Raw genomic sequence first — 57671 nt, forward strand, 5'->3', positions numbered from 1 at the left:
CGAGTACGGCGACCGCATCGCCATCGGCCTGGACGTGCGCGGCACGACGCTGGCCGCCCGGGGATGGACTCGGGACGGCGGGGACCTGTATGAGACCCTGGAGCGCCTTGAGGCGCAGGGGTGCGCCCGTTACGTCGTCACCGACGTCAACAAGGACGGCACGCTCAAGGGCCCCAACCTCGACCTGCTGCGCGACGTGTGCCGCCACACCGACAGGCCGGTGGTGGCCAGCGGCGGCGTCTCCAGCCTGGACGACCTGCGCGCGATCGCGACGCTGGTGCCCGAGGGCGTCGAAGGGGCGATCATGGGCACCGCCCTGTACGAGGGCGCCTTCACCCTGGAGGAGGCCCTGAAGGCGGTGAGCCCCCGATGACCCTGGCGGTACGGGTCATCCCGTGCCTGGACGTCGACGCCGGCCGCGTCGTCAAGGGCGTCAACTTCCAGAACCTGCGCGACGCCGGCGATCCGGTGGAACTGGCCGGGCGCTACGACGGCGCGGGCGCCGACGAACTGACCTTCCTCGACGTCACGGCCTCCAGCAGCGACCGGGAGACCACCTATGACGTGGTGCGCCGCACCGCCTCCCAGGTGTTCATTCCGCTGACCGTCGGCGGGGGCGTGCGCACCCCCGACGACGTCGACCGGTTGCTGCGCGCCGGTGCCGACAAGGTCGGTGTCAACACCGCGGCGATCGCCCGTCCGGAGCTGATCCGCGAGATCGCCCTGCGGTTCGGCAACCAGGTGCTGGTCCTCAGCGCGGACGTGCGGCGGGTCGGCCCGGAGACCTCGACCCCCAGCGGGTTCGAGGTGACCACGCACGGGGGGCGGCGCGGCACCGGCATCGACGCGGTGGAGTGGACCCGGCAGGCCGCCGAGCTGGGAGCGGGCGAGATCCTGCTCAACTCGATGGACGCCGACGGAACCCGCGAGGGCTTCGACCTGGAGCTGATCCGGGCGGTGCGCGAGGTCGTCGACATCCCGTTGATCGCCAGCGGCGGCGCCGGCAAGGTCGAGCACTTCCCGCCGGCGATCGACGCGGGGGCCGACGCGGTCCTGGCGGCCTCGGTGTTCCACTTCGGCGACTTCACGATCGGCGATGTCAAGGCAGAGCTGCGCGCCCACGGCCACCCCGTCCGCTGACCCCGGCCGCCGTTGCGCGCCGGTGCGCGGGACGGCGGTGTCGGCTCACCGGGCGCCCAGACGCTCGTACAGCTCGCGGTAGGTCCGGGCGACGCGCGGCCACGTGCGTCGCCCGGTCACCTCGGCGCGTCCCGCCGAGACCAGGCGGGCGCGTAGCCCCGGGTCCCCGCGCAGCCGCAGCAGCGCCTCGGCCAGCCCGCCCGCGTCGCCCGGGGGAACCAGCACGGCGGCCCGCCCCTCGGCCAGGACCTCCCGCAGCGCGGGAATGTCGCTGGCGACGACGGGCGTGCCCAGGGCCATCGCCTCGACCGGTTTCAACGGCGTGACCAGCCGGCAGACCCGCTGGTCCGCGCGTGGGGCGACGAACACGTCCAACGCGGCCTGGGCGCGCAGCGCCTCGTCGGGGGGGACCCGGCCGGGAAGCAGGCAGGCGCTCCCCAGCCCCAGCCGGTCGGCCTGTTCGCGCAGGCCGGCCCGGGCCTCGCCGTCGCCGACGAGCAGGACGCGCACGGCCACACCGGCGTCACGGAGCCGGGCCGCGGCCGAGATGAGCGTGTCGAAGCCCTCGTAGGCGACGAGGCTCGACACCGAGCCGACGACGAACTCCTCCTCGCCGATCCCGTGCGCCCGCCGGAAGGCCGCGCCGTCCGGCCTGGCCTCCAGCAGGGCCGGGTCCACCGCGTTGGGGGCCAAGACGACCTTGTCCGGGTCGATCCCGCGGGCCACGATCTCCTCCCGCATCGTGGCGGCCAGGGTCACGACCGCGTCCGCGGCCCGCATCACGGCGGTCTCACGTTCCACGATCAGCCGGTGCCGTTCGCTGCCCTCGGCCCGCGGTCCGGCCTTGGCCAGCCAGGTCTCCTCCAGAAAACCGCGCACCTCGTAGACCACGGGGATGCCGAGCCTGGCCCCGACGGCCAGCGCGACCGAGCCGTTGCGGTGGTCGGTGGCCGCGTGCAGCACCGATGGGCGCAGCCGGAGGGCCAGTTCGGTGGCGGCGGCCACGCCCGCCTCAACCCGGGGCCCGAGTCCTTCGGGGAGCCGCCCGCCGGGGCGGAGCCGGTGGTAGGTGATGCCGTCGACCTGCTGCTCGGATTCGCCTCCCTCGGGGGGCCAGCCCACGAAGGTCGCCACGTGGGGGTCCAGCCCGGCGGCCTGTTGCGCGCAGACGATGCGATGGGTGCGGACGGTGTATCCGGCCTGGGTGTGCGGTAGCGCGTTGGAGACCAGGTGCAGCACCCGTCCCGGTAGGGGCTCCGGCGCGTCCGGGGCGCGTTCGGGCAGGGCGGGCAGGGGGCCCAGCCCGGCGCGTTCTCCCGCGTAACGGCGGGCCAGCAGGCCGGCCACGGGATGGGTGTCGGCGTGCGGGGCGACGGTCTTGCCGGCCCCGTCGAGATCTCCCTGGTCGAACAGGACCCTGGCCCGGCGTACCGCGACGGAACCTTCGAGCTTCGCGGCGTGCCGCGGGGGCACGCGCAGGTGCTGGAGCGCGACCTCGGTCAGCCGCGGCTGTTCCAATGCGGTGATGGCCGTGACCAGGCGCCGGTTGAGCAGGCGGGCCAGAAGAGTCCGCCGATGAGCCCGCTGCGCCAGGTCGGGCAGGAGCTCCCGAGCGTCGTCGACCCTTCCGCCGCTGGCCAACAGGGCCAGGGCGGTGGTGGGCAGCAGGCGGGAGGACAAGGGAGAGCCCGCGAGGCCGGCCGCGGAGGCGCGCACGCCGGTGGGCAGCGCCCGGGAGAGCAGGACGCAGCGGCGCACCAGCGCGTCGTGGGCGGCGCCCAGCAGCGCGCGCGGACCGGTGGGGTCGGTGGGAGAGGGTCGTTCCGGCACGCTCCAGTGTGAGCGTGCCCGGCGGTGGAAGACCAGGGGGATGGGCGGATCCTTCCCGGTTGTTCCCCGAGGGGTCCCTGGACGTTCACCTGTGACGCGCGGGCGTGCGAAGCCCTCCGATTCGGTGACTCTATGTGATCATATGATCGCAAAGAGGGGAAGTCGGTGTTGAGGGGCGGGCCCGGACGGGGAGCGGAGCGCCCCGACGATATGACCGCACGGCGCTGCCTACAGGGAGAACAACAGATGACGCATTCCAGGACCACCACCGTTTTGGCCAGCGGCGCGATCGCGTTCGCGCTCGGTCTCACCGGCGCGCCCGCGGCGCTCGCCGAGGAGGCCCCCGCGCCTATGGGGAGCAGCGCCGAGCTCCGGGCGCTGCCCTGGCCGGAGTACAAGGAGGGCGACTCCGCTCCCCAGATCGCCGCGGCCTCCCACCTGCTGAGGTGGACCGGCCACTACAAGGAGAAGGCCGACGAGAAGTTCACCAAGGAGCTCACCGCGGCCGTCAAGGCCTTCCAGGCCGACCGCCACCTGCCCGAGGACGGTGTCCTCGGGCAGGAGACCTGGGGGCGGCTCAGCGGTGGCGCCTTCGGCGAGGTGAGCCTGGGGATGAGCGGCGAGCACGTCAAGGCGATCCAGTACCTGCTCGCCCACCTCCACGGCGCCGAGGTGTCGGTGACCGGCACCTACGACGAGGCGCTGCGCGACGCCGTCCGGGAGTTCCAGAAGAGCGCCGGGGTCGCCGCCGACGGCATCGTCGGCCCCATCACCTGGAGGGCGCTGGTCAGCGGCGGAGCGTGAGCCGCACCCCCGACCGGACCCTGCGGTCCCGTGGCCGGTCGCCCCTGACGGGGCGGCCGGCCACAGTGCGGAATAGGTCTTCATGGGACGGTGCTGAACAAATCGGTGTGCCATATCCGGCCGCCGGAGTAGCGTGTGATCGATGCCGCCACGTCCGAACTGGCGGCATCCGGCTTGTCCGGACCGCCGACAACGAAACTGGGGGAACGCATGTCACCGGGAGTAAACAGACAACCGCCCGCAGTGGACTCCCGGGTGTTGCGGCGGGGACTGTACGTGCTCGGGGTCTCCATCCGCACCGAACCGTGGGTGTTCGCGATCGCCGTCATCGGCAGCGCGCTGCACGCCGGGCTCAGCGTGGCCTCCGCGAGTGTCCTCGGGCACATCACCGACTCCGTCATCCTGCCGGCCTTCGAAGAGGGACGCACGACAGCGGCGGCACTGGCCGTCGCCGCCGCGCTGACCCTCGGGGTCGGGGTGGGCAAGGCGCTCGGACTGGCGGCACGGCGCCTGTACGCCGGTCTCATGCAGTTCCGCATGCAGGCCCGCTACCGGCGCTCCGTCGCGCGCAGGTACCTGGACCTTCCCCTGGCCTGGCACCACCGCCACCCCACCGGCCAACTGCTGTCCAACGCCAACGCCGACGTCGAGGCGGCCTGGCAGCCCCTCGCCCCGCTGCCGATGGTCATCGGCAGCCTGTTCATGCTCGTCATCGCCGCGGTCTCGATGCTCCTCACCGATCCGGTGATCGCCGTCGTCGGGTTCGTCGTCTTCCCCGTGCTGGCCCTGCTCAACTACCTCTTCCAGCGCCGGGTCTCCCCACTGGCCACCCGGGCGCAGGCGCTGCGCGCCCAGGTCAGCGAGGTCGCCCACGAATCCTTCGACGGCGCCCTCGTGGTCAAGACGCTCGGCCGCGAGGACACCGAGACCGAACGGTTCACCGGCGCGGCGCACCGGCTGCGCGACGCCCAGATCCAGGTCGGCCGGATGCGCGGAGCCTTCGACCCGATCATCGAGTCGCTGCCCAACATCGGGGTGCTCGCCGTCCTGCTCGTCGGTACCTGGCGGCTGTCCCAGGGCGAGATCGCGGCCGGCGACCTCGTCGAGATCTCCTACCTGTTCACCCTGCTGACCCTGCCGATCCGCTCCCTGGGCTGGCTGCTCGGCGACCTGCCGCGCAGCGTCGTCGGCTGGAACCGGGTCCAGGCCGTCCTGTCGGCCCGGGGGAGCATGGAGCACGGGACGACGCGCCTGGACGGCGAGGGCGGCTTGCGCGTCGAGGTCAACGGGGTCGGCTTCTCCTACGAGGACGGGTACGCCGAGCCCGGACGCGACCTCACCGACACCGCCTCGACGGAGGAGCACGCCCACCCCCGCACCACGGTGCTGCGCGACGTCAGCTTCGAACTCAGCCCCGGGCGCACGATCGCCCTGGTCGGCTCCACCGGTGCCGGCAAATCCACGCTGACCTCCCTGCTCATGCGCCTGGTCGACCCCGACTCCGGCACCGTCGCCTTCAACGGCGTCGACGTCCGCGACCTCGCCAGGGGAGAGATCGCCCGCGTGGCGGCGCTCGTCCCCCAGAGCACGTTCGTCTTCGAGGACAGCGTGCGCGACAACGTCACGCTCGGCGCCGACATCGACGACGAACGGGTGTGGGCCGCCCTGCGTCTGGCCCACGCCGACTCCTTCGTCGCCGCGCTGCCCGAAGCGCTCGACACCCGTCTGGGGGAGCGGGGGGCCTCCCTGTCGGGCGGACAGCGCCAGCGCCTCGCCCTGGCGCGGGCGATCGTGCGCTCCCCACGGCTGCTCATCCTCGACGACGCGACCTCCGCCGTCGACCCGCAGATCGAGGCGCGGATCCTCGCCGGCCTGCGTGACACCGACCTGGCCGCAACGGTCGTGGTCGTCGCCTATCGCAGGGCCACCATCGAACTCGCCGACGAGGTCGTCTACCTGGAGCAGGGGACGGTCCGCGACCGTGGCACCCACGCCGAACTGCTCGACCGCTCGCCTGGTTACCGGCGGCTGGTCACCGCCTACGAACGAGCCGCCGAACAGCGCGCCGCCCAGGCCGCCGGCGACGACACCGAGGAGGTCGTGCGATGAGCGCCCCGGCGCGCACCCGAGTCGAGCCCGACGACGCCCCCGAGCGTCCCGCGGTCCGGGAGGGGACGGCGATGCTGGGCCGCTCCTCCGACTCCGCGCTCGCCACCCTCCGCAGGGGCCTGCGGCTGTCGCCGGAGTTCACCCGGGGGATCGGCCTGACGTTGCTGTTCGCGGTGATCGCGACGGTGGGCAAGGTCGTCGTCCCCCTGGCGATCCAGCAGATCATCGATCGGGGACTCCAGCCCGGAGGTGACCCCGACCTCGGTTTCGTCGCCGCGGCGGTGGCCGTCTGCTCGGCGCTGATCGTGGTCACCGGCTTCTGCTCCTACCTGATGAACGTGCGGTTGTACCGGGCCACCGAGTCCGGTCTGGCGACACTGCGCCGCAAGGCGTTCCGCCACGTGCACGACCTGTCGGTGCTGACCCAAAACAGCGAGCGGCGCGGGGCGCTGGTCTCGCGGGTCACCTCCGACGTCGACCAGATCAGCACGTTCATGCAGTGGGGCGGCATCCTGCTGATCGTCAGCAGTGGTCAGCTGCTCATCGCCACCGTGCTGATGGCGGTCTACTCCTGGCAGCTGACGATCCTGGTGTGGGTGTGCTTCCTGCCGCTGCTCTTCGGCGCGCGCTGGTTGCAGGTCAAGCTCTCCAAGGCCTACCTGAAGGTGCGCGAGCGCACCGGCGACATGCTCGGCGCGATCTCCGAGACCGTCGTGGGCGCCGCCGTCATCCGCGCGCACGCGACCGAGGAGCGCACCGGCCGGCGCATCGACCAGACCGTGCTGGCCACCCGCCGGGCCCAGGTCAAGGCCCAGCGCCTGTCCATGGCGATCTCGCCGTTCGCCGAGTTCGTCGCCGCCGTCGCCAACGCCGCGGTGATCGTCGTCGGCGTGCTCCTGGGGGTGGCCGGCGACCTCACGGCGGGCGAGCTCGTGGCGTTCCTGTTCCTGGTGACGCTCTTCGTGTCGCCGATGGTCATGGCCACCGAGATCTTCAACGAGGCGCAGAACGCGATCGCCGGCTGGCGGCGGGTCCTCGGTGTGCTCGACACCGTTCCCGACGTCGCCGACCCGGGAGAGGACGGCGTCCAACTCCCGCGGGGCCCCGTGGGGGTGCGTTTCGAACGGGTCTCCTACGCCTATCCCGGCGGTCCCACCGTGCTCGACGAGGTGGACGAGGAGATCCGGCCCGGTACCCGCGTCGCCGTGGTCGGCGAGACCGGCTCCGGCAAGACGACCTTCGTCAAGCTCCTCACCCGCCTCATGGACCCCACCGAGGGGACCGTCCACCTCGACGGGGTCGACCTGCGCCGCGTCGCCTTCTCCTCGCTGCGCCGGCGTGTGGTCATGGTCCCCCAGGAGGGGTTCCTCTTCGACAGCTCGCTCGGCGACAACATCCGCTTCGCCCGGCCCGACGCCGGCGACGCCGAACTGGAGGCCGCGATCACCGACCTCGGGCTGTCCGACTGGCTCGCCGGCCTCGCCCACGGACTGGACACGCCCGTTGGCCAGCGCGGCGAGTCGCTGTCGGCGGGTGAACGCCAGCTCGTCGCCCTGGTACGGGCCTACATCGCCGACCCCGACCTGCTGGTCCTGGACGAGGCGACCTCGGCGGTGGATCCGGCGACCGAGGTGCGCATCCAACGCGCCCTGGACCGCCTCACCGCCGGTCGCACCTCCGTCACCATCGCCCACCGGCTGTCCACGGCCGAGGCGGCCGACGAGGTGTTCGTCTTCGACGCCGGACGTGTCGCGCAGCGCGGCTCCCACGCCGAATTGGTCGGACGTCCCGGTGTCTACGCCGACCTGCACGCTTCGTGGGTGCGCAGCTCGGCGTGAACCCGCCGTGGCGGGCCACCGGTCTCACACCGGTCGGCCCGCCCACCAGTGCGCCGCGAGCAGCTCGCCGACGATCGGCTCGGTCAGCAGGCGCACGTCGGGGTCGGTGTCGCCGAGATAGCGCACCTGCGCGGCGGCCCCCGTCACCTCGCCTCCCACCGCGACGAAGGTGCCGCGAAGCTGGAGAAGCTGTTCGGCCACCCGGTCGTCGTAGGCCGAACCGGTGAAGAGCAGCGCGCGGTAGTCCTCGATCGCGGCGAGGAAGCGGTCGGTGTGCGACCACTCGCCGCTCTCGCAGGCGTACGCGGCGACGACCGGCCCGTGCCGCATGGCCAGCGCCGCCTGCCAGGCCGAGGCGAGCCGGTCGGCGGGGGCGACCAGGTGCACCGGCCCCGGCCCGCCCGCCCCCGCCAGGACCGACGCCACCTCCGGCAACCAGGACCGGGCCCGTCCCAGCAGGTCGGAACTGGCGTTGGCGACCCGGCGCAAGGTCACCGAGAGGTCGTTGCCGGCCCCCAGCTGGGGTGCGCCGAGCCGGTGACCGAGCAGGAGCAGCAGGGCCAGCGCGTGCTGGTAGGCCCGACAGGCCAGGCCGCTCTTCTCCTGCCCGGCCAACAGCGGCACCAGCACGTCGGCGTAGCGCGCCACGGGGGCGTGGGGATCGTTCGCCAGCACGACGATCGGCGAGCGTTCGACGTAGCGTTCCAGGGCGCCGCACAGTTCGAGCTGTCCGCTGCCCAGCGAGACCGCGACCACCAACGTGTCGGGGCCGGCCGGAACGGACTCGGCGGCCGAGGCGTGTTCGGCGACCGCGCCCAGTCCCACCAGACGCATCCGCGCGGCGGCCGCCGCGCAGGCGTGCCGCGCGGCGCCGGTTCCCAGCAACAGGACGGTGGCCGGCTCGTCCTCCAGCAGCGACGGCAACGCGGCGTAGGGGTCGTGGCGGGCCAGACGGTCGGCCAGGCCGGTCAACGCGTCCGGTTTGCCGGCCAGGTCGGCGGCGAGTTGCTGGGCGGTCACGGGTCTCCTGTGGGTCGGGAACGGGGACGGCGACACGGTGGGGCACGGCGCCTATGGCCATTGTCACCCGTGGTCCCCGCCGGACGGACCCACGCCCCCGCGACGACCTCCCCGGACACGGTCATAGGGTGGACTCCATGAGCGCACGTCCCTCCGGGAACGGGTCCTACGAGCGGGACCTCGACCCCGCCATCGCGGCCCGGCTGAAGCGAACCCCCGACGGCCTGGTGCCCGCCGTCGTCCAGCAGCACGACACCGGAGAGGTGCTCATGCTGGCCTGGATGGACGACGAGGCGCTGGCGCGCACCCTCGCCACCCGGCGGGCCACCTACTGGTCGCGCAGCCGTGGCGAGTACTGGGTCAAGGGGGAGACCTCGGGCAACCCTCAGCACGTCGTCTCGGTGGCGCTGGACTGCGACGGCGACACGTTGCTGGTCCGCGTCGACCAGGTCGGCGTCGCCTGCCACACGGGTGACCGTACCTGCTTCGACGCCGGCGTCCTGCCGTTGGCCGACGCCGCCCGCCCGTGAACGCGGTTCCCGCGCGGCGGCGCCGCGAGTACACCCTCGTCCTCGCCCTGATCACCGTGGGCGCCGCGGGCCTGCTCGCCGCCACGGGCCGGCCCTGGGCGCGGGCCGCGGTCGAGGTGCCCGGACCACTCGCCCCCGCCCCCATTGTGGTCCAGGCCGACCTGCTCAGTCCCACCGCCGCGGCGCTGGGCTGGGCCTGCCTCGCCGCGCTCGCCGCGGTCGTGGCCACGCGCGGGGTGGCCCGCCGGCTGGTCGGCGTGCTGATCGCCCTGTTCGGCGTGGTCGCGCTGGTCGACCTGTGGCGCGGCACCCGCCCCGGCCACATCGTCGAGGTGGCGGCCGGGGTCGCGACCGCCGAAGGCGATGTCACCACCCCCGTCACCGAGCCGCTGTGGCCCTGGATCGGTGCGGTGGCGGCCCTGCTCCTGGTCGCGGTGGGCCTGCTCACCGCGGTCCGGGGTGCTGCGTGGCCCGCCATGAGCAGCAGGTACGATCGCCACAGTGCCCCGCGCGCGGCCTCCACCGGTGACCCCGCCGATCTGTGGAAGTCGTTCGACAGCGGGGCCGATCCCACCGCCGATCCCTCCCGGGACCCGGACGCCTGCCCAGACGGTGCGACGGGCGCCTCCGGGACGACGGCATCCGACGATAACGCCGACTCGAAGGAGCGTTGATGGCCGACGAACACCACGACGACCACGGCAACACCCTCTCCGCCTGGTTCCTGACCCTCTCCTGGATCGTGCTGTGGTCGGTGGCCGCCGTGTTCATCGTCCTCGGCAGCAGCCTGATCACCTGGACCGCCATCGCCCTGGTCGGCAGCATCGTGTGCGCGGTGATCGCCGGCGGCATGAAGAAGGCGGGCCTGGGCCGCAAGACCCCGCGTCCGGTTCCGATGACCCGCGAGGAGTGGGAGCGCCTGCAGACCCCGGCCGAGAAGGTCGTCGAGAAGGCCGCCGAGGCCGTCACCGGATCCGGTGAGGGCAAGGAGACCGGCAAGGACGACGCCCCGGTCGCCGCGACGAGCAAGTGACCCACGGCGCCTAGGCGGCGGGTCACGTCTCCTCTGGTGGGAGCGTACGTCGCGAGCAGAGTGAGATCATATCGACTCAAGAACCATGTCGGTTTTTCCCCTGAAGTCTGGCATGATTCGGTCTGCTCGCGACGCGTGCTGCTCCGTGTCCCCAACCTTGCCCCCTGTTGGCGGTGTTCCTCGGATACGCGGCGCATCAACTCCGAAACCGTCTCAGGAAAGAAACACCGACCATGAGCTATGGCCCCCCTTCCGGTCCGCAGAACCCCGGTGGCTACGGACCTCCGCCCTCCGGCGGCTACCCCTCCGGTGGTTACCCCGGCGGGGGATACCCGGGCGGACAGCCGGCCGGCGACCCGCCGAACAACTGGATGTGGGCGGCGATCGTCTCCCTCCTGTGCTGCACCCTCTTCGGCATCATCAGCCTGATCTTCTCCCTTCAGGTCAGCAGCCGCTGGAGGATCGGTGACTTCCAGGGGGCGCAGGAGGCCTCGGACAAGGCGAAGCTGTTCGGCATCATCGGCCTGGTCGGCTCCGCGCTGCACGTGGTCTTCTGGATCTGCTACATCCTCTTCTTCGGCGCCCTGTTCGCCGCGACGCCGACCTACTACTGATGTTCCTTCGGGCATTTGAGCGTCTTCGGCGCCGTTCGCATCCCGCGGCGGCGCCGCTGCTCGTAGGGGTGGCCGGCCTGGCCGCCGCCACCATGGTCCACTTCGTCGACCCCAACGAGCCCGGTCACTATCCGACGTGTCCCTGGCTGATGGTGACCGGGACGTTCTGTCCCGGATGCGGCACCATGCGCTGCGTGCACGCGCTGACCGAGCTCGATCTGGTCGGCGCGCTCCAGATGAACGTCCTGACCGTGGCGTTGCTCCCCTTCCTCGCGGTCGGCTACGTCCGCTGGCTGTACCGTTCCTTCCGGCCGTCGCAACGCCCCGCCCGGGTCCTGCACCCCTTCTGGCTGTGGGTCCTGCTCGTGGCGATCGTCGGCTTCTGGATCCTGCGCAACCTTCCCTTCGCGGCCTTCCTCGCCCCCGGGTGACCTGGCGCCCCCGGCCGGGATACCAGGTGACCCGTCGATGCGGGCCTTTGGCGGCCGTTTCCGGAGTCGGTGACCCACATCCCGGGCGGGCTCGATACGATCGGGACACGGGCACGGCGCGTGACGATTTCACGACGACGCCGGGTCCGTGTCCTTCGCGTATCCGCGACCGACGTCCGTGACGCCGCCCGCCGGGCCCGTCCGCGCCCGTGGATGCCGACGGTCACAGCCACAACCGACAGGCAACATGGAGGGGGCAGTCTCACGTGAGCGTGCTCGACGAGATCCTCGACGGAGTACGCGCCGATCTCGCGGATCGGCAGGCCGCCACACCTCTGGAGCGGCTCAAGGAGAAGGCAGCCTCCGTGCCGTGGCCCAAGGACGTCGTCGCCGCGCTGCGCAGCCCGGGCGTCCAGGTCATCGCCGAGGTCAAGCGCTCCAGCCCGTCCAAGGGGGCCTTGGCCGCCATCGCCGACCCCGCCGCGCTCGCCCGCGACTACGCGGCCGGGGGCGCCTGCATGATCAGCGTCCTGACCGAACAGCGGCGCTTCGGGGGGAGCCTCGACGACCTCGCGGCCGTGCGGGCCGCGGTCGAGACCCCGCTGCTGCGCAAGGACTTCGTGGTCAGCTCCTACCAGTTGTGGGAGGCGCGGGTCCACGGTGCCGACGCGGTGCTGCTGATCGTCGCGGCCCTGCCCCAGGAGGCGCTGGTCTCCCTGGTCGAGCGGGCCGAGTCGTTGGGGCTGACCCCGCTCGTCGAGGTCCACTCCGAAGAGGAGGTCGAGCGCGCCCTCGACGCCGGGGCCACCGTCATCGGCGTCAACGCGCGCGACCTCAAGTCCCTCAAGGTCGACCGCTCCACCTTCGCCCGGCTCGCGCCGCTGATCCCCGACGACCGCATCAAGATCGCCGAGTCGGGTGTCCGGGGGCCCCACGACCTGCTGGCCTACGCCAGTTCGGGCGCCGACGCGGTCCTGGTCGGCGAGAGCCTGGTGATCGGGCGCAACCCGCGCGACGCCGTCGCCGACCTCGTCACCGCCGGCGCGCACCCCGCGCTGAGGGATCGGCACTGACCGTGCCGATGTCCTCGCGCCCCGCCGCCTCCCGGCGCCACGAGCGTCGATGGCTCTAGGGAGCCCGCGGTCCGGCACCTGCCGCCGCGGGCTCCCGTCGCCGTGCCGATCCGGCCGGCACGTCCGCGCTCCGTGTCGCCCGCGTGCCGCGCCTTCCCGTCGATATCCCGCGCAGCGTCCCCGACGGACCCGCGCGGTCCTGGAGAGCCAAGATGAGCACCACCGAACCGTCCGCCGCGTTTCCCGACGCCGGCGGACACTACGGCGTCTACGGCGGCCGTTTCAGCCCCGAAGCCCTCGTGGCGGCCCTTGACGAGGTCGCCGCGGCCTGGGAGAAGGCCAAGCAGGATCCCCAGTTCCAGGCGGAACTGAAGGAACTCCTGGCGAGCTACACCGGACGGCCCAGCCCGCTGACCGAGGCCCGCAACTTCAGCCGCCACTGTGGCGGGGCCCGGATCCTGCTCAAGCGCGAGGACCTCAACCACACGGGGTCCCACAAGATCAACAACGTGCTGGGACAGGCCCTGCTGACCAAGCGGATGGGCAAGACCCGCGTCATCGCCGAGACCGGCGCCGGACAGCACGGCGTGGCCACCGCGACCGCCTGCGCCCTGCTCGGCCTGGACTGCGTGATCTACATGGGCGAGGAGGACACCCGCCGCCAGGCGCTCAACGTCGCCCGCATGCACATGCTCGGCGCCGAGGTCGTCCCGGTCACGGTCGGCAGCCGCACCCTCAAGGACGCCGTCAACGAGGCGTTCCGTGACTGGGTCGCCAACGTGGACCACACCCACTACCTCCTGGGGACGGTCGCCGGTCCGCACCCCTTCCCGGCGATGGTCCGCGACCTGCACTACGTCATCGGGGCGGAGGCCCGCGAGCAGGTCCTCGACCTGACCGGGCGGCTTCCCGACGCCGTCGCCGCGTGCGTGGGCGGAGGCTCCAACGCGATCGGCATCTTCGCCGCCTTCATCCCCGACGAGCAGGTCCGCCTCTACGGCTTCGAGGCGGGGGGCGACGGGGTGGACAGCGGTCGCCACGCCGCCTCCATCACCGGCGGTTCCCCGGGCGTCTTCCAGGGAGCCCGCACCTACGTGCTCCAGGACGAGTACGGCCAGACCGTGCCCAGCCACTCGATCTCCGCCGGCCTGGACTATCCGGCCGTCGGTCCCGAACACGCCTGGCTCGCCGACAGCGGACGGGCCACCTACGCCCCCGTCACCGACGCCGAGGCCATGGAGGCGTTCCGGCTGCTGTGCCGCACCGAGGGCATCATCCCCGCCATCGAGAGCGCGCACGCGCTGGCCGGCGCCCGCCGGATCGGCGCCGAGCTCGGACCGGAGGCGACCATCCTGGTCAACCTCTCCGGACGCGGTGACAAGGACGTCAACACCGCCGCGGCCTACTTCGGGCTCGTGGCCGACAAGGAGGAGCAGGCGTGAGCGCCACCACACTGCAGCGCAGGCTGGGCGAGGCGCGCGAGGCCGGCCGCGCCGCCCTGATCGGCTACCTGCCGGCGGGCTTCCCCGACGTCGAGTCCTCCATCAAGGTCATCGAGGCCATGGTCGAGGGAGGGTGTGACGTCATCGAGGTCGGCCTGCCCTACTCCGACCCCACCATGGACGGCCCCACCATCCAGAAGGCCGCCGATCGCGCGCTGGCCGCCGGGACCACCCCCAAGGACGTCCTGCGCGTGGTCGAGGCCACCGCCCGCACCGGCGCGGCCGCGCTCGTCATGTCCTACTGGAATCCGATCGACCGCTACGGCGTCACCCGCTTCGCCGCCGACATGGCCGCGGCGGGGGGATCGGGGGTGATCACCCCCGACCTGCTGCCCGAGGAGGCCGGCCCCTGGATCGAGGCCACCGACGCCGCCGGCCTGGACCGCGTCTTCCTGGTCGCCCCCTCCTCCACCGACGAGCGCCTGGCCCTGACCACCGACGCCTGCCGCGGCTTCGTCTACGCCGCCTCGCTCATGGGGGTCACCGGCACCCGGGCCCAGGTCGCGGGGACCGCCAAGGAGCTCGTCACCCGCACCCGGGCGGTGACCCAACGCAGCGGGCTGCCCATCTGCGTCGGCCTGGGCATCTCGAACGGGGCCCAGGCCGCAGAGGTGGCCGGTTACGCCGACGGGGTCATCGTCGGGGCGGGCTTCTGCCAACGGGTCCTGGACGCCCCCGACCTGGAGACGGCGCTCACCGCGGTGCGTTCCTTCGCCCAGGAGCTGGCCGAAGGGGTACGCGGGCGCGCCTGAGGTCCGCCGGTCGGGGCACTCCCCCTCAGGGACCCGATGACCGGAAGGAAGACGGGGTCATTAGTGTTGCAATCGGCGACCGGAGACGGCGGGAGGACCGATCCCGTCAACCCCTCGTCACCGATCCATGACGCACAGTAGGCTCTGAGGGCAGATGGCGGCGCCCTGCGCGCGGCCCACGTCGTCCACGAGTCCCCCGGGGAAGGCATGTCCACCGAGATCGAACCACATCCGCCGGCCGAGCCCGAGCCCCGTCCCCAGGACGGGGCGGGCCGGTCCCGTTGGCAGACCGTCCAACCATGGATCACCCTGGTCGCCCGTCTCGCCCTGGTGGGCGTGCTCGGCTACGCCGGCATCTCCAAGATGGGGGCCCCGGCACTGTCGGTGCAGGCGGTCGAGGCCTACGAGCTGTTCCCCGACGGGGTGAACCAGTTCATCGGCTACACCCTGCCCTTCTTCGAGGTCGCCCTGGCCCTGCTGCTCCTCGTGGGGCTGGCCAGCCGCTACACGGCCGCCGTCGCCGCCCTGCTGATGGTCGTGTTCATCGCCGGGATCATCTCGGCCTGGGCGCGCGGGCTCACCATCGACTGCGGCTGCTTCGGCACCGGAGGGCAGGTGGCCCCGGGGGAGACCCGCTACGGTGTCGACATCCTGCGCGACATCGGATTCGCCGCGCTGGCCGGTATCGTCATGCTCTGGCCGCGCTCCCCGTTCTCGCTCGACAGCGCCCTCGGCCTGTATTCGAGCGACGAGCGGTCCAAGGACTAGGCGCGCCGGTACCGCGGCCCACATCGTGGTACCGCGCCGCCCACTTTAGTTGACCCGCCCTGACCAGGGCACCGCGCGGCTAAGGCGGCCGTGCCGGAGGACGATCCTAACGAGGAATGGTGATCGGCTGATGAGCAAGGCGTCGCGACGCGAGTCCCGCGAGCGACTCAGGCAGGAGCGGCTGAAGCAGCAGCAAAGGGCCAAACGCAACAAGCTCCTGGCCATCATCGGCGCGGCGGTCGTCGTCGTCGCCCTGGTCGTGGGCGTCGGCTACCTGGTCATGTCCTCCCGTGGACAGTCCTCCGAGTGGGACGGGGCCCTCGCCCCCCGCACGCTCCAGCAGGACGGCAGCGTGGTCATGGCCACCGAGGGGGCGCAGGCCCCGGTCGTCGAGGTCTACGCCGACTACCAGTGCCCGGCCTGCCGGCAGTTCGAGGCCGTCAACGGCGACAACCTCAAGCAGCTCGCGGCCGAGGGGAAGGCCATCGTCCACTACCGGCCGGTGTCGATCTTCTCGCAGCGCCCCGATCCCATCAGCACCAATTCGCTGCGCGGCGCGGCGGCGGCCCGCGCAGCGGCCGACCACGGCGCCTTCGTCGAGTACAACGACCTGCTGTTCGAGAACCAGCCGACCGAGGGCCGCGAGGGCTTCTCCGTCGACGAGCTCAAGGAGTGGGGCGAGGAGGCCGGCATCACCGACCCGGCCTTTGCCGAGCGCATCGACAGCGAGAGCGCGATCGTCGACCAGTGGGTCAACGACTACTATCCGGCCCTGGTGGAGAAGGCCCAGGCCGAGATGTCCGACGAGGAGATCTCGGGCATGCGCCTGCACGAGCTGATGGAGTGGGGCCGTGGCAACGGGGTGGACGACTCCTTCCTCGACGGAACCTACGTCGGTGAGGTGCTCGACGCCACCGCCGCGGTCAACGACCGCTACAGCAGCGGGGAGAATGCCTTCCAGGGCACCCCGTCGGTCTACATCAACGGTCAGCTCCAAGGCAACGACATCTACACCGTCGACGGCCTGACCGATGCCGTCGAGGCGGCGTCCCCCGGTCAGGTCGACACCGAGCCGCTCGCCGATGGGGACTCACCCACCACCAACCCCAGCGATCCTCCCACCGCCAAGGAAACAACGGACGAATGACGATTCCGTCGACCATCGACGTGGGCGCGGCCGGTACCGGCCGCGCCCTCGCCGCCATTCCCAGCCCCGATGTCAGCGCCTTCCAGTTGGGGCCGCTGACGATCCACTTCTACGCGCTGTGCATTCTCGCGGGGGTCATCGCCGCCGTGTACTGGAGCGAGCGCCGCTGGCAGGCCATGGGAGGCCAGGCCGGCACGATCATGGACCTCGCGGTCCCCGCGGTCCTGCTCGGTCTCGTCGGTGGCCGGCTCTACCACGTCATCACCGATTACCAGCTTTACTTCGGTCCGGGAAAAGAACCGATCCGGGCATTGTTCATATGGGAGGGCGGCCTAGGGATCTGGGGCGCGATTCCCATGGGCGCGCTGGGCGTCTGGCTCGTGGCACGCCGCCGCGGGTTGTCGATGTCACAGTTGTCGTTCGCCATCGCGCCGACGATCCCGCTCGCCCAGGCGTTCGGGCGTTGGGGGAACTACTTCAACCAGGAGCTGTTCGGCGCGCCCACGGACCTGCCGTGGGCCCTGGAGGTCTCCCCCTACCCCAGCGGCATGCTGCGGGACGGCATGGAGGCGGGGGTGACCACCTACCACCCCACCTTCCTGTACGAGTCGCTGTGGTGCCTTGTTCTGGCCGTGTTCCTCGCCTGGGCGGGACGGCGGTTCGACATGCGTGGTGGGCGGCTCTTCGCCCTCTACGTCATGGGATATTGCGTGGGGCGGTTCTGGATCGAATATCTTCGAGTCGACCCGGCGCACGACATCCTGGGACTGAGGCTGAACAACTGGACCTCGATTCTGGTGTTCCTCGGCGCCCTGGCCTACTTCCTGTGGGCCGGACGCCGGCTTGACCGCTTCTCCACCCGGGTCGTCCCCATCGGCGTCGACGCCGATAGTGAAGTGACCGACACCACCAACCCGGCCACGGCGCGACAGCGCGACGGTGACAAGCGCGCTGAGGGAGCCGACCGGAAGGAATGACGCGACCGTCCCCGAGCGCCGCGCCGAGCGCGGCGCCGGGGGCCTCGCGGGACGGATGAGTACCCACGTGAGCAGAACCGACCACGCAGAGCAGACCGGTCCGCGCCGGGGGCGTTCCGACGGCTCCTTCGAGGCCGAGGACCGTTACGACGACCGTTACGACGACGAGGAGCTCGCGCGTACCGATCCCGAGGGCATCGACCTCGCGGGTGACGCCCCCTCCGACCGTCCGGGCCGTTCGACGCGGCGTGGCAGCCGTCGGGCGAAGACCGGTCCCATCCCCGTGTCCTCGGGGGCCCGCCGCGGCCGTCGGGCCACCACCAACAGCGGGCCGATCGAACAGGTCTCGAAGTTCTCCGCCTCGGCGTTGCGCAAGGTCACCGTGCTCGGCGACCGTCCCAGCCAGGTCGTCTACTCCCTCGCCGAGCAGAGCCGGCGCAAGCGGGGCACCTACCTGCTGGGGGGCCTGCTGGGGCTGTTCGGCGTCGCCCTGATCGCTCTTCTGGGCCTGTTGAGCTACCAGCTCTTCGTTCCGGCCGAGGGCCGGGCCGATCAGGCCACGACACGTATCGTCGAGCCGCCCGAGGGGCACTCCACCCTGCAACCCGACCTGTTCCACGCCCAAGGACAGCAGGACATCTTCGCCCCCATCGCGACGCGCACCGAGGACGCGGGGCCGCTGGAGCAGGACAGGGTGTTCGGTCCCGGCAGCGAGAAGCTCCAGCTCGACGGGTTCGAGCTCACCCTGCGCGACTCCGAGGTGACCGACACCTGCACCGCCGCGGTGTGGGGTGACGAACTCGCCCAGGCGCTCGCCGACGGTTCCTGCAACTCCGCGGCCCGCGGGGTCTACCAGGACCAGGACGACACCTACGTGGCCCAGTTCACCCTGTTCAACCTCGCCGACACCGAGTCCGCCGCCAAGGTCGCAGATGAGCTCGACCCGGCCTCGGCTCCGGGGTTCGTCCTCCCGCTCAACACCGACATGAAGGGGTTGAACGAGGGCTACAGCCAGGCCACGGCCCAGGTCATGGGCCACTACCTCGCGGTGTTCTGGGTCGCCCGCGCCGACGGCGGCGAGCCGCGCGATGACGACTCCATGGCCACCGTGAACGTCGTCGCCATGGACGCCGCGGTCTCGGTCTACGAGGAGGTCCGCGACGCCGAGAAGGGCGGCGGCGAGGGCTGACCCGTGCGCGGATGCGGCTAGGATTCCGGACCGATGGGGCATGTCCCCGATCGGACCCCAGCGCACCCGTCCTGACCCGTGTGGTCGCCCGCCCTGTTCCCCACCCTTCGAGAGGTCCCGGTGTCTTCAGTCGATTCGTCCGCGTCTGGTTCCCCCGGCCGGCGGAGGAAGCCCGCCGGTTCCGGCCGGGCCGAACCCGGTTCGGCGGCGTCGTCGCGACGCAAGAGCGGCACGCGCCGACGCCGCGACGAGGAGGCCCCCGCAGGCCGTAAGGGGCGCCGCGGGGGACGGCTCCTCCCGGTGCTGTTCGTGGCGCTGGGCGTGGCCGTCGCCGCCCTCGCCGTGGTGCTGGTGATGGAGTTCACCGGAGGGGGCGGGGCGCGTCAGGCCGTGCCCGCCGCCTACCAGGTCTACTCCTCGGGGGAATCCACCGAGATGCTGGCCTCCCGCGAGGATGACCCCCGACCCCTCGCGGAGTCGGAGGTGTTCGAGCGGGGCAACGAGAAGATCGACAGCCAGGGGCTGGAGTTCACCCTGACGGCCAAGGCGCTCGACGACACCTGCGCGAACGCGGTGTGGGGTGACGCCCTCGTCGCGGCCCTGGAAGAGGCCGACTGTACGCAGGTCGCCCGGGGCGGCTACACCTCGGCCGACCATGTCGGCGTCGCCGCGATGTTCAAGCTGCGCGACACCGAGGCCGCCCAGGCGGTCGCCGCGGCGATGGAGCTCCCCGAGGGGGAGGAGGCCGAGCCCAGCGGTTTCCTCGTCCCGCCGAGCACCGATGAGCCCTTCGACAAGCTCGGCTCCGGGTACAGCGCCGCCGAGGCCACGGTCAACGGCCACTACCTCGTCGTGACCTGGGTCCAGCCGCTCGCCTCGACCTCGCCGGAGGAGCGGGAGGACCTGACCTCGCCGCTGATCGCGCTGGGCAACTTCGACTTCCCGCTGTACCGCCGGGTGCTGGAGCGCGAGAGCGTGCTCGGCGTCGAAGGAGGCGCGGCGGAGTCCTCAGGCGCGGAGGCCGGCACGACGGGCACCGACGCGGCACCGGGGACCGAGGGCGGCACTCTCGACGGCACGGGTACGGAGGTCCCGGTCGGCTGATCTCGCCGTGACGACCTCCGCGATGGTCCTCGTGCCCTTGGCGCGAGGACCATCGCCGTCTTCGGCGACTCACCCGGGCGTGCACAGATCCGCGGTGAGCAGGTCGGTCACCTCACCGAGCCGTTCCAGCCGGTGAAGGGGGAGATCCAGCAGGGTGTGCCCGGACAGCCACGGCGCGGCGGCGGCCACGGACGTGCGCGCGGTCTTCTTGTTGATCGACCGGCCCAGGTCCGCGGCGACGCGGATCAGGCCCTCGCGCAGGGCGCTCGCGACGGAGCCGTGCGCGCGCTCCTGGCAGTGGCGCAGCAGGCGTTGCCCGGGGGTGTCGTCGGGCCTGTCGGAACGGCGGCGGGCCAGGATCACGGTGTGCCGCGGGTCGGGCACACCGCGCAGGAAACGTAGGTCGTACAGGGGGGCGACGAGGCGGCGCAGCGCCTCTTGGCCGGCCTGGTCGCGCACGTCCGCCGAGGCGGAGGGGACCACCACGTGGAGTTCGGGGGCGCGACCGGCGAGGATCGCGCGGCCGGCCAGGTGCTCCCAGCCGCCGGTGAGGTCGACCAGGGCACGGTGCGCGGAGACGGGGGAGGCGAACCAGGTGGACAGCCGTGCTCTCGGCAGGTCACGGTCCGCGCTGGGCCAGGCGCCGACCACGAGGTCGGCGTCCACACGTTCCAGCAGATCCCCGGCCGCGTCCGGGGCGAGGCCGCCACGCGCCTCCTTGGCGTTGGAGCCCTGGCTGTAGATCCGCGCGGCCTCGCGTTCGTCGGTGCCGACGGGGGTGCGCGAGGTGGCGCGCAGGACGTACAGGTCGCTGGCCGCGCCGATCCCCTCGGCCCCCAGGTAGCGGTTGAAGTCCGGCCAGATCGCCTCGGTCGCCAGGTTGAGCCTGGTCAGCCTGGCCTGGGTGCGGGCGACCAGGGCCGGTGTGGTCTCGCTGGCGCCGTAGGCGAGCAGGGTCCGGCCGTCGCCGGGGGAGGCGAGCCCCTCCAGACCGCGGCGGAGGAAGAGTTCAACACCCTCGGGGGTGTAGGGCGGGTCGGTGAAGACCAGATCGGCCCGTCCCCGCACGGCGGCGGGCAGGCCCAGTCGCAGGTCGGCGAAGTAGCAGCGTACCCGCAGGTCCAGCCGGGCCGCGGCGGAGTCGATGTAGTCGAGCATCCGTTCGTCGACGTCGACGACCACGGCCTCCAGACGGGGTTCGACCAGGGTGGCGGCCAGGGAGGTCAGGTCGTGGTCGCCCACGCACAGGAGGCGTGCTCCCGGTAGGTGGAAGCGGGTGGCCAGGAACAGGCCGCGGCGCAGCGCGGTGTCGGCGGTGGCCGCGACGTGGTCGAGGTCGATTCGCGACTCCGGGGCCTGGGCGACGAGGCGGCGCAGTTCGGCGGCGGCCCGTGGGTGCCGGCCGGCGAGGTGGGCGACGGGGTCGGCGGGCAGGGGGCGGTCGAAGACGGTGTAGCCCGCGGCGTCGCGCAACCGCACGCGCTGCCCGTCGTGTTCGAGATCCGGGCCCAGGGCGTCGAGGATCCGTTCGACGAGGCGGTGGGCGACGGCGGTGGAGCGCACGAGGTCGCGGGCGCTCCACCAGCCACCGTCGGCCAGGGCGGCGAGGACGCGGTGGCTACGGCTGGCGTCGACGCCCTGCTCCTCAAGCAGGGCGGACAGCTGCGGGGGAAGGTCGGTCATCGGTGAAATCGTAGGGCCAGGCGGGCCGGGGTCGGACCGGGGCGGGGGAGACGGGAGAACGAGGGGGCGGGGGAGCGACACGTGGCACCGGATCCACAAAGAGCTACATAACGTCCATAAAGGACAAAGAGCGAAGTTGGTGACTAAAGGGAAAGGGTGTGCTCTTCGTCACGGTGAGCCGTCACCTGTTCCCGCGTCTGCCAAGGACGCGGTCGCGACATGCCGCCGGGCGCGCGCGGCGCGGCAGGACCGGCCGGCGTGCACGTCGGATGAGGGGGAGAGGGGTCTGCGGGGGTGGGTGTCGTGGGGCGGGAGGGGCGTCTGTAAGCTGTCCCGGCCGTGGAGCTCCCCTGGGAGGTTTGCGGTGCCCGCTCGTGGGATACGAGTTGGCAAGGCCCGCGAAGATCGTGGGCCGGCGCCGTCGTATCCTGTGCGGGCCGGGGGACCCCCGTCGAGAACCGCCGCGATGTGGCGGCGGTTGGTCTAGACCTCACGATTGACATCGGAGGTGGACCCCCGGGTAACGTGAGTTACCTGCACGTGTTGCGTTGAACAGCCGATACACCATTTGGCACGAGGAAGTGACCGTGGGTTTCCCCGTCCGGGGCCCGCGGAATGGGTGGAGGCGCACGCAACGATCGCACGCTGACGCAGCAGGGCCAATGTCGTCCCGAATGCGCTTTCTCGAAAGCCCAGACGAAAGACGACAGGAGGGTAGATGCCTGCTGGCCAGGTGCAGCGTCCGTCCGTCCCAACGGACGCCAAGACCACTTCCGAGGGCCTGTACGACAGCTCCTACGAACACGACGCCTGCGGTGTCGGGTTCGTCGCCGACCTCTCCGGCCGTCGTAGCCACGACATCGTCGAAAAGGCGCTGACCGTTCTGCGCAACCTCGACCACCGCGGCGCGTCCGGCGCCGACCCCGACGACGGCGACGGCGCGGGCATCCTCACCCAGATCCCCGACGAGCTGTACCGCGCCACCTGCGGGTTCGAGCTCCCCGAGGCGGGCGCCTACGCGGTGGGGATCGGCTTCCTGCCCACCGACGCCGCCGAGCGGGCCAGCGTCACCGCCGCCGTCGAGCGCATCGTCGAGGAGGAGGGGCTGACCCTGCTCGGATGGCGTGACCTGCCCTTCGAGCCCCGCTACTGCGGACCGGCCGCCCGCGAGGTCATGCCGTTCTTCGCCCAGCTCTTCGTCGCGGGCCGGCCCGGCACCGCCACGGAGGGGATCAGCGGCATCGAGCTGGAACGCTACGCCTACTGCGTGCGCAAGCGCGCCGAGCACGAGGCCGGCGTCTACTTCCCGAGCCTGTCCCCGCGCACCATCACCTACAAGGGCATGCTCACCACGCCGCAGCTGGAGCCCTTCTTCCCCGACCTGTCCGACCACCGCTACGCCTCCGGCCTGGCGCTGGTGCACTCCCGTTTCTCCACCAACACCTTCCCGTCCTGGCCGCTGGCGCACCCCTTCCGCTACGTCGCCCACAACGGCGAGATCAACACGGTCAAGGGCAACCGCAACTGGATGCGGGCCCGTGAGGCGACGCTGGCCAGCGACCTCCTCCCCGGGGACATCTCCCGGCTCTTCCCCATCGTCGACGCCGAGGACTCCGACACCGCCTCCTTCGACGCCGCGCTGGAACTGCTCCACCTGGGCGGGCGCTCCCTGCCGCACGCGGTGCTGATGATGATCCCCGAGCCGTGGGAGAACCACGCCGAGATGGACCCGGCGGTGCGGGCCTTCTACGAGTTCCACTCCATGCTGATGGAACCCTGGGACGGCCCGGCCTCCGTCACCTTCACCGACGGCTCCCTGATCGGCGCGGTCCTGGACCGCAACGGCCTGCGCCCGGGACGCTACTGGGTGACCGACGAGGGGCTCGTCGTGCTCGCCAGCGAAGTCGGCGTCCTCGACATCGACCCCGCCCGCGTCGTCCGCAAGGGGCGCCTCCAGCCGGGACGGATCTTCGTCGTCGACACGGCCCAGGGCCGCATCATCGAGGACGAGGAGATCAAGGCCGAACTCGCCGCCGAGCACCCCTACGCCGAATGGCTGGCGCGCGGTGTGGTCCGCCTGGAGGACCTGCCGGCGGCCGAGCCGGCCCCCGTCGCCGACCTCCTGCGGGAACAGCAGGTCTTCGGCTACACCGAGGAGGAGCTGCGGCTCATCCTCACCCCCATGGCGCGCACCGGTGCCGAGCCGATCGGGTCCATGGGCACCGACACGCCCGTCGCCGCGCTGTCGGACCGTTCCCGGCAGCTCTTCGACTACTTCTCCCAGGGCTTCGCGCAGGTCACCAACCCGCCGCTGGACGCCATCCGCGAGGAGCTCGTCACCAGCCTGCGCACCACGCTGGGCGCCGAGGAGAACGTCTTGTCCCCCGACCCGGAGGACTGCCGGCGCATCGTGCTGTCCACCCCGGTGATCGACGACGCCGAACTCGCGGCGATCGTCGCCGCGGGCGGGCCCGAAGGCGACCCGGCGTTGCGCGTCCACGTCGCCAACGGCACCTACCCCGTGGCCGGAGGCGGGACGGCGCTGGCGGCCCGCCTCGACGAGATCTGCGCCGAGGTGTCGCGGGCCATCGCCGATGGCGCCCACGTCATCGTGCTCAGCGACCGCGGCGCCGACGCCGAACGCGCGCCCATCCCCTCCCTGCTCCTCACCGGGGCGGTCCACCACCACCTGGTCCGGGAGAAGACCCGGACCGAGGTGGGCCTGGTGGTCGAGGCGGGCGACGTCCGCGAATGCCACCACGTCGCGCTGCTCGTCGGCTACGGGGCCTCGGCCGTCAACCCCTACCTGGCCCTGGCCGGGGTGCGCGACCTGGTCGAGCGGGGTGTCATCGGCGGCATCGACGCCGACACCGCCGTCCGCAACACGATCAAGGCGTTCGGCAAGGGCGTCTTGAAGATCATGTCCAAGATGGGCGTTTCCACGGTCAGCTCCTACACCGGTGCGCAGATCTTCGAGGCGCTGGGGCTGGGCGCCGAGGTGATCGAGCGCTGCTTCACCGGGACCACCTCGCGCCTGGGCGGTGTCGGGTTCGACGTCCTCGCCGAAGAGGTCCGGCTGCGCCACGCGGCGGCCCACGCCGGCAACCCCGCCGGGCACCGCCGCCTCGCCGTGGGCGGCGAGTACCAGTGGCGGCGCGAGGGCGAACCGCACCTGTTCAACCCCGAGACCGTCTTCAAGCTGCAGCACTCCACCCGGACGCGCCGCTACGAGATCTTCAAGGAGTACACCTCCAAGGTCGACGAGCAGGCCGGAAAGCTCATGACGCTGCGCGGCCTGTTCAAGCTGAAGGAGGGGGTGCGCGAGCCGGTCCCGCTGGAGGAGGTCGAGCCGGTCTCGCAGATCGTCAAGCGTTTCTCCACCGGCGCCATGTCCTACGGGTCGATCTCGGCCGAGGCCCACGAGACCCTCGCCATCGCGATGAACCGCCTCGGCGGCAAGTCCAACACCGGTGAGGGAGGGGAGGACCCCGATCGGTTCACCCCCGACGCCGACGGGAACCTGCGCCGCAGCGCGATCAAGCAGGTCGCCTCCGGCCGCTTCGGCGTCACCTCGCACTACCTCACCAACGCCGACGACATCCAGATCAAGATGGCCCAGGGCGCCAAGCCGGGGGAGGGCGGCCAGCTGCCCGGCCACAAGGTCTACCCGTGGGTCGCCCAGACCCGCCACTCCACGCCCGGCGTCGGCCTCATCTCGCCGCCGCCCCACCACGACATCTACTCCATCGAGGACCTCGCCCAGCTCATCCACGACCTCAAGAACGCCAACCCCTCGGCCCGGGTCCACGTCAAGCTGGTCTCCGAGGCCGGAGTGGGGACCGTCGCCGCGGGCGTCTCCAAGGCCCACGCCGACGTGGTGCTCATCTCCGGCCACGATGGTGGCACCGGAGCGTCGCCGCTGACCTCGCTCAAGCACGCGGGCACCCCCTGGGAGCTGGGCCTGGCCGAGACCCAGCAGACCCTCCTGCGCAACGGGCTGCGCGACCGCATCGTCGTGCAGGCCGACGGGCAGCTGAAGACCGGCCGTGACGTCATCATCGCCGCGCTGCTGGGCGCCGAGGAGTTCGGTTTCGCCACCGCCCCCCTCGTCGTCTCCGGTTGCGTCATGATGCGTGTCTGCCATCTCGACACCTGCCCGGTCGGCGTGGCCACCCAAAACCCCGAACTGCGCAAGCGCTTCTCGGGCAAGCCGGAGTTCGTGGTCAACTTCTTCGAGTTCATCGCCGAGGAGGTCCGCGAGCATCTGGCCGCGCTCGGCTTCCGCAGCCTCGACGAGGCCGTGGGCGCCGTGGAACTGCTCGACGTGGCCGACGCCGTGGACCACTGGAAGGCGTCGGGCCTGGACCTCTCGCCGATCCTGCACGAGGTCCAGCCCTGGGCCAGCGACCACCGCCGGCGCGTCCGCGTCCAAGACCACGGGCTGGAAAAGGCCCTGGACAACACGTTGATCCAGCTCTCCGAGGGGGCGCTGGAGTTCGGTCGGCCGCTGCGCCTGGACCTTCCCGTGCGCAACGTCAACCGCACCGTCGGCACCATGCTCGGCCACGAGGTGACCAAGCGCTACGGGGCGGCCGGGTTGCCCGACGACACCATCGACGTGACCTTCACCGGGTCGGCCGGGCAGTCCTTCGGGGCGTTCCTGCCCAAGGGCGTCACGTTGCGCCTGGTCGGCGACGCCAACGACTACGTGGCCAAGGGCCTGTCGGGCGGACGCATCACCGTGCGGCCCCCCGAGCACGTCCAGTTCAACGCCGAGGAGCAGATCATCGCCGGCAACGTCATCGCCTACGGGGCCACCTCGGGCGAGGTCTTCCTGCGCGGTGTCGTCGGCGAGCGCTTCTGCGTGCGCAACTCCGGGGCGCTCGCCGTCGTCGAGGGCGTCGGCGACCACGGCTGCGAGTACATGACCGGTGGCCGGGCCGTCGTCCTGGGCCCCACCGGCCGTAACTTCGCCGCCGGCATGTCGGGCGGGATCGCCTACGTGCTCGACCTGGACACCGCCCGCGTCAACGGCGAGATGGTCGACATCGACCCGCTCGACGACGAGGACCGCGCGTTCCTGGAGGACGTGTTGCGCCGCCACCACGCCGAGACCGGGTCGACCGTGGCCCAGCGCCTCCTCGCCGACTTCGACGTCGAGGCCGACCGGTTCGCCAAGGTCATGCCCCGTGACTACAAGCGGGTCCTGGCCGCCCGGGCCACGGCCGAGCGCGAAGGCCGCGACATCGACGAGGCCATCATGGCCTCCGCCCAGTCCTGACAGGCCCTTTCGGAAAGGAGGGAAGAACACGATGGCCGACCCCAAGGGTTTCCTCACCATCACCGAGCGGGAGCTCCCCAAGCACCGTCCCGTCGACGTCCGGATCCAGGACTGGCGCGAGGTCTATGCGGACTTCGAGCGGGGCAAGGTCGCCAAGCAGGCGTCCCGTTGTATGGACTGCGGCATCCCGTTCTGTCACAACGGCTGCCCCCTGGGCAACCTCATCCCCGAGTGGAACGACCTCGTCCACCGTCACGACTGGGGCGAGGCGATCGAGCGCCTGCACGCCACCAACAACTTCCCGGAGTTCACCGGCCGGCTGTGCCCTGCGCCGTGTGAGTCGGCGTGCGTGCTCGGCATCAACCAGCCCGCCGTGACGATCAAGAACGTCGAGGTCTCCATCATCGACCGAGCCTGGGAGGAGGGGTGGGTCCGCCCGCAGCCGCCGCGCGTGCGCACCGGCAAGAAGGTCGCCGTGGTCGGCTCCGGCCCGGCCGGCCTGGCCGCCGCCCAGCAGCTCACCCGGGCCGGCCACGAGGTGACCGTCTACGAACGGGCCGATCGGATCGGTGGGCTGCTGCGCTACGGCATCCCCGAGTTCAAGATGGAGAAGCGGCACATCGACCGCCGGCTCGGCCAGATGCGGGCCGAGGGAACGGTGTTCCGCGCCGGCGTGAACGTCGGGGTCGACATCACGGTGGAACAGCTGCGCGCCGACCACGACGCCGTGCTGCTGGCCGGTGGCGCCACCGCCTGGCGCGACCTTCCGGTGCCCGGACGCGAGCTCGAAGGCGTCCACCAGGCGATGGAGTACCTGCCGTTGGCCAACCGGGTCCAGGAGGGCGACTACGCCGAGCCGCCCATCACCGCCAAGGGCAAGCACGTCATCGTCATCGGCGGCGGCGACACCGGTGCCGACTGTGTCGGCACCGCGCACCGGCAGGGGGCCGCCTCGGTCACCCAGCTGGAGATCATGCCCAAGCCGCCCGCCTCCCGCCCGGCCGGCCAGCCCTGGCCGACCCACCCCATGCTCTATAAGGTGACCAGCGCCCACGAGGAGGGCGGCAAGCGCCTGTACTCGGTCAACACGCTGGAGTTCCTCGGCGACGAGCAGGGGCGGGTCCGCGCGCTCCGGCTCGTCGACGTCGAGCGCACCGACGCCGGTTTCACGCCGATCGAGGGCAGTGAGCGCGAGATCCCCGCTCAGCTGGTCACCCTGGCCATGGGGTTCGTCGGTCCGCAGAAGGCCGGGCTGATCGAGGAGCTGGGGGTCGATCTGGACGGGCGCGGCAACGTGGTGCGCGACCGGGACTACGCCACCTCGGTCGAGGGCGTGTTCTGCGCCGGGGACATGGGGCGTGGCCAGTCGCTGATTGTCTGGGCGATCGCCGAGGGCCGGTCCGCGGCCGCCGGCATCGACCGTTACCTCGGCGGTGAGGGGCTTCTGCCCGAGCCGATCGAGCCGACGGCGCGGCCCCTGACCTGACCCGCGCGTCCCGGGACCCCGGCCGTGTCCGCGGCCGGGGTCCCGGGCGTGGGAGGCGCTGAGGAGGCACGCCTGTTCCAGATGTCCGAAAGGGGACGTTGAACCGGTTAAAAGGCGGTGAAATAGGTCGAATGGCCATGTTTGGGGATGTCGGCGCGGGCGCACCTTCTCCATATGACCATGATGACGACGGACACCCTGCACGCCGCGGAACACTTCATCATGCGCAACGCCCGGCTCCTCGACCGGCACCGTTTCGCCTTCCACTTCCACAGCGGCCCCGACGCCCCCGTCCGCACCGTCCTCGACGGCTACCGTAACGTCGACGGAGGCTACGGCAACGCCCTGGAACCGGACTTACGCGGCCACGGCAGCCAACCCCGCGCCGTCGAGACCGCCCTGCGTGTCCTCGACGAGCTGGGGCCGCTCCCCCGCGCCGACGTGGTCCGCGTCTGCTCCTTCCTCACCTACGCGACCGCCCGCAACGGCGGCGTTCCCCCCGTCCTGCCCTCCGTCCGCCACACCGAGACGGCCCCCCGCTGGCGCGCGCGGACCGACTTCGCCGGCGCCCTCGCCCCCACGGCCGCCATCGCCGGCCTCCTGCACCGGCACCACATCACCCACCCCTGGCGGGATCGCGCCACCGCCTTCTGCTGGAGTCGCATCGCCGCCCTGCACTGGACCGAACCCGAAGAGGCCGTCGCGGTGTGCACCTTCCTGGAACACGCCCCCGACCAGCAGCGGGCCCGGGCCGAACTCGCCCGCCTCGCCCCCATGATCCGCGCCACCATCGTCCTCGACGCCCACGCCCAAGGCGAGGTCCACACCCCACTGGACCTGGCCCCCCACCCGAACCACATCGCCCGCTCCCTCTTCGACGACGACCAGATCAACGCCCACCTCGACCGCCTGGCGGGCGCCCAGCACGCGGACGGCGGCTGGGACTTCCCGGGCGAGCACTGGTGCGCGGCCGCCACCGAAGAGGCACGCGGCGCCATCACCGTCCAGCGCCTGCTCACCCTGCGCGCCTACGGACGCCTCGGGGAACACGCGCCCGCCCCGCGCTCCGGCCGCTGAACGCCCCGGTGGGTGCCCGAGCCGAGTCCCGCCCCTCACCGCGCCTCCGGCGGCCACGCCCCACGGCCGTGACGCCACGGCGCAACGCGCCCCGCCGCTGAACCCCCACCCCTCGAACCCGTTCAGGACCCCGACAGGCCGGCATCCCTGCCCGCCGCGACCGGACACCCGCATCCGCCAACGTGAGAACCGTCATGTTCCGGCGTCACCACCCGGGGGCGTATCGACGGTCCGCGGCGGGCAGGGGAGGAGAAGGACGCGCCCGGCGCGCACCGTAGGACGCAACCGAGAGGAACACCACCATGGCCGACGAACTCACCGGTAAGACCATCGCCTTCCTCGCCGCACCCGAGGGGACCGAACAGGTCGAGCTCACCGAGCCCTGGGAGGCCGTCCGCCGGGCCGGCGGCACACCCAGGCTCATCTCCACCGACAGCGGGGAGATCCAGGGCTTCGACCACCTCGACAAGGCCGACACCTTCCCCGTCGACGCCACCGTCGCCGACGTCTCCGCCACCGACTTCGCCGGCCTCGTCCTGCCCGGCGGTGTCGCCAATCCCGACTTCCTGCGCACCGACGAGCGAGCCGTCGCCTTTGTCAAGGGGTTCTTCGACGCGGGCCTGCCCGTGGCCGCCATCTGCCACGCGCCATGGACCCTCGTGGAGGCCGACGTCCTGCGCGGCCGCGCCCTCACCTCCTGGCCCAGCCTGCGCACCGACATCGTTAACGCCGGTGGAACCTGGGAAGACAAGGAGGTTGTCGTCTGCGACGGCGGTCCCAACCGTCTCGTCACCAGCCGCAAGCCCGATGACCTGCCCGCTTTCTGCTCCGCGGCGGTTGAGGCGTTCGCCCGCTAGCCCCGCTGATGACGCCTGTTCGCAACCTGGTTTAGACCACTGCACGGCTGAGAAGCCCTAGAGTGTGTAATGTGACACGTCGAGCAAAAATCGTCGCGACCCTCGGCCCAGCCACATCGAGCCCGGAGAGCATCCGCGCGCTTGTCGAAGCCGGGCTGGACGTAGCGCGACTCAACCTCAGCCACGGTACGCACGATGACCACCGCGCGAACTACGAGAACGTACGCGCAGCAGCCGAAGCCACCGGCCGCAGCGTGGGCATCCTCGCCGACCTGCAGGGTCCCAAGATCCGGTTGGGCAGGTTCGCCGACGGACCCGTCGAACTGAAGCCAGGCGACGAGTTCACCGTCACCATCGACGACGTCCCCGGCGACAGGCACCGGGTGTCCACCACCTATAAGGGCCTGCCGGGGGACGTCCGTCCCGGCGACCGCGTCCTCGTCGACGACGGCCGCGTCGTGCTGGAATGCGTCAAGACCTCGACCACCGACGTCCACACGCGCGTCCTCATCGGCGGAACCGTCTCCAACAACAAGGGGCTCAACCTCCCCGGCGTCTCGGTCAGCGTTCCCGCGCTCACCGAGAAGGACGAGGCCGACCTGCGCTGGGCGCTGGAGCAGGGCGTGGACATGGTCGCCCTCTCCTTCGTCCGCAGCCCGGCCGACGCCGAGGACGTCCACAAGATCATGGACGAGGTGGGGCTGCGCGTCCCCCTCATCGCCAAGATCGAAAAGCCCCAGGCCGTCGAACGGCTCCAGGACATCATCGAGGTCTTCGACGGGGTCATGGTCGCCCGCGGCGACCTCGGCGTCGAACTCCCCCTCGAAAACGTCCCGATGGTCCAGAAACGCGCTGTCGAGCGCTGCCGCGACAAGGCCAAGCCGGTCATCGTCGCCACGCAGATGCTCGAGTCCATGATCAGCGCGCCCCGTCCCACCCGGGCCGAGGCCTCCGATGTCGCCAACGCCGTCCTCGACGGCGCCGACGCCGTCATGCTCTCCGGCGAGACCAGTGTCGGCCGCTACCCGATCGAGACCGTCCAGACGATGAGCCGCATCGTCGCCGCGGCCGAGCAGGAGTCGCTGCGGGCCTCGCACATCCTCAACCGGGTGCCCGAGACCACCGGCGGCGCCATCGCCCGCGCCGCCGCCGAGGTCGGGGCGACCGTGGGCGCCAAGGCGCTCATCGCCTTCACCATGAGCGGCGAGACCGCGCGCCGGCTGGCGCGTTACCGCTCGCCCATTCCGCTCATGGCCTTCACCACCGAGGCCTCCACCCGGGCCCAGCTCTCGCTGACCTGGGGCGTCGAGACCTACTGCGTGCCCTGGGTCGACCACACCGACGAGATGGTCCGCCAGGTCGAGAGCGAGCTCCTCGACATGGGCCGGTACCAAAAGGGCGACAAGGTCGTCATCGTCTCGGGGAGCCCGCCCGGCACCCCGGGGTCCACCAACTCGCTGCGAGTCCACCGCATCGGCGACGCGATCGCCCACGGCAAGTAGGCTCCCGGCCCTTGACGGCTCCCCGTACCGGCGCCTCGGCACCGGAACGGGGAGCCGTCCCCGTTGTGGCGGAGGCGCCGCGCCGGTTCACTGCGGCTGGGCGTTGGGGACGTTGTGGTCGTTGGGCACCCGCTCCAGCGGCATGTCCCAGGGCAGCATGTTCCACGGGCTCGCCGGATCGGTGGTCAACAGGCCCAGCGCCGTCCAGACCCGGTCGCAGTCAGCCTCCTCAAAACCGCCCCCCTGCCACAGCAGGTAGCCGCCGTGGAACGCCTCGGCCAGTTGCCGCCAGCTCGCGTAGCGACGCTGCAGGTCCGAGGCGACCCGACGCAGCAGGCTCTGGGTCTCGACCGGACTCAACCAGTCGAGCGTGGCACCGCCACAGGCCAGCCTGACCAGGTGGACCGACTTCCACCACTGGTAGGCGCTGATGACCACGGTCTGCGTGGAGTCGTCGGCGCCGGTGACCTCGCGCATCCGCTCCACCTGCTCGGGGGTCAGCGAGATCGTGCGCTCCGGACGCCGGCCCTCGGGGTCGCGGCTGCGCGCCGTCGCGGCGCGGAAGTCCACGATCAGGTCCGGGCTGTGCCCGGTGTGCAGCTCCTCCCACAACCGTTCCACCGCCGCCAACAGCGACTCCCGGTCGACCACGCCCCATTCCAGCTCGAAGATCTTGCGGTAGCGGCGCCGCAGCTGGGGACGGACCACGACGTCCCAGGGCTCGGCCAACGCGACCCGAAACGGTGCGGCGACCGCGGCGGCCCACCGTTCCGTGCTCAGGGGGGCGTCGGGGTCCTTGGTGCGCAGCGTGGGGGCCTCGCGCGTGCCCACCACCAGTTCGGTGAAGGTGCCCGCCCCCAGGGCCACGATCGGGAGCAGGGCCCAAACGGGGAGGTCGAAGGCGACGAGAGCGACGATGAGGAGGGCCACCGGCGCGAGATACCAGGGTTGGCGGCGTCGGGAGGCCCACGCGACCACGACCCAGGCGATGATGACCAAACCACCCAGGACGCCGGTCACCGCGGTGAACACCAGCCACTCCCTTCGAACGGGTGGGCGGCGGACGGGAAGAGTCGCGCCGCAGACCCCTTGACGACTCCCGCTTTCCAGGATCGGGGACCACGACCTCCCCTGGCGACCGAACCTGCGTGTTGTGCTCAGGTTGTAGCCGGGATGTGACCGCATCCGGCCGCGCGTCATTTACAGAACGCCACAAAAGGCGTATTAGGGCCGGAAAAGGTGGTGGCGGCTCAGTGTTTCGGCCCCACGAACTCGTCCAGGCGGGCCACCGAGGCCCGCTTGGCGACGGAGATCATGCCGACGCTCCCCTCGGTGACGGGGCGGCTCTGGCGCCAGTCGACTCCCAGGGAGTCGAGACTGCGTCCCAGGAGACCGAGGATGTCCTGGGAGGCGTTGGAGAAGAGGTAGCGAGGATATTCGTACCGTCTGACCGACCCCTGGACCCGCCTCTTCGTGGAGTTGGTCGCGCGACACCCGTCCGAGTGGAACAGGCCCCGGACGAACTGGTCCAGACGCCGGTCGACGGCCTCGCGCTGCCACGGGGCCAGCCGGATCGGGCGGCGGTGCTTGGGGCCCGGGCCGTGCTGGGGGAACAGGCAGGGCCAGTGGCTGGACGTGGACTTGACCTCGGTGCATCCGCTCCGCCGGACCCGAAAGACCGATACGGGAAGCACCGCGCCCATGGCCTCGGCGCAGAGCCCTATGAGCCCCGGCCAGTCGTCGCAACAGGTGATCGACAGGCCATAGACGCTTCGGACCGGGGTGATGTGACCGTCCCCCAGGTAGAGCCCCAGGAGATAGGGATAGGCGGAGGAAAGGGGTCTGCCGTGGCAACGTGGACAGTAGGCGTCCCCGGTCGGGTCCCTGCGGAGGGGGGCGGCCCTGCTGGTGCCACGGCGCCAGTTCCCGATGGTGCTTCTGGGGACTCCCAGGAGCGTCGAGACGACCTGATCGGAGAACCCCTGGCGGGTGAGACGGCGGGTCTCGTCGACCAGTTCACGCGGGTGCATGGGACCAGCATCGAGGGTGCAGAAGCCGGAGGAGGGGACTTTCCGCGACGGTGTGGGTACAGAAGTGAAGAAGAGCACCCTGAGGGTGCTCTTCTTGTCCCGTGATGCGTGCCGGAAGTGGGACTCGAACCCACAAGCCCTTTCAGGCAGAGGTGTTTGAGACCTCCGTGTCTGCCTATTCCACCATTCCGGCCTTTTGTGCAAGAGGACATGTATGAGTGGTATGTCCGCTTCACTTGATCGAAGTCGCCTGTCGCGCCTGGACGGGGGAGGCGATCCGACGTCCGCAAGTCTACACGTTCTCGGTAGGCTCATGCGCGTGACGCAGACGCAGAGCCGCGTGGTGATCGCGGAAGACGAGGCCCTGATCCGACTGGACCTCAAGGAGATGCTTGAGGAGGACGGCTATGCCGTCGTGGGTGAGGCGGGGGACGGGGAGACCGCCATCCGGCTGGCCACCGAGCTCAAACCCGATCTCGTCATCCTCGACATCAAGATGCCGGTGCTCGACGGGATCTCGGCGGCCGAGCGGATCGCGGCGGAGCGCATCGCGCCCGTCGTCATCCTGACGGCCTTCTCCCAGCGCGAGCTCGTCGAGCGGGCGCGCGACGCCGGGGCAATGGCCTACCTGGTCAAACCGTTCAGCAAGGCTGATCTCGTTCCGGCCATCGAGATGGCGGTCAGCCGCTACGCCGAGCTCACCGCCCTGGAGGCCGAGGTGAGCGGGCTGACCGAGCGCCTGGAGACGCGCAAGCTCGTCGAACGCGCCAAGGGGCTCCTGCAGAGCCGGCACGGGTTGAGCGAGCCGGAGGCGTTCCGCTGGATTCAGAAGAACTCCATGGACCGCCGGCTGACCATGCGCAAGGTCGCCGAGACCGTCATCGAGACGTTGGAGGGTCGGCAGGGGTAACGCCGTCACCCGTCTTCGTCAAGGGGCCCGTCGCGTGTGCGGCGGGCCCTTCGTCGTCTCTCGCCCCGACGATCACCGCGGATCTCGCTCCGGTCACGGTTGTGAACGAAGCCGTGACGTTTGGATCACGCACCTTAAGCAGTGCTGAATAAATAGGCTAAATCGGGCTAAACTCGCGCCACCCATGGCAATCGACCAGCTCCGGATATTTCGTCTCGGAGTTGTACATGACTGAAATGCGCTAAGGAGCGCGCGTGCGCAGACGCCTCGTGACTGTGCTGCTCGCCGTGATCACCGCCATCCTGGTGATCCCGGCCGGAGCGGTGGCAGACGACCAGGGCGGGGAGACGCTGAACGGTCAGATCCGCAAGCCCGAGACCGTCGAGGGAATCGACATCACGGTCTACCAGGGCTCGGAGGAGATCGGAACGGCGACGACCGGCCCCGACGGAGAGTGGGAAGTGGAGGTGCCCGGACCGGGCGCCTACCGCGTCGTCCTGGACCAAGAGTCCGTACCCGACGAGTACGTCGTCTCGGAAAGGCCGGGTCCCGAACACGATGAGGTCCAAGTCCGCGAAGGACAGCAACGGACCGTGATCTTCAACCTCGCGCGGCCGGGCGAGGAGGAGGGGGGCTCCTCCGCCTCCCCCAGCGAGCCCGCCCAGGAGGCCGCCGAGGAGGAACCGGCGCAGGGGGAGGGGACACCCGAGGGGGTCACCACCGCCCCCGGGGTGAGCTCCGCCACCCCGTTCGGGACGAAGGTCGTGCAGCTGACGGTCGCGGGCATCAGCTTCGGCCTGGTCATCGCGATCTCGGCGATCGGCCTGTCCCTGATCTTCGGCACCACCCGCATGATCAACTTCGCCCACGGTGACATGGTCACCTTCGGCGCGATGATGGCGCTGCTGTTCAGCACGGGTGCCACCTTCAACGACGTCCCCCTCGTGGTGGCGGCGCTCATCGCGGTCGTGCTGGGCGCGCTGTTGGGCATCGGCCTGGAACGGTTCCTGTGGCGTCCGCTGCGCCGGCGCAACGTGGCCCTGATCCAGATGTTCATCGTCTCGATCGGCGTCGCGCTGATCCTGCGCCACCTGCTGCTGGTCGGCTTCGGGGGCAACCGCGAACGCTATGACGAGTACCAGCTTCAGGAGATGATCCGGCTGGGTCCGGTGGGGGTCACGCCCCGCGAGCTGACGATCATCTGCCTGTCGGTCCTGGTTCTCGTGGCGGTCGCGGCGATGTTGCAGTTCACCCGTATCGGCAAGGCCATGCGGGCGGTGGCCGACAACCGGGACCTGGCGGAGTCGTCGGGGATCGACGTGGACCGGGTCACCCTCTACGTGTGGGGTCTGGGCGGCGGGCTGTCCGCGCTGGGCGGCGTCTTCTACGGCCTGAGCCAGTCGGTGTACTGGCAGATGGGTTTCCACCTGCTCCTGCTGATGTTCGCCGCGGTGATCCTGGGCGGACTGGGCACCGCCTACGGGGCCATGGTGGGTGGTCTGGTCATCGGCCTGGTCGCGCAGTTGTCGACGCTGTGGTTCCCCTCGGAACTCATGAACGCCTGGGCGCTGGCGATCATGATCGTCGTGTTGTTGGTCCGGCCGCAGGGCATCCTGGGCCGTCGCGAGCGGGTGGGCTAGGAGACGCACGTGGACTTCATGTACATCCTCTCCAGCGCATTCGAAACGGCGATCGGTCCGATCGCCGCGATCTACGCGCTCGCCGCGATCGGGCTGAACCTGCACTTCGGCTACACCGGTCTGCTCAACTTCGGTCAGGTCGGGTTCATGCTGGTCGGCGCCTACGGTGTCGCGGTCAGCGTGACGACCTTCGGGCTGCCCCTGTGGGCGGGGTTCGCCGTCAGCGTGGCCTGCGCCGTGGTGCTGGCCCTGCTGCTGGGCATCCCGACGCTGCGCCTGCGCGCCGACTACCTGTCGATCTGCACGATCGCGGTGGCCGAGGTGGCGCGGCTGCTCTACCGGGCGAGTTTCGCCCAGGAGGTCACCGGCGGTGTCTACGGCCTCCAGCGCTTCGCCGGCGACTTCTACGACGCGAACCCGTTCCCGCCGGGCGACTACGGGGTGGGCGACATCTCCTTCTCGGCCCGCGACCTTTGGCTGATGACGGTGTTGTGGGGCCTGGTCGCCCTGGCCTGCCTGGTCATGTGGCTGCTGATCCACAGTCCGTGGGGCCGGGTCATCAAGGGCATCCGCGAGGACGAGGAGGCGGTGCGCAGCCTCGGCAAGAACGTCTTCGTCTACAAGATGCAGAGCCTGGTGCTGGGCGGCGTGTTCGGGGCGTTGGCCGGCGCGATGATCGCGATCAACCAGCAGACGATCACCCCCGACCAGTTCATGCCGCAGGTGACGTTCTACCTGTGGGCGATGCTGCTGCTGGGCGGCGCGGGCCGCACGCTCGGTCCGGTTCTGGGCGCGGTCGTCATGTGGTTCCTGCTCACCGTCTTCGACGAGCTGCTGCGTTCGCTGTCCTCCACCGGGATCCTGCCGTTCCTGCAGGGCTCCGACGTCGGCGCGCTGCGCCACGCGATGGTGGGCCTGACGTTGTTGCTGCTGATCGTCTACCGGCCGCAGGGAATCATCGGTAACCGCAAGGAGATGCTGGTCAATGTCAAGTGACCCGACCCCGGTGGACCGGATGGCGGGCGTCGCCCCGGAGCCGGGGGTGACCAAGCCCGACCCCATCCTCACGGTGGACGGCGTGCGCCGTTCCTTCGGCGGGCTCACCGCGGTGGACGTGGAGCACCTGGAGGTCCAGCGCGGCACGATCACCGCGCTGATCGGCCCCAACGGTGCCGGCAAGTCGACGCTGTTCAACCTGCTGACCGGGTTCGACCGGGTGGACGCGGGGGAGTGGTCGTTCGAGGGGCGTCGCCTCAACCGGCTGGGCGGCCACCAGGTGGCCCGGACCGGGATGGTGCGCACCTTCCAGCTGACCAAGGCCCTGACCCGGTTGACGGTGATGGACAACATGCTGCTGGCGGCGCCCGGCCAGACGGGTGAGCGCATGTGGGGGGCGTTCGCGCGCGGTCTGTGGGGCCGTCAGGAACGCGCCAACGCCGAGCGCGCCGAGGCGCTGCTGGAGCGCTTCAAGCTGCTGGCCAAGAAGGACGAGATGGCGGGCAGTCTCTCGGGCGGTCAGCGCAAGCTGTTGGAGATGGCGCGTTCCCTGATGGTGAACCCGTCGATGGTGATGCTGGACGAGCCGATGGCGGGGGTCAACCCCGCGCTGGTCCAGTCGTTGCTCGGCCACATCACGGCGTTGCGCGACGAGGGCATGACGGTGCTGTTCGTCGAGCACGACATGGACGTGATCATGGGCATCAGCGACTGGATCGTGGTGCTGGCCCAGGGCAGGGTGATCGCCGAGGGCCGACCGGCCGACATCCGGGCCAACAAGGAGGTGGTGGACGCCTACCTGGGCACCCACCACGAGGAGCCGTCGGACACGGCGGTGCCCGCGGCGGCAGAGCCGGAGGAGGACCGATGAGCGGGAACCCGGAGCAGGAACGCCCCTCGGGTGTCGAGGCCGCCGTGGAGGCCCAGCACGTCCGCGAGGAGGTGCTGGAGCGGGCCGGGACGGCGCCGGCGGGGGACCCGCGCGACCACCTGGTCTTCGCCGACGAGCTGGTGGCCGGGTACGTGCCCGAGGTGAACATCCTCAACGGCTGCACCCTGACCCTGGACGAGGGCGAGGTCGTGGGGATCATCGGCCCCAACGGCGCGGGCAAGTCGACGTTGATCAAGACGATCTTCGGGCTGATCCCGGTGCGCTCGGGCGGGCTGTCGCTGAGGGGGGAGAGCATCGCCAACCTCGCGGCGCACGAACTGGTGTCGCGTGGGGTGGGCTACGTTCCGCAGACGCAGAACGTGTTCCCGACGTTGACCGTCGAGGAGAACCTCCAGATGGGGGCCTACCTGCGTCCCAAGTCGTTCGCCGCGCGTTTCGACGCGGTGGCCGAGCTGTTCCCGCTGCTGGCGCAGCGGCGGCGGCAGAAGGCGGGCGCGCTGTCGGGCGGTGAGCGCCAGATGGTGGCGATGGGACGGGCGCTGATGATGGAGCCGTCGGTGCTGCTGTTGGACGAGCCGACGGCCGGGCTGTCGCCGATCTACCAGGAGGAGGTGTTCCAGCGGGTCAAGCAGATCAACGCCACCGGTGTCTCGGTGATCATGGTCGAGCAGAACGCGCGGCGGTGCCTGCAGATCTGCGACCGCGGCTACGTGCTGGACCAGGGCCGCAACGCCTACACCGGGACGGGGCGGGAGCTGCTGGAGGACCCCAACGTGGTGGAGCTGTACCTGGGGACGTTGGCGAAGTCGGCCTGACGGAGCGGCCGTCCGGTCTCGCGGTTCGCGGGGGCGCGGGGCGGCTGTTGACGCAGGAGGGCGCCCGGCCGGGAATCCGGCCGGGCGCCCTTCGTGTCGGGACCGGTCCCGACACGAAGGGCGGCGGCGTCAGAGGGGATGCCGCCGCCCTAGGGAGGGGGCGGCGGTGGTGCCGGGCGGCGGTGCGGCCCCGCGGGCCGGGCGCGGGCGCTCGGGGAGGCGGGGGCTTCGGGGGCGGCCGGAGACGACGTGCGCCCCGGGCCGGGGCCCGGGGCGCAGGTGGGGGATGGTGCGGGGTGGGACGTTACGGCTTGGACTCGACGTATTCGAGGGCCTGGTGGGTGCCCTCTTCGTCGAAGCCGTAGATCATGAACGAGGCGACGGTGACGTCACCGTTCTCGTCGAAGTCCAGGGGGCCGCTGGCGCCCTGGTAGTCGATGCTCTGGCCCTCGGCGAGCAGGTCGCGGCACTCGGCGAAGCCCGAGCACTGCGTGTCGCCCTGCGTGACGGCGGTCATCTGCTCGACGAACACCGTCGGGTCGGTGCTCTCGGCCGCCTCGGCGGCCAGGGCGATCACGATGGCGCAGTCGTAGACCTGCGGCGCGTACTGGAACACCTCGAGCTCGGAGTCGAACTCGGTCAGGGCGGTGGTGAACTGCTCGTTGTCGACGCCGGGGGCGGTGCCCTGGAATCCGGCGATCGCCCCGGGGTCGTCGGCGTTGACCAGTTCGCCCAGGCCCTCGTTGTTGAGGCCGTCGGCGCTGTACATCTGCTCGGGGCTGAAGCCCTCTTCGATGAGGCCGGTGATGATCTGGACGCCCTCCTCGAAGGAGACCAGGACGGCCGCGTCGGCGCCGGAACCGGCGACCTGCTGCACCACCGAGGTGAAGTTGGTCGAGTTGGGGTCGTAGCCCTCGTTGAGGACGACCTCGGCGCCGTTCTCCTCCAGCGCGGTGGCGGTGGCCTCGGCGAGGCCCTGGCCGTAGTCGTCGGCGCGGTAGACGACGGCGACGCTCTGGTGGCCGTCGTCGACGACCTTCTGGCCGAGGATGGGGCCCTGGAGCAGGTCGCTGGGGGCGGTGCGGAAGTAGTAGCCGCCGTCCTCGTAGGTGCTGAGGTCGGGGGAGGTGTTGGAGCCGGAGCACTGGACGACCTCGGCGCCGGTGATCCGGTCGATGACCGCCATCGTCATGCCCGAGGCCGCCGCGCCGAGGACGGCGTCGACGTCCTGGCCGAGCAGGCGGTCCGCGGCGTCGTTGGCCTGGGCGGCGTCGTTGGCCTCGTCGCCGGTCAGGATCTCGGGGACCTCCTGACCGAGCACGCCGCCGGCCTCGTTGATCTCGTGCAGCGCGTACTTGGCGGCGCTGATCTGGGGCGGGCCGAGGTGGGAGAGGTCGCCCGTCTCGGGGAAGATGTACCCGAACTGTAGCGCGTCGGCTTCTCCGCCTTCGCCGCCGCCGCTCTCTCCGCCGCCGCCACACGCACTCAGTCCGAGGGCCAGGGCCGCGACCGCAGCCGTGAGGCCGAGGGCCTTCTTGCTTGGCATTCAGGTCTCTCCGTTTCAACCGGCGTTCCACGCGCTTGGTCAGCACGCGCTCCGGAGCGGAAGATCGGGGGTCGGTCCCGCTTAACCCGGAGCATTAGCGGAGCTTAAGCAGAGTTGTCCTACTTCGGGAAGATGCTCCGTCGGCTCGGTGCCAATTTTGATTCATGCTGTTATGTCCCCGTAGTCATTCGAGGTGCTGGAAAAGGAAATAGTGGCTTATTCGCACGTTCTGTGGTTGGGAAATCACGTGAAGTGGTGAAACGTGGGCATAACTCCACCGCCCGTCGAATCGATGTGGCGGGCGGTGATGTTAAGGCGGACTGCAGAACCGGGTGAGGGTTCCGGCGCGGCTCAGAAGGCGGCGACGACGGCGGTGAGCAGCGGCGCGACGAACAGCGCGGGCAGCATGTCGGCCACCGGCAGCGACCGGATGCGCAACAGCCGCAGCGCCACCCCGACCAGGAGCAACCCCCCGGTCGCGGTGAGCGCGCTGATGTGGGAGTCGGGCAGGAAGCCCCCGAGGAACACCCCCAACAGGGTGAACGCCCCCTGGTAGAGCAGGACCGGTCCGGCCGACGCTATGACCCCCACTCCCAGCGCGGCGGCGAAGGCGACCGCGGCGAACCCGTCCAGCGCCGCCTTCAACACGAGCTGGTCGATGCCGTTGCCCAGACCGTCGCTGATGGCTCCCAGGATCGCCAACGGTCCGATGAGGAAGACGAGGGAGGAGCTGACGAAGCCCTCGACGAAGCGGTCCTGGCCCGTGGCCGCGGGAGGGGGAGTCTCCTGCGTCGCGTCGGGACCGCCGCTGTGGCCCGCCACGGCCGCGGCGGACACGGGACGGCGGCTCAGCCGGCGGCGAAGGAATTCGCCCAGCCGTTCCAGCCGCGCCTCCAGCCGCAGCAGCGACCCCACGAACCCGCCCACGAGCAGGGAGCCCAAGACGATGAGCGTGGGGGCGGAGGAGCCCACCACGGCGACGAACTCCCCGTCCAGCACGCTCGCCGCGTTCAGCGCCGCGATGAGCAGGACCACCAGGCCCAGCGCGTCGGTGACGACGTCGCGGGTGCGCTGGGGCAGCCGGCCTCCCAGGGCCATGCCCAGCGCGGCGCCGACGACGATCGCCGCGACGTTGATGAGTGTGCCCAGGCCCGGCATCGATGGTCCCCCTCGCAGGTCGGTGGTCGGTGTGGGCGGCCGCGGGCGCGGTGGCCGCCCACGCGCGGGTCAGGCGCCCGGGGCGTCGCGCAGCATGCAGGTCAACCGCGAGGTGCACACGCGCCTGCCGTCGTCGTCGGTGATCTCGATGTCCCAGGTGGCCAGGGTGCGGCCCAGGTGGACCGGGGTGGCCACGCCGGTGATGTGCCCCTCGGTCGCGCTGCGGTGGTGGGTGGCGTTGATCTCGATTCCCACGGCGATGCGGCCCTCGCCCGCGTGGATCGCCGATCCGAGCGACCCCAGTGTCTCGGCCAGGACGCAGGAGGCGCCTCCGTGCAGCAGCCCGTAGGGCTGGGTGTTGCCCTTGACCGGCATGCGCCCGACCACGCGCTGGGCCGAGGCCTGTGAGATCTCCAGTCCCATGCGTGTTCCCAGGTCACCCCCGACCTGGCTGCTCCCCGTGAGCTCGGCCAGGCGTGCGGCGTCCAGCGTCATTGTGCACCTTCCCCTCGGGTCCTGTGTGCTCGCCGTCGCGCGGTGGGCGCGGCGCCGCCCACGCGCGGCGGTGGTGGTCGCCCGTACGGGGACGGGGCCGCGGGGTGGCGGAGTGCAGCGAAAAAGTCCGCACCGCATCCTAGGATTCCTCCTGTGGTGAAGACACAGGCGACCCCCGAGCAGTCCGGTTCCCCCTCGGCGCGGAAGGAGGGGAGCGGTGTGCCACGGTTGTTGTTGCTCGACGGCCACTCCATGGCCTTCCGCGCCTTCTTCGCGCTGCCGGTGGACAAGTTCGCCACCAGCACGGGGCAGTCCACCAACGCCGTCTACGGCTTCACCTCGATGCTGATCAAGCTGTTGCGTGACGAGCGGCCCACCCACGTCGCGGTGGCCTGGGACCGTTCCGAGCCGACCTTCCGGCACGAGGTCTACGACGCCTACAAGGCGGGCCGCGCCGAGACCCCGCCGGAGTTCCCTGGCCAGGTGGCGCTGCTCCAGGAACTGCTCGGGCTGATGGGGGTGGCCAGTCTCTCGGTCGCCGGGTTCGAGGCCGACGACCTCATCGCCACGCTGGCGGTCGAGGGGGGCGCCAAGGGGATGGAGGTCCTGATCGCCTCCGGCGACCGCGACGCCTTCCAGCTCGTCACCGACACCTGCACGGTGCTGTACCCGGGCAAGAGCCTGTCGGACCTGACCCGCATGACGCCCTCGGCGGTCGAGACCAAGTACGGCGTCTCCCCGCAGCGCTACCGCGACCTCGCGGCGCTGGTCGGTGAGAAGTCCGACAACCTGCCGGGGGTGCCCGGGGTGGGCCCCAAGACCGCGGCCAAGTGGATCGCCAAGTACGGTTCGCTCGACGACCTCATCGCCCGCGCCGACGAGATCACCGGCAAGGCCGGGCAGAGCTTCCGGGACCATCTCGACGATGTTCTGCGCAACCAGCGGCTCAACGCCCTGTCCACCGACGTCGAGATCGGCGTGCCCGTCGAGGAGCTGACGATGGGCGCCTGGGACCGTCCGGGCATCAACACGCTGTTCGACACCCTGGAGTTCGCCGGCACGCTGCGCGAACGTCTCTTCTCCGTCCTCGGCGAGGAGGACGCGGCCGGCTCCGGGGAGGGCTCCCCGGCCTCCGACGAGGGCTTCGAGGTCGAGTTGGTCTCTCCGGTCGCGGGGGAGCTGGGGGCCTGGCTGGAGCGCCACGCCGGCCCCGACGGGCGATGCGGCCTGGCCGTCACGGGGTCCTGGGGGCGCGGCACCGGCGAGATCACCGGTCTGGCCATCGCCACGCCCGCGGGGACCGCCGTCCACGTCGATCCCGCCGGCCTGGACGCGGCCGACGAGTCCGCGCTCGCCGCGTGGCTGGCCGACCCCGACCGGACCAAGGCCGTGCACGACGCCAAGGGCCCCATGTTGGCCCTGGCCGCGCACGGCTGGGACCTCGCCGGTCTCACCGCCGACACCGCCCTGGCCGCCTATCTCGCGCTGCCCGGCCAGCGCAACGTCGGCCTGGGCGACCTGTGCCTGCGCTACCTCAACCGTGAACTGTCCCCCCAGGAGGAGGGCGGGCGGCAGCTCGCGCTGGACATCGACGGCGGGGGGGACGCGGCCGAGGCCCTGCGCCGGGACCTCGCGTTGCGCGCCCGGGCCACGCTGGAGCTCGCCGACGCCCTCGACGCCGACCTGGAGCGGCGTGGCGCCACCCGTCTGCTGCGCGAGGTGGAACTGCCGTTGGTGCGCGTGCTGGCGGCCATGGAGCGCACCGGGATCGCGGCCGACCGCGCCTATCTCGACGAACTCGAGGCCGAGTTCGCTGCGGCGGTGCGCCAGGCGGTCCAGGAGGCCCACCGCGTGGTGGGCCGCGAGTTCAACCTGGGGTCGCCCAAGCAGCTCCAGCAGATCCTGTTCACCGAGCTCGACCTGCCCAAGACCAAGCGGATCAAGACCGGCTACACCACCGACGCCGACGCGCTGGCCTGGCTGGCCACCCGCACCGACAACGAGCTGCCGGTCATCCTGCTGCGCCACCGCGACCAGACCAAGCTGCGCACCACGGTCGAGGGCCTGATCAAGACGATCGCCGACGACGGGCGCATCCACACCACCTTCAACCAGATGATCGCCGCCACGGGCCGGCTCAGCTCGACCGATCCCAACCTCCAGAACATCCCGGTGCGCACCGACGCCGGGCGGCGGATCCGCCGGGCCTTCGTCGTGGGCGAGGGCTATGAGCACCTGCTCACCGCCGACTACAGCCAGATCGAGCTGCGCATCATGGCGCACCTGTCGGGCGACGAGTCGCTGATCGAGGCGTTCGAGACCGGCCACGACTTCCACAGCGAGATCGCCGCCCGGGTCTTCGGGGTCCCGGCCGGTCAGGTCGGAGGCGAGGAGCGCGCCCGGATCAAGGCCATGAACTACGGTCTGGCCTACGGGCTGAGCGCCTTCGGGCTGTCCCAGCAGCTGGGGACCACCCCCGAGGAGGCCCGCCGCCTCATGGACGACTACTTCGCCCAGTTCGGCCGGGTCCGCGACTACCTGCACGAGGTGGTGGAGCAGGCCCGCCGCGCGGGCTACACCGAGACCATGCTGGGCCGGCGCCGCTACCTGCCCGACCTCACCAGCGACAACCGCCAGCGCCGGGAGATGGCCGAGCGGATGGCGCTCAACGCCCCGATCCAGGGGTCAGCCGCCGACATCATCAAGGTCGCGATGCTCGACGTCGACGCGGCGCTGCGCGAGGGGGGGTTCTCCTCCCGGCTGCTGCTGCAGGTCCACGACGAACTCGTCCTCGAGGTGGTCGCGGACGAACTCGACGCGGTGCGTAAATTGGTGTCGGAGAACATGGCGAACGCCTATGATCTGCGGGTGCCGCTGGCGGTCTCCGTCGGTGTCGGGCCCAACTGGCACGACGCCGCGCACTGACCCGGCGGCCCGGCCGATGCGACGGGGAGGCGAGGACGATGGCGGCCCGTGTCCGCGTGGTCGTGCCCGAGGAGGAGCTGAACTGGCGTTTCTCCCGGTCCAGCGGGCCGGGAGGACAGCACGTCAACACCTCGGCCACCCGGGTCTCGCTCTCCCTGGACCTCACCTCGACGACCGCGCTCTCCCCGACCCAGCGTGAACGCGCGCTGGAGCGGTTGGCCGGCCGGCTCGTGGACGGGGTGGTGACGGTCACGGTGCAGGACTCCCGCTCACAGGCGCGCAATCGCGAGCTCGCGGTCGCGCGCCTGGCGGAGCTGTTGGGCGAGGCGGCCGCTCCGCCCGCGCGTCCGCGACGCGGCACCCGCCCCTCGCGTGCCGCCAAGGAGCGTCGGCTCGACGCCAAACGCCGTCGTTCTCAGGTGAAACGGTCCCGTTCGCGGCGATTCGACGACTGAATCGTCTGCCCTGTCCAGCTTCCTGTGATAAAGAGTGAGGCTGGGAGAACCGTAAAATGTGACGATAAAGACATAGACCTGTTTAGGGGACGCGCTTCCGATTGACCAGGGCGCTCTCGTCTCATATTCTGGCCGGAGCGTTGTGGATTCGCATGCGCTACTCGTCCCCGGGGGACGCTCCGGATGGGCTGGCTTGCTCGCCCCTCCGGTACGGCTCCCGGAAACGGTGGCGCGGCGGTCGGTCGGTGGTCGAGGCCGATGGAGATAGGGCGCCCAGGCGCCGTTGACCCGCCGTTCGGTCGTGGTGCCGAGCCGAGCCGTTGCGGATCCAGGACGTCAACGAACTTTCAATCCATGTCCGTATCCGGAGTCCACCCACACATGACGAGCAGCACCGAGGCCACCTCGACACCGAAGGTAGCGGTCAACGACATCGGGTCCGAGGAAGCCTTCCTCGCGGCGATCGACGAGACCATCAAGTACTTCAACGACGGTGACATTGTCGAAGGCACCATCGTGAAGGTCGATCGAGACGAGGTCTTGCTCGACATCGGTTACAAGACCGAGGGCGTCATCCCCTCGCGTGAGCTGTCGATCAAGCACGACGTCGACCCCAGCGAGGTCGTGGCCGTCGGCGACCACGTCGAGGCCCTGGTCCTCCAGAAGGAGGACAAGGAAGGCCGCCTGATCCTCTCCAAGAAGCGCGCCCAGTACGAGCGCGCCTGGGGCACGATCGAGAAGATCAAGGAAGAGGACGGCGTCGTCACCGGCACCGTCATCGAGGTCGTCAAGGGTGGTCTCATCCTCGACATCGGCCTGCGCGGCTTCCTGCCGGCTTCCCTGGTCGAGATGCGTCGCGTGCGTGACCTCCAGCCCTACGTGGGCCGCGAGCTCGAGGCCAAGATCATCGAGCTGGACAAGAACCGCAACAACGTGGTCCTGTCCCGTCGCGCCTGGCTGGAGCAGACCCAGTCCGAGGTCCGCCAGACCTTCCTCAACACCCTTCAGAAGGGTCAGATCCGCAAGGGCGTCGTCTCTTCGATCGTCAACTTCGGCGCGTTCGTCGACCTCGGCGGCGTCGACGGTCTGGTGCACGTCTCCGAGCTGTCCTGGAAGCACATCGACCACCCGAGCGAGGTCGTCGAGGTCGGCCAGGAGGTCACGGTCGAGGTCCTCGACGTCGACATGGAGCGCGAGCGCGTCTCCCTGTCGCTCAAGGCGACCCAGGAAGACCCGTGGCAGCAGTTCGCCCGCACCCACCAGATCGGACAGGTCGTCCCGGGTAAGGTCACCAAGCTGGTGCCGTTCGGTGCGTTCGTCCGCGTCGAGGAGGGCATCGAGGGCCTGGTCCACATCTCCGAGCTGGCCGAGCGCCACGTCGAGATCCCCGAGCAGGTCGTCCAGGTCGGCACCGAGATCTTCGTCAAGATCATCGACATCGACCTCGACCGTCGCCGGATCAGCCTGTCCCTCAAGCAGGCCAACGAGAGCGTCGCCCCGGACCAGACCGAGTTCGACCCGACGCTGTACGGCATGGCCGCCGAGTACGACGAGCAGGGGAACTACAAGTACCCCGAGGGCTTCGACCCCGAGACCGGCGACTGGATGGAGGGCTTCGAGGCCCAGCGCGACGAGTGGGAGCGCCAGTACGCCCAGGCGCAGGCCCGCTTCGAGGCGCACCGCAAGCAGGTCGAGGAGGCCCGCGCGGCCGAGGCCGAGGCCGAGGCCGGCGTCCCGTCGCAGTACGAGAGCGAGGCGGACACCTCCGGCTCCTCCACCAGCTCCTCCTCCGGTGGCGCCCTCGCCTCCGACGAGGCGCTGGCCGCGCTGCGCGAGAAGCTGGCCGGCGGCAGCGACAGCTGATCACGTTCCCGGACTCCGGGATCGCGAATCACCGAGGGCCGCTCCCCGTACGGGGAGCGGCCCTCCGCTATGGTCGGGACCGATCGGGCGGTGCGGACCGCCCGCCCCTTCGAGGAGCCGGCATGAGCCTCCCGACCGACATCGCCCCCGATATCACCATCGGCCCGGCCGAAGCCGAGGACGTGGGGGAGATCTGGACGCTCCAGCTCGCCGCCTACGTTTTCGAGGCGCAGGCGTGCGGCGATCCCTGTATCCCCCCGCTCACCGAGACCGTCCCCCAGATCCGCTCCGCCATGGACCAGGGGGCGCTGCTGCTCAAGGCGACCCGGGGCGGCCGGATCGTCGGCGCCGCGCGCGGCAGGTCCGCCGGCCGCACCTTCCTCATCGGCAGGCTCGCGGTGGCCCCCGACCAACGCCGCCGCGGGCTGGGGCGGACCCTGGCCGGCGCCATCGAGCGGTACGCGCTGGAGCGCCACCCCGGCCTGTCGGCCTTCGCCCTGACCACGACCCACACCGGTGACGCGGGGCTGCGCCTGTACCGCGGGCTGGGATACCAGGAGACGACGCGTGAGCGCATCGCCGGGCACCTGACGATGGTGCATCTCCGCAAGGAGGTCCCCGGGCGGGTTCCCATCGCCGGCACCCCGTAGGCTCGGCCCATGCTGCGCGTGGGACTCACCGGGGGAATCGGCTCGGGTAAGAGCGAGGTGGCGCGACGCCTCGCCGAGCGTGGTGCCGTCGTCATCGACGCGGACCGGATCGCCCGGGAGGTCGTCGAACCCGGTACCGACGGGCTGGCCGAGGTCGTGGCCGAGTTCGGGGAGGGGGTGCTCACCCCCGAGGGCCGCCTGGACCGGCCCCGTCTCGGCGAGATCGTCTTCGCCGACGAGGACAGGCTCGCCCGCCTCAACGCGATCGTGCACCCCAGGGTCGCCGCGCGCACCGAGGAGCTCATGGCGGCCGCTCCACGGGACGCGGTCGTCGTCTACGACGTGCCCCTCCTGGTGGAGAACGGGCTGGCCGACCTCTACGACGTGGTGGTCGTCGTGGATGCCCCGGTGGAGACCCGGATCGAGCGGGTCGTCACCAACCGCGGCATGCCCGAGGAACAGGCGCGCGCCCGGGTACGGGCCCAGGCCTCTCGCGAGCAGCGTCTGGCAGTCGCCGACCTGGTGATTGACAACTCCGGCGGCGTCGCCGAGCTGGAGGAGCGTGTCGCCCGCGTCTGGGAGGAGCTGCGGCGCCGGGCCGAGACCTGATCGGGCGCGGGGCGCCCTCGCGTAGGACCGCCGGCGCTCTCCGCCCTTCCGCGCCGACCGTCGGACAGCCCACCACGCCGTTCACGCGAACGCCGCCACCGCCCAGCGGGGACAGGAGGCGGGACAGCGGGCCGCGTGACCGTGGGCCGCCCCCAGCGGGTTCCGCGCGTGGGAGCGGGGCCGGTCGTGGTGGCGCCGGACCCGGACCACCGGGAGGAAGACGGGGACGGGCGTGGCCCTTCGTCGGGGCCGGGCGAGAGAGCCGCGGCGAACCGACGGGAGGAAATCCGACATGTCATCATGGCGGCCGTGTCCTCCTCACCCCCGTCCCCTCCGCTTCCCGATCCCTCCCCCACAACGGGGGAGGGGCGCCCCGCCCGGCCGTCGGGGTGGCGCCGGTTCGGCGTGCTCGACCTGGTCCGCCTCGGCCTGTTGGTCCTGGGGCTGCTGTTCGTGCTGACCGGCGTGCTGCCGACCGCCGTCGCCGTCGACAGCGTCGCCCGGGTCTCCCCCCTGCTGCTGTTCCTGACGGCCGTCATCGTCCTGGCGGAACTGGCGAGACGCGACGGGCTCTTCGACGTGATCGCCACCCGCGTCGCGATCCTCGGCCGGGGGAACTACGCGCTGCTGTTCGCCCTGTGCCTGGCCTTCGCGTCGCTGACCACCGCCCTGTTCAACCTGGACACCACCGCGGTGCTGCTCACCCCCGTTCTGCTGGCCCTGGCGGCCAGGGCCGGGATCGCCGCGCTGCCGTTGGCGATGACGACCGTGTGGACGGCCAACACCGCGAGCCTGCTGCTTCCGGTGTCCAATCTGACCAACCTGCTCGCCATGGACCGCGCCGGCCTGTCCACCCACGAGTTCGCGGCGCGGATGTGGGCGCCGCAACTCGCGGCGATCGCGGTGACGGCGCTGTTCCTGTGGTTCGGCTACTGGCGACGTGGCGCGCGCGGCGCGCGGCGTTACGAGGTTCCATCCCCGACCCCGGTGGGGGACCGGCCGCTGTTGTGGGCCGCGGCGACGGCCTGCCTGCTGTTCGCGGTGGGGGTGCTGGCGGGTGCCCCCGTCGAGCTCGTCGCGACGGTCGCAGCGGCGTTGCTCGTCGTGGCGCACGTCCTGCGCGACCGCGCGGCCCTGACTTCGACCCTGATCCCCTGGAGGCTCCTGGTCTTTGTGACCGGGCTCTTCCTCGTCGTCCCGGCGCTCAACGAGCTCGGGCTGGCCGCGCTCCTGGCGCCGTTCGCGGGCGAGGGGGCCGGGTCGGCCCTGCGCGTCGCCGCGGTGGGGGCCGCGCTGGGCAACCTGGTCAACAACCTGCCGGCCTACACCGCCGTGGAGGCGGTGCTTCCGGCGGGGGAGCCGGGCCTGGTGCTGGCGCTGCTGATCGGCACCAACGTCGGTGTCCTGGTGACGCCGTGGGCGTCGCTGGCGACCCTGCTGTGGCTGGAGTCGTGCCGCAGGCACGGGGTGCGGATCGCGCCGGTGAGGTTCGCGCTCCTGGGCGGGGGGCTCGCGGTGGTGGCGACGGGGGCGGCCGTGGCCGCGCTGCCGGCGGGCGGTTGATCCCGGGCGGCGGGGAATCGGTACGCGCCGGGCCGTGTTGTCACCACCCGGCTATACGGTGGGAACGAGGCCGGGAATCCGAGTCAGGGGGAGTTGAGGCGACGTGCGTCCGGTGAGCGACATCCAGCGCAAGGTGGCGCCCTTCCAGGTGGTCTCGGAGATGACCCCGGCGGGCGACCAGCCCGCGGCCATCGCCGAGCTGTCCCGCAGGGTCCAGGCCGGCGACACCGACACCGTCCTGCTGGGGGCGACCGGTACCGGTAAGACCGCGACGGTGGCCTGGCTCGTGGAACAGGTGCAGCGTCCCACCCTGGTGATGCAGCCGAACAAGACGCTGGCCGCCCAGTTCGCCAACGAGCTCCGGGAGATGCTGCCCAACAACGCGGTCGAGTACTTCGTCTCCTACTACGACTACTACCAGCCCGAGGCCTACGTCCCGCAGACCGACACCTACATCGAGAAGGACTCCTCGATCAACGAGGAGGTGGAGCGGCTGCGCCACTCGGCGACGAACTCGCTGCTGACCCGGCGCGACACGATCGTGGTGGCCTCGGTGTCGTGCATCTACGGCCTGGGCACCCCGCAGGAGTACGTCGACCGGATGACCACGCTCAAGGTCGGCATGGAGATCGACCGCGACCAGTTGCTGCGCAAGCTCGTCGAGATGCAGTACGCCCGCAACGACGTGGCCTTCACCCGCGGCACCTTCCGGGTCCGGGGCGACACCATCGAGATCATCCCGGTCTACGAGGAGCTCGCGGTGCGGATCGAGATGTTCGGCGATGAGATCGAGCGTCTCATGACGCTGCACCCGCTCACCGGTGAGGTCCTGGGCGAGGACGACGAGTACTACATCTTCCCGGCCTCGCACTATGTCGCCGGCCCCGAGCGGATGGAACGCGCCATCGCCGCGATCGAGGCCGAGCTCGCCGGACGCCTGGCCGAGCTGGAGCGGGACGGCAAGCTCCTGGAGGCGCAGCGGCTGCGCATGCGCACCACCTACGACATCGAGATGATGCGCCAGGTCGGCACCTGCTCGGGGATCGAGAACTACTCGCGGCACTTCGACGACCGCGAGCCCGGCAGCCCGCCGAACACGCTGCTGGACTACTTCCCCGAGGACTTCCTCCTCGTCGTCGACGAGTCGCACGTGACCGTCCCCCAGATCGGCGGCATGTACGAGGGCGACGCCTCCCGCAAGCGCACGCTCGTCGACCACGGTTTCCGGCTGCCCTCCGCGCTGGACAACCGGCCGCTGAAATGGGACGAGTTCGTCGAGCGCATCGGCCAGACCGTCTACCTCTCCGCCACCCCCGGCCCCTACGAGCTGGGGCGCAGCGGGGGCGACGTCGTCGAACAGGTCATCCGCCCCACCGGGTTGGTCGACCCCGAGGTCAAGGTCAAGCCCACCGAGGGGCAGATCGACGACCTGGTGCACGAGATCCGCGAGCGCGCCGAGCGCGACGAGCGGGTGCTGGTCACCACGCTGACCAAGAAGATGGCCGAGGATCTCACCGACTACCTCACCGACCTGGGGATCCGGGTGCGCTACCTGCACAGCGAGGTCGACACCCTGCGCCGGGTGGAGCTGCTGCGCGAGCTGCGCATCGGCGAGTACGACGTGCTGGTCGGCATCAACCTGTTGCGCGAGGGCCTGGACCTGCCCGAGGTGTCGCTGGTGGCGATCCTGGACGCCGACAAGGAGGGCTTCCTGCGCTCGGAGACCTCGCTGATCCAGACGATCGGCCGGGCCGCGCGCAATGTCGCCGGTCAGGTGCACATGTACGCCGACCAGGTGACCGAGTCGATGCGCAGGGCGATCGATGAGACCAACCGGCGCCGGGCCAAGCAGCTCGCCTACAACGCCGAGCACGGGATCGACCCGCAGCCGTTGCGGAAGAAGATCGCCGACATCCTCGACTCGCTGGCGCGCGAGGACGCCGACACCGCGTCGCTGATCGGGGGGCGCCAGGAGCGGGCCGGCCGCGCACCGGTGCCCGTCCTGGGCGCAGAGGGCCAGACCAGGGACGTCTCGGCGCTGCCGCGCAACGAGCTGGCCGATCTCATCGACCAGCTCAGCGCCCAGATGCACCAGGCGGCGGCCGACCTCCAGTTCGAGGTGGCGGCACGGCTGCGCGACGAGGTCAAGGAGCTCAAGCGCGAGCTGCGCGGGATGGACGCGGCCGGCGTCTCCTGAGGCGCGGCAGGGCCGCCGCGCCGCCGGGGTGTGGCGGGCGGCGCGGGGGCGTGTTCCCGCGGGGTGAGCGGGTTGTGGCCGCCCTGGGGGAACCCTTCGGGCCGCTGTCACGTCCTAGAGGGCGGAGCACCGGTGGCTGCACCGGTGGGGACGAAGGGGAGAGTGCAACATGCGGCGCCGGATCGCGACGGTGGTGGGTGCGACGGCCCTCCTGGCCCTGTTCGGGGCTGGGTGTGGGGTGTCGGTGTCGGAGGAGGGCGTCTCGGTCTCCGGGGAGAACGGCGAGGTCACGCTCCGGGAGGACGGGGTCTCGGTCTCCGGTGACGAGGGTGGCGGCGTGTCGGTGGGCGAGGAGGGTGGTCTGTCGGTGAGCGACGGCCAGACCCTGACGATCGCCTCCGACGGCCAGAACACCACCGAGGACTGCGCGGGACGCGACGTGAGCGTCGTGGCCAGTGGGGCCGTGGTCACGCTCAACGGCCAGTGCGGGTCGGTGTCGGTCACCGGCAACGAGAACGAGGTCCACGTGGGCATCGCCGACTCCGTGCGCATGACCGGGGCGGAGAACACCGTCCACTACGCCTCGGGCGAGCCCGAGGTGACGAACACGGGAATCAACAACACCGCCGCTCAGGGGGGTGACGCGACTCCCTGAGTCCGGGGGCGTCCGTTCGACCGGCGGCCCGGGGGAGCCCCTCCGGGCCGCCGGTTCGTCATGAGGCCGGAGGCCCATCCGGGTTCCCGCAGAAGAAATTGCACGGCGACAATTTCAAAACAAAGTCGGAAAGTTCGAGGTTTGTCTCTACGATCGACGGGCCGAGGCGGTAGCGTCTCCTGTCGTATCCGAGAAGCGACGGACCGTGATCGACACGGAAGTGCCGGTAGCGTAGCGCCGGCGTGTGACCGCCAGGGGCGCGTGTGCGGTCAGGGAGGGATAGATGAGTGGTTATGTCGCGCGCGTGCGACATGACGATCCGCCCGACGGCAGTGCGGAGTTCGATCTGCTGGTGGGATCGGTCGCCAAGCGCTGGTCGGCAGTCGACCCGTTGCTACCGAGGCCGTCCCTGCCACGGCTGACGACCTATCCGCTGTTGACGGTCAGCGACGAGGAAGGGCGCCCGGTCGCCACCGGGACGATGCGCTATTCGTGGTATCAGCCCGGCGAGGTGGGGCGCACCTGGGGCATGCCCGACCAGCACTGGCTGACTCCGGTCGTGGGTGGTCCCGACCCCGAGGGGGCCCTCGACTCGCTGCTGACGAGTTGGCGCGATCAGCTGGAGGAGCTTCCCAGCGGGACGGGGTCGGAGTCGGCCGCGCTCCTGTCCTGGCCGGCCCGGGACATCTGCGGGGTGCGCCCGTTGCAGCGCCACGGGCTCCAGCCGTTCACGGTGCTCGCCGTACGCCAGCGGCGCAGGGGCGTGCCGCCCTCGCTGCCGCCGCGCGACGTGACGATCCGGCTCGCGGACTTCCACGACCTGGCCGCCGTGGTCGGCCTGCTCATGGAGGAGCACCGCTACGGCGAGCACTTCGGCGGTGTCTTCATCCAGCCGGAGACCGCGGAGCAGACCCGCCGCGTGGTGGCGCGGGCGCTGAGCCGGCCGCCGTCGTGGATCTGGCTGGCCGAACGGCGGGGACGTCCGGTCGGGCTGGTGTGGGTGTCGCCGCCCGAGCGCGCTCGCTGGGTGGCGCCGTTGGTGTCGACCGGACCCGCGGCCTACGTCGGCTACGGGGTGGTGGCCGACGAGGAGCGCGGCCAGGGGATCGGCACCGCGCTGGTGGACCAGGCGCACCAGGCGTTGGACACCCACGGCGTCGGGGCCACCCTGCTCAACTACGCGGTGATGAACCCCCTGTCGGGTCCGTTCTGGAGCCGTATGGGGTACCGCCCGCTGTGGACCACCTGGGAGGTCCGTCCAGCGCTCGCGCTGCGCTGAGAGCGGGCCGGGAGCGGCCGGGCGGGGCGTCACAGCACCCAATCCGGATCTACGCCGTAAAAGTGGAGTGGATGATAACCATTCCATGAACCTCGCACAGCGGACCAGCGGCGATTCATCCTGACATCACCGCCACACCGAGGCCCCTCTGGCGGTCGACCCGACCCGCGGGTTACCGTCGGCGCGTGCTCCGCCCCGGAGCGTCGTGGCACGGGGTCAGGGTGAGACGGAGGTAACCGAGGTGAAACGCAGGACCTACCGATTGGGCGCTCTCGCGGGGGCGTTCGCGCTCGTGACCACGACCATGGCCACACCGGCGACGGCCGGTCCCCTCAGCCCTCCCGACCGTGACCCGGTCGCGGTGGGACGGGGCGGCGCCGTGGTCACCGTCGACCCCGACGCCACGAGCGCCGGCATGGAGATGCTGCGCTCGGGCGGCAACGCCGTTGACGCGGCGATCGCCGCCGCCGCCGCGCTGGGGGTCACCGAGCCCTACTCCGCCGGATTCGGGGGCGGTGGCTACTTCGTCTACTACGAGGCCGCCACCGGGCGCGTCCACACGCTGGACGGCCGTGAGACCGCTCCCGCGGCCATGGGGGAGGACGCCTTCCTTGAGGACGGCGCCCCCATCCCCTTCGCCGAGGCGGTCACCTCCGGGCTGTCCGTCGGTGTTCCGGGGACGCCGGCCACCTGGGAGCACGCCCTGGACGAGTGGGGACGCAAGAGACCGGCGACGGTGCTGCGGCCGGCCATCGAACTCGCCGAGGAGGGGTTCGTCGTCGACGAGACCTTCCGCTCCCAGACCCGCGACAACGCCGAGCGGTTCGCGGACTTCCCCGCGACGGCGGAGCTGTTCCTCCCCGGCGGCGCCCCGCCCGAGGTGGGGACCGTGCTGCGCAATCCCGACCTCGCCGACACCTACCGGGCGTTCGCCCGTGAGGGGGCCGCGGTCCTGGAGGGCGACATCGGCGCCGACATCGTCGCCACCGTCACCGACCCGCCGGTGGCGCCCGATGCCACGCGCGAGGTGCGAGCGGGACTCATGACCACCGACGACCTGGCGGCCTACGAGCTGGTCGAGCGCGCGCCGACCCACGTCGACTACCGCGGGCTCGACGTCTACGGGATGCCGCCGTCCTCCTCCGGGGGGTCCACGGTCGGCGAGGCGCTGAACATCCTCTCCACCTTCGACCCCGCGGAACTGTCGCAGGAGGAGATCCGGCACGTCACGCTGGAGGCGAGCAAGCTCGCCTACGCCGACCGCAACGTCCACATCGGCGACCCCGACCACGTCGACGTCCCCCTGGAGCGGCTGCTGTCTCCGGAGTACGCCGCGCAGCGCGCCTGCCACATCGATACCGCCTCCGTCCTGGCCGCGCCCGTCGCCCCCGGCGACCTGGACGCCGGCGCCGGATGCGCCGAGGAGGGCGCGCCCGCGGCGGAGAACCGTGAGGGACCCTCGACCACCCACCTGGTCACCGCCGACCGTTGGGGCAACGTCGTCTCCTACACCCTCACCATCGAACAGACCGGGGGCAGCGCCATCACGGTGCCCGGGCGCGGCTTCATCCTCAACAACGAGCTGACCGACTTCGACTTCCAGGTCTCGGCCAGCGGCGCGGGGGCGGCGAACCTGCCCGGTCCCGGCAAACGTCCGCGTTCCAGCATGGCGCCCACCATCGTGCTGCGAGACGGCGAACCGTGGCTGGCCCTGGGCAGCCCCGGGGGCGCCACGATCATCACCACGGTGCTACAGGTGCTCGTCGACCGGGTCGACGCGGGCCGATCGCTTCCCGAGGCGGTGGCCGCGCCCCGGCTGTCGCAGCGCAACGCCGAGCGCGTCCAGGCCGAACCCGCCTTCTTCGGCACCCCCGACGAGAAGGCGCTGAGCGAACTGGGGCATCTGTTCTCCCAGACCGCGGAGATCGGGGCCGTGGCGGCGCTGGAGTACCTGCCCGACGGGCGGATCCAGGCCGTCGCCGAACCCGAGCGGCGCGGTGGCGGGGACGCCCAGGTCCTGCGCCCCTCCTGGCGCTGACCAGGGCCGCGGCCCCCTCCGGTAGGGGAGGGGGCCGCGGCCGAGGGCGCGCCGGGGATGATGGGACCTGGTAGAGACGAACGGAGGGCGCCATGGAGACCGCACGGGTGGAGATCGTCGAGGTCGGGCCGCGAGACGGCCTCCAAAACGAGGAGGCGGTCCTGTCGGTGGCCGACAAGGTCGAGTTGATCGGCCGGGCCGTCGCCGCGGGGATCCGCCGCATCGAGGCGGTGAGCTTCGTCAACCCCCGTAGGGTTCCGCAGATGGCGGGAGCCGAGGAGGTCATGGCCTCGGTCCCCCGCGAGAACGGCGTCTCCTACATCGGCCTGGTCCTCAACCGCAAGGGGCTGGACCGCGCCCTGACGTCGGGGGTGGACGAGATCAACGTCGCGGTCCCGGCCACCGACGGATTCTGCCTGCGCAACCAGGGCTGCACGGTCGAGGAGATGCTCGCCGTCTGCGACGACATCGCCGCGGCCGCGGAAACGGCCGGCCTGCCGCTCAGCGTGACGATCTCCACGGCCTTCGGCTGTCCCTTCGACGGCGAGACCCCGCCGGAGCGGGTGGCCGAGATCGCGCGGCGGGCCGCGCGGGCCGGCGCGGTGGAGATCGCCATCGCCGACACGATCGGCGTGGGCGTTCCCCGTCAGGTCGCCGACCTGGTCGCCAGGGTGCGCGACGTGGCGGAGGGGGCCCGGTTGCGCTGCCACTTCCACAACACCCGCAACACCGGTTACGCCAACGCGCTGGCAGCCTACGAGCAGGGGGTGAGCGTTTTGGACTCCAGCGTCGGGGGGTTCGGCGGTTGCCCGTTCGCTCCGGCCGCGACCGGCAACATCGCGACCGAGGACCTGCTCTACCTGCTGCACCGCAGCGGAGTGCGGAGCGGGGTGGACGAGCGCGAGATCGCCGCGACCGGGACCTGGCTGGGGACGCTGCTGGGCAAGGAGCCCCCGGCGCTGCTGGGCAGGGCGGGCGGGTTCCCCGCCTCCTGACCGCGGGGGCGCGCCGGCGCGGAATTCCCGGGGCGGCTATGGTGTTGGCAGGGGCGAGACCGTGTGGTAGGGGCGCTCGGCCGCGCCCCTTCGGTCGGACCGTGCCCGGGGTGAGCGGCGCTCACACAGGTGGGGCGCTGTTATCCTGGTGGCCCGTGGGTCCGCGGTGGCCGCACAGGCCGAGCCTCCGCCGCCGCAGGACACCGCACGGTC

At 71.2% G+C, this 57671-nt stretch carries 46 protein-coding genes, 1 tRNA gene and 1 pseudogene (1 of these 48 only partly in view); 39 read left to right on the forward strand and 9 right to left on the reverse strand.

The annotated features are described in order from the left end of the window. Both priA and hisF read left to right on the forward strand, forming a co-directional pair. Nucleotides 1-373 carry the 3' portion of a bifunctional 1-(5-phosphoribosyl)-5-((5-phosphoribosylamino)methylideneamino)imidazole-4-carboxamide isomerase/phosphoribosylanthranilate isomerase PriA gene (gene priA / locus ACYVHU_RS03060; protein ID WP_078759908.1) on the forward strand. 359 nt of this gene lie to the left of the window's left edge, so the window shows 373 of its 732 coding nt (coding positions 360-732); the start codon falls outside the window, past its left edge; its stop codon occupies nt 371-373. Next, nucleotides 370-1140, forward strand: coding sequence for an imidazole glycerol phosphate synthase subunit HisF (hisF, locus tag ACYVHU_RS03065; RefSeq protein ID WP_078759907.1), 771 nt, complete (start codon nt 370-372; stop codon nt 1138-1140). Before priA ends, hisF begins: the two co-directional genes overlap by 4 nt. Nucleotides 1141-1185: 45 nt before the next feature. Here the strand turns inward: hisF and ACYVHU_RS03070 are convergent, their stop codons facing one another. After that, complete coding sequence (locus ACYVHU_RS03070; protein ID WP_498947428.1) at nt 1186-2970, reverse strand: glycosyltransferase family 4 protein; 1785 nt, start codon at nt 2968-2970, stop codon at nt 1186-1188. Nucleotides 2971-3216: 246 nt separating this feature from the next. Between ACYVHU_RS03070 and ACYVHU_RS03075 the strand changes: the two genes are divergently transcribed. From ACYVHU_RS03075 to ACYVHU_RS03085, 3 genes are all read left to right on the forward strand, one after another. Next, nucleotides 3217-3774, forward strand: coding sequence for a peptidoglycan-binding domain-containing protein (locus ACYVHU_RS03075; RefSeq protein WP_159457204.1), 558 nt, complete (start codon nt 3217-3219; stop codon nt 3772-3774). Between the two features lie 210 nt (nt 3775-3984). Then, nucleotides 3985-5883: an ABC transporter ATP-binding protein gene (locus ACYVHU_RS03080; protein ID WP_078759904.1), complete on the forward strand. Its 1899-nt coding sequence runs from the start codon at nt 3985-3987 to the stop codon at nt 5881-5883. Next, a complete protein-coding gene (locus ACYVHU_RS03085; RefSeq protein WP_078759903.1) occupies nt 5880-7721 on the forward strand; it encodes an ABC transporter ATP-binding protein in 1842 nt (613 codons plus the stop codon). The genes ACYVHU_RS03080 and ACYVHU_RS03085 overlap by 4 nt, the downstream gene beginning before the upstream one ends. Nucleotides 7722-7745: 24 nt before the next feature. Here the strand turns inward: ACYVHU_RS03085 and ACYVHU_RS03090 are convergent, their stop codons facing one another. Continuing rightward, a complete protein-coding gene (locus ACYVHU_RS03090; protein WP_078759902.1) occupies nt 7746-8741 on the reverse strand; it encodes an SIS domain-containing protein in 996 nt (331 codons plus the stop codon). 137 nt (nt 8742-8878) lie between these two features. Here ACYVHU_RS03090 and hisI point away from each other — a divergent pair, with 137 nt between their 5' ends. The 13 genes and pseudogenes from hisI (at nt 8879) to ACYVHU_RS03155 (ending at nt 19861) form a co-directional block, all read left to right on the forward strand. Then, nucleotides 8879-9271, forward strand: coding sequence for a phosphoribosyl-AMP cyclohydrolase (hisI, locus tag ACYVHU_RS03095; RefSeq protein WP_078759901.1), 393 nt, complete (start codon nt 8879-8881; stop codon nt 9269-9271). Beyond that, entirely contained in the window at nt 9268-9945 is a 678-nt protein-coding gene (locus tag ACYVHU_RS03100; RefSeq protein WP_078759900.1) for a Trp biosynthesis-associated membrane protein, read from the forward strand. Before hisI ends, ACYVHU_RS03100 begins: the two co-directional genes overlap by 4 nt. Then, on the forward strand, nt 9945-10304 hold the full coding sequence (locus tag ACYVHU_RS03105; RefSeq protein ID WP_432935829.1) for an HGxxPAAW family protein: 360 nt from the start codon (nt 9945-9947) through the stop codon (nt 10302-10304). Before ACYVHU_RS03100 ends, ACYVHU_RS03105 begins: the two co-directional genes overlap by 1 nt. Nucleotides 10305-10537: 233 nt before the next feature. Further along, complete coding sequence (locus ACYVHU_RS03110) at nt 10538-10918, forward strand: CD225/dispanin family protein (RefSeq protein ID WP_078759898.1); 381 nt, start codon at nt 10538-10540, stop codon at nt 10916-10918. Continuing rightward, entirely contained in the window at nt 10918-11349 is a 432-nt protein-coding gene (locus tag ACYVHU_RS03115; RefSeq protein WP_078759897.1) for a DUF2752 domain-containing protein, read from the forward strand. The genes ACYVHU_RS03110 and ACYVHU_RS03115 overlap by 1 nt, the downstream gene beginning before the upstream one ends. Nucleotides 11350-11615: 266 nt before the next feature. Next, the gene (gene trpC / locus ACYVHU_RS03120) at nt 11616-12422 is read left to right on the forward strand and encodes an indole-3-glycerol phosphate synthase TrpC (protein WP_078759896.1); all 807 of its coding nucleotides are present in this window, start codon (nt 11616-11618) and stop codon (nt 12420-12422) included. Between the two features lie 212 nt (nt 12423-12634). Further along, nucleotides 12635-13864, forward strand: a complete 1230-nt coding sequence (gene trpB, locus ACYVHU_RS03125; protein WP_078759895.1) for a tryptophan synthase subunit beta — start codon at nt 12635-12637, stop codon at nt 13862-13864. After that, complete coding sequence (gene trpA, locus ACYVHU_RS03130) at nt 13861-14676, forward strand: tryptophan synthase subunit alpha (protein WP_078759894.1); 816 nt, start codon at nt 13861-13863, stop codon at nt 14674-14676. Before trpB ends, trpA begins: the two co-directional genes overlap by 4 nt. Nucleotides 14677-14883: 207 nt before the next feature. Next, on the forward strand, nt 14884-15444 hold the full coding sequence (locus ACYVHU_RS03135; protein ID WP_078759893.1) for a MauE/DoxX family redox-associated membrane protein: 561 nt from the start codon (nt 14884-14886) through the stop codon (nt 15442-15444). 130 nt (nt 15445-15574) lie between these two features. Further along, nucleotides 15575-16591, forward strand: coding sequence for a DsbA family protein (locus tag ACYVHU_RS03140; protein ID WP_078759892.1), 1017 nt, complete (start codon nt 15575-15577; stop codon nt 16589-16591). Then, a pseudogene (gene lgt / locus ACYVHU_RS03145) lies at nt 16588-17545 on the forward strand (prolipoprotein diacylglyceryl transferase); the annotation flags it as partial. The gene ACYVHU_RS03140 and the pseudogene lgt, both read left to right, overlap by 4 nt. A 90-nt stretch (nt 17546-17635) precedes the next feature. Then, nucleotides 17636-18757, forward strand: coding sequence for a hypothetical protein (locus tag ACYVHU_RS03150; RefSeq protein ID WP_144290661.1), 1122 nt, complete (start codon nt 17636-17638; stop codon nt 18755-18757). A 300-nt stretch (nt 18758-19057) separates the two neighbouring features. Further along, nucleotides 19058-19861, forward strand: coding sequence for a hypothetical protein (locus ACYVHU_RS03155; RefSeq protein WP_144290660.1), 804 nt, complete (start codon nt 19058-19060; stop codon nt 19859-19861). 69 nt (nt 19862-19930) lie between these two features. On the opposite strand, the gene ACYVHU_RS03160 is transcribed toward ACYVHU_RS03155, so the two are convergent. After that, on the reverse strand, nt 19931-21544 hold the full coding sequence (locus ACYVHU_RS03160) for a bis-aminopropyl spermidine synthase family protein (RefSeq protein WP_498947429.1): 1614 nt from the start codon (nt 21542-21544) through the stop codon (nt 19931-19933). A 718-nt stretch (nt 21545-22262) separates the two neighbouring features. Here ACYVHU_RS03160 and gltB point away from each other — a divergent pair. The 5 genes from gltB to pyk all read left to right on the forward strand — a co-directional run bounded on the left by gltB (nt 22263) and on the right by pyk (nt 31747). Then, a complete protein-coding gene (gltB, locus tag ACYVHU_RS03165; RefSeq protein WP_078759889.1) occupies nt 22263-26825 on the forward strand; it encodes a glutamate synthase large subunit in 4563 nt (1520 codons plus the stop codon). Between the two features lie 31 nt (nt 26826-26856). After that, on the forward strand, nt 26857-28311 hold the full coding sequence (locus tag ACYVHU_RS03170; RefSeq protein ID WP_078759888.1) for a glutamate synthase subunit beta: 1455 nt from the start codon (nt 26857-26859) through the stop codon (nt 28309-28311). 174 nt (nt 28312-28485) lie between these two features. Further along, the gene (locus tag ACYVHU_RS03175) at nt 28486-29388 is read left to right on the forward strand and encodes a prenyltransferase (RefSeq protein WP_144290659.1); all 903 of its coding nucleotides are present in this window, start codon (nt 28486-28488) and stop codon (nt 29386-29388) included. A gap of 302 nt (nt 29389-29690) precedes the next feature. Continuing rightward, on the forward strand, nt 29691-30245 hold the full coding sequence (locus ACYVHU_RS03180) for a type 1 glutamine amidotransferase domain-containing protein (protein ID WP_078759887.1): 555 nt from the start codon (nt 29691-29693) through the stop codon (nt 30243-30245). Nucleotides 30246-30316: 71 nt separating this feature from the next. After that, complete coding sequence (pyk, locus tag ACYVHU_RS03185) at nt 30317-31747, forward strand: pyruvate kinase (protein WP_078759886.1); 1431 nt, start codon at nt 30317-30319, stop codon at nt 31745-31747. A gap of 87 nt (nt 31748-31834) precedes the next feature. Here the strand turns inward: pyk and ACYVHU_RS03190 are convergent, their stop codons facing one another. The 3 genes from ACYVHU_RS03190 to ACYVHU_RS03200 all read right to left on the reverse strand — a co-directional run bounded on the left by ACYVHU_RS03190 (nt 31835) and on the right by ACYVHU_RS03200 (nt 33970). After that, nucleotides 31835-32779: a DUF1266 domain-containing protein gene (locus tag ACYVHU_RS03190; protein ID WP_078759885.1), complete on the reverse strand. Its 945-nt coding sequence runs from the start codon at nt 32777-32779 to the stop codon at nt 31835-31837. Between the two features lie 218 nt (nt 32780-32997). Further along, entirely contained in the window at nt 32998-33777 is a 780-nt protein-coding gene (locus tag ACYVHU_RS03195; RefSeq protein ID WP_078759884.1) for a hypothetical protein, read from the reverse strand. Between the two features lie 109 nt (nt 33778-33886). After that, nucleotides 33887-33970, reverse strand: a tRNA-Leu gene (locus tag ACYVHU_RS03200). Between the two features lie 120 nt (nt 33971-34090). Here ACYVHU_RS03200 and ACYVHU_RS03205 point away from each other — a divergent pair. From ACYVHU_RS03205 to ACYVHU_RS03225, 5 genes are all read left to right on the forward strand, one after another. Then, entirely contained in the window at nt 34091-34687 is a 597-nt protein-coding gene (locus ACYVHU_RS03205) for an ANTAR domain-containing response regulator (RefSeq protein WP_078759883.1), read from the forward strand. 254 nt (nt 34688-34941) lie between these two features. Beyond that, on the forward strand, nt 34942-36327 hold the full coding sequence (locus ACYVHU_RS03210; protein ID WP_200813482.1) for a branched-chain amino acid ABC transporter permease: 1386 nt from the start codon (nt 34942-34944) through the stop codon (nt 36325-36327). 9 nt (nt 36328-36336) lie between these two features. After that, nucleotides 36337-37323 carry a branched-chain amino acid ABC transporter permease gene (locus tag ACYVHU_RS03215; protein WP_078759881.1) on the forward strand — a complete coding sequence of 329 codons (987 nt, stop codon included), beginning with the start codon at nt 36337-36339 and terminating at the stop codon, nt 37321-37323. Beyond that, nucleotides 37313-38194: an ABC transporter ATP-binding protein gene (locus ACYVHU_RS03220; RefSeq protein WP_394330022.1), complete on the forward strand. Its 882-nt coding sequence runs from the start codon at nt 37313-37315 to the stop codon at nt 38192-38194. The genes ACYVHU_RS03215 and ACYVHU_RS03220 overlap by 11 nt, the downstream gene beginning before the upstream one ends. Continuing rightward, the gene (locus ACYVHU_RS03225; RefSeq protein ID WP_078759880.1) at nt 38191-39030 is read left to right on the forward strand and encodes an ABC transporter ATP-binding protein; all 840 of its coding nucleotides are present in this window, start codon (nt 38191-38193) and stop codon (nt 39028-39030) included. The genes ACYVHU_RS03220 and ACYVHU_RS03225 overlap by 4 nt, the downstream gene beginning before the upstream one ends. Nucleotides 39031-39334: 304 nt before the next feature. Here the strand turns inward: ACYVHU_RS03225 and ACYVHU_RS03230 are convergent, their stop codons facing one another. The 3 genes from ACYVHU_RS03230 to ACYVHU_RS03240 all read right to left on the reverse strand — a co-directional run bounded on the left by ACYVHU_RS03230 (nt 39335) and on the right by ACYVHU_RS03240 (nt 42229). Then, nucleotides 39335-40576: an ABC transporter substrate-binding protein gene (locus ACYVHU_RS03230; protein WP_498947430.1), complete on the reverse strand. Its 1242-nt coding sequence runs from the start codon at nt 40574-40576 to the stop codon at nt 39335-39337. A gap of 351 nt (nt 40577-40927) precedes the next feature. Continuing rightward, nucleotides 40928-41734, reverse strand: coding sequence for a DUF554 domain-containing protein (locus ACYVHU_RS03235; RefSeq protein ID WP_498947431.1), 807 nt, complete (start codon nt 41732-41734; stop codon nt 40928-40930). 69 nt (nt 41735-41803) lie between these two features. Next, nucleotides 41804-42229 (reverse strand): PaaI family thioesterase, encoded by a 426-nt coding sequence (locus ACYVHU_RS03240; protein WP_078759876.1) that lies wholly within the window; start codon nt 42227-42229, stop codon nt 41804-41806. Nucleotides 42230-42382: 153 nt separating this feature from the next. On the opposite strand from ACYVHU_RS03240, the gene polA reads away from it, so the two are divergent. From polA to ACYVHU_RS03295, 11 genes are all read left to right on the forward strand, one after another. Further along, nucleotides 42383-45154, forward strand: coding sequence for a DNA polymerase I (polA, locus tag ACYVHU_RS03245; protein ID WP_078759875.1), 2772 nt, complete (start codon nt 42383-42385; stop codon nt 45152-45154). A 38-nt stretch (nt 45155-45192) separates the two neighbouring features. Further along, nucleotides 45193-45609, forward strand: coding sequence for an alternative ribosome rescue aminoacyl-tRNA hydrolase ArfB (arfB, locus tag ACYVHU_RS03250; protein ID WP_078759874.1), 417 nt, complete (start codon nt 45193-45195; stop codon nt 45607-45609). Nucleotides 45610-45990: 381 nt separating this feature from the next. Next, on the forward strand, nt 45991-47472 hold the full coding sequence (rpsA, locus tag ACYVHU_RS03255; protein ID WP_078759873.1) for a 30S ribosomal protein S1: 1482 nt from the start codon (nt 45991-45993) through the stop codon (nt 47470-47472). 122 nt (nt 47473-47594) lie between these two features. After that, complete coding sequence (locus ACYVHU_RS03260) at nt 47595-48122, forward strand: GNAT family N-acetyltransferase (RefSeq protein ID WP_078759872.1); 528 nt, start codon at nt 47595-47597, stop codon at nt 48120-48122. A 9-nt stretch (nt 48123-48131) separates the two neighbouring features. Further along, nucleotides 48132-48731 (forward strand): dephospho-CoA kinase, encoded by a 600-nt coding sequence (coaE, locus tag ACYVHU_RS03265; RefSeq protein WP_200813481.1) that lies wholly within the window; start codon nt 48132-48134, stop codon nt 48729-48731. A gap of 309 nt (nt 48732-49040) precedes the next feature. Then, nucleotides 49041-50294, forward strand: coding sequence for an ArsB/NhaD family transporter (locus ACYVHU_RS03270; RefSeq protein ID WP_235000655.1), 1254 nt, complete (start codon nt 49041-49043; stop codon nt 50292-50294). Between the two features lie 103 nt (nt 50295-50397). Continuing rightward, nucleotides 50398-52491 (forward strand): excinuclease ABC subunit UvrB, encoded by a 2094-nt coding sequence (uvrB, locus tag ACYVHU_RS03275; RefSeq protein ID WP_078759870.1) that lies wholly within the window; start codon nt 50398-50400, stop codon nt 52489-52491. 169 nt (nt 52492-52660) lie between these two features. Beyond that, nucleotides 52661-53146, forward strand: coding sequence for a DUF3060 domain-containing protein (locus ACYVHU_RS03280; RefSeq protein WP_498947432.1), 486 nt, complete (start codon nt 52661-52663; stop codon nt 53144-53146). A gap of 283 nt (nt 53147-53429) precedes the next feature. After that, nucleotides 53430-54425 (forward strand): GNAT family N-acetyltransferase, encoded by a 996-nt coding sequence (locus ACYVHU_RS03285; RefSeq protein ID WP_078759868.1) that lies wholly within the window; start codon nt 53430-53432, stop codon nt 54423-54425. Between the two features lie 241 nt (nt 54426-54666). Beyond that, complete coding sequence (gene ggt / locus ACYVHU_RS03290) at nt 54667-56463, forward strand: gamma-glutamyltransferase (protein ID WP_235000654.1); 1797 nt, start codon at nt 54667-54669, stop codon at nt 56461-56463. A 92-nt stretch (nt 56464-56555) separates the two neighbouring features. Further along, a complete protein-coding gene (locus ACYVHU_RS03295) occupies nt 56556-57458 on the forward strand; it encodes a hydroxymethylglutaryl-CoA lyase (protein ID WP_078759867.1) in 903 nt (300 codons plus the stop codon). Nucleotides 57459-57671 lie beyond the last annotated feature (213 nt).

The sequence above is a fragment of the Marinactinospora endophytica genome, from assembly GCF_054780875.1.

Excerpts from the sequence above, each read along its gene's own strand:
- ACYVHU_RS03220 (WP_394330022.1), top strand. The coding sequence starts at position 37,313 with ATGTCAAGTGACCCGACCCCGGTGGACCGGATGGCGGGCGTCGCCCCG.
- ACYVHU_RS03075 (WP_159457204.1), top strand. The coding sequence starts at position 3,217 with ATGACGCATTCCAGGACCACCACCGTTTTGGCCAGCGGCGCGATCGCG.
- ACYVHU_RS03260 (WP_078759872.1), top strand. The coding sequence starts at position 47,595 with ATGAGCCTCCCGACCGACATCGCCCCCGATATCACCATCGGCCCGGCC.
- hisI (WP_078759901.1), top strand. The coding sequence starts at position 8,879 with ATGAGCGCACGTCCCTCCGGGAACGGGTCCTACGAGCGGGACCTCGAC.
- gltB (WP_078759889.1), top strand. The coding sequence starts at position 22,263 with ATGCCTGCTGGCCAGGTGCAGCGTCCGTCCGTCCCAACGGACGCCAAG.
- ACYVHU_RS03295 (WP_078759867.1), top strand. The coding sequence starts at position 56,556 with ATGGAGACCGCACGGGTGGAGATCGTCGAGGTCGGGCCGCGAGACGGC.
- ACYVHU_RS03175 (WP_144290659.1), top strand. The coding sequence starts at position 28,486 with ATGACCATGATGACGACGGACACCCTGCACGCCGCGGAACACTTCATC.
- ACYVHU_RS03235 (WP_498947431.1), bottom strand. The coding sequence starts at position 41,734 with ATGCCGGGCCTGGGCACACTCATCAACGTCGCGGCGATCGTCGTCGGC.
- ACYVHU_RS03085 (WP_078759903.1), top strand. The coding sequence starts at position 5,880 with ATGAGCGCCCCGGCGCGCACCCGAGTCGAGCCCGACGACGCCCCCGAG.
- ACYVHU_RS03110 (WP_078759898.1), top strand. The coding sequence starts at position 10,538 with ATGAGCTATGGCCCCCCTTCCGGTCCGCAGAACCCCGGTGGCTACGGA.
- arfB (WP_078759874.1), top strand. The coding sequence starts at position 45,193 with ATGGCGGCCCGTGTCCGCGTGGTCGTGCCCGAGGAGGAGCTGAACTGG.
- ACYVHU_RS03135 (WP_078759893.1), top strand. The coding sequence starts at position 14,884 with ATGTCCACCGAGATCGAACCACATCCGCCGGCCGAGCCCGAGCCCCGT.
- ACYVHU_RS03170 (WP_078759888.1), top strand. The coding sequence starts at position 26,857 with ATGGCCGACCCCAAGGGTTTCCTCACCATCACCGAGCGGGAGCTCCCC.
- ACYVHU_RS03225 (WP_078759880.1), top strand. The coding sequence starts at position 38,191 with ATGAGCGGGAACCCGGAGCAGGAACGCCCCTCGGGTGTCGAGGCCGCC.
- ACYVHU_RS03205 (WP_078759883.1), top strand. The coding sequence starts at position 34,091 with ATGCGCGTGACGCAGACGCAGAGCCGCGTGGTGATCGCGGAAGACGAG.
- ACYVHU_RS03230 (WP_498947430.1), bottom strand. The coding sequence starts at position 40,576 with ATGCCAAGCAAGAAGGCCCTCGGCCTCACGGCTGCGGTCGCGGCCCTG.
- ACYVHU_RS03195 (WP_078759884.1), bottom strand. The coding sequence starts at position 33,777 with ATGCACCCGCGTGAACTGGTCGACGAGACCCGCCGTCTCACCCGCCAG.
- ACYVHU_RS03285 (WP_078759868.1), top strand. The coding sequence starts at position 53,430 with ATGAGTGGTTATGTCGCGCGCGTGCGACATGACGATCCGCCCGACGGC.
- ACYVHU_RS03115 (WP_078759897.1), top strand. The coding sequence starts at position 10,918 with ATGTTCCTTCGGGCATTTGAGCGTCTTCGGCGCCGTTCGCATCCCGCG.
- hisF (WP_078759907.1), top strand. The coding sequence starts at position 370 with ATGACCCTGGCGGTACGGGTCATCCCGTGCCTGGACGTCGACGCCGGC.
- ACYVHU_RS03105 (WP_432935829.1), top strand. The coding sequence starts at position 9,945 with ATGGCCGACGAACACCACGACGACCACGGCAACACCCTCTCCGCCTGG.
- trpB (WP_078759895.1), top strand. The coding sequence starts at position 12,635 with ATGAGCACCACCGAACCGTCCGCCGCGTTTCCCGACGCCGGCGGACAC.
- ACYVHU_RS03140 (WP_078759892.1), top strand. The coding sequence starts at position 15,575 with ATGAGCAAGGCGTCGCGACGCGAGTCCCGCGAGCGACTCAGGCAGGAG.
- ACYVHU_RS03240 (WP_078759876.1), bottom strand. The coding sequence starts at position 42,229 with ATGACGCTGGACGCCGCACGCCTGGCCGAGCTCACGGGGAGCAGCCAG.
- ACYVHU_RS03280 (WP_498947432.1), top strand. The coding sequence starts at position 52,661 with ATGCGGCGCCGGATCGCGACGGTGGTGGGTGCGACGGCCCTCCTGGCC.
- ACYVHU_RS03080 (WP_078759904.1), top strand. The coding sequence starts at position 3,985 with ATGTCACCGGGAGTAAACAGACAACCGCCCGCAGTGGACTCCCGGGTG.
- ACYVHU_RS03180 (WP_078759887.1), top strand. The coding sequence starts at position 29,691 with ATGGCCGACGAACTCACCGGTAAGACCATCGCCTTCCTCGCCGCACCC.
- coaE (WP_200813481.1), top strand. The coding sequence starts at position 48,132 with ATGCTGCGCGTGGGACTCACCGGGGGAATCGGCTCGGGTAAGAGCGAG.
- rpsA (WP_078759873.1), top strand. The coding sequence starts at position 45,991 with ATGACGAGCAGCACCGAGGCCACCTCGACACCGAAGGTAGCGGTCAAC.
- ACYVHU_RS03160 (WP_498947429.1), bottom strand. The coding sequence starts at position 21,544 with ATGACCGACCTTCCCCCGCAGCTGTCCGCCCTGCTTGAGGAGCAGGGC.